We start from the raw sequence: 57,671 nt of genomic DNA on the forward strand, positions 1-57,671 counted from the left end.
GTTATTGATCGTGCTAAAGTTTCAACCCCGAGGCTCTTCAAATTAAGTGGTTCTCCAATAAGCATCTATACTTCAAATACCGACAATAGCTTTTTAAATCTAGTGACTAAAAACGAGTTTACCGGGGTTAGTTTTTATGAAGTAGAGAGTGTTTAACTTCAGGAATAAAAAAACGCCGCATAATGCGACGTTTTTTCTAAACAAATGAGAGGCTTACGCAGCGTCTTCTTGTTCGCTATCTTCTTCAACAGCTTCAAGCTTCTTTGCTTTTTTTGGTGCAGGTTTACGTTTTGCACCAAGAGCGTAAAGCACTTCTTCTTTGTTTTGCGCAAGGAACATTGCAAGATCTTCTTGCTTACCTTCGTCTTCTAGAAGTTCACTTTTACCCAGCAGTGAGAATAACTCGTCTGCCATATCCAGCATTTTGTCGTATGCGTCAGCTTCCGCTTTAGAGGTAAAAGTCATTTTCTCTTCTCCATTGCGTTCTACCACGTACTTGACGATTACAGCCATGGTTGGTCCTCTAAGTTAATTTGTTAAATTTTATACTGGCTTTTTATACAGTTTTTGACCAATTAAGTCTAGCGACAAGCCTCAGAATGAGAGCCGTGTACAACTAAGTGACCAGCATTTGAACTATCTGTCTTGAACTATCTCCCGTGAACGACCCATCTCGAACTAGCCATCTTTAAGATGTGGGTTCTCTGGTCGCTCCCAATCTTGGCAGAATTCAATGAATGTACGCAGTAGCGGGTTTTGATACTTCTCTTTGTGGATCAAAAGCCAGAAGCGACGCTTCATATCCAGTGGCATGTTGAGCATTTTCACACGACCATCGCGAATTGCAGGTTCAGCAGATAGGCGTGATAAACAACCTAGGCCAAGTCCGGCAGATACCGAATTGATCAGCGCTTCGGTGGTGTTGAGTTGAAAAGCCTCATGCCAGTGTTCTAGGCGCGGAGCGATGGCGCGCATAAAGAACTCTCGAGAGCCAGAACCCGCCTCACGCAGAATCCATTCCGTGTCTTCGAGCTCGTTTAGGCTGATAGGTCCTTCATCGAAGTTAGGGTAATCCGGCGGACAAATCACACACATTTCATCTTCGCTGAATTGCGTTGATTCCAACTCTGGGTGTATGGTCTTGCCCTCGGTGAGCGCGATGTCGAGTTCGTACGCGATCAACATGTCACAAATCTGGGCAGAGTTAGAGATGAATAAACTCTGCGACTGGTGATTTGTTTCATCACGAAAATCACTTAACAGATAGGGCGCGACTTGGTTGCCGATGGTGTCACTGGCACCGATGCGAAGCAGCCCTGATAAGGTTTGGTCGCCATCGAACACACTCTCAATATCCCGAGCTCGGTTGAGGAGTTCATCCGCGAGGGGCAAAAGTTTTTGTCCTTCTTGGTTGAGAATTAAGCGGTTGTTCACCCGGTCAAATAGGTGATGACCAATTTGTTTCTCTAACTCAGACAGCGCCATACTCACGGCCGCCTTAGAAAGAAACAGGCTTTCAGAAGCCGCAGTTAGCGTTTTGTGCTGAGTGATCGTAGTAAAAACTTTCAGTTGTTTAAGAGAGATATGACTAGGCATGATATTACGTTAAGTTTATCTGAACGTTAGTTTTAAATAATTAGATATATTGGAACGAAGTGCAAGAGTAATATACACACCATAGAAAGTTAGCCTAGATTTTGAGGTCGTAATGATTCAAAGAACAAAAGCAAAAGTAATGGGAGCACCAACCCCAATGGCGGGTCTGGCTCTTGGTATTGCGAGCTTAGGTTGGAGTTGGGAAAACTTCGCCGAATTACATGGCTATGGACAGTGGATTAGTGCGGGTATCGCAAGCATATTGTTGGCTATATTGGCAACCAAGTTTTTGCTACATAATCATCTGTTGAGACAAGATCTTGCTCATCCGGTTGTGGGCAGCGTGGTTCCGACATTTGCGATGGGCACTATGGTGGTATCGAACTCTCTCGGCCATTTTTACCCATTAGCTGGCGATGCGCTTTGGCTGATTGCGGTGGTTTTGCACATCGTGTTCTTGGTGAGCTTTGTTTACCATCGCGCCAAAGATTTTGAATTGCACCACATGGTTCCTAGTTGGTTTGTACCGCCTGTGGGTATCATCGTTGCGGATGTGTCTTTCTCTGGCAACCCGATGTTAGCACCAGTGGCACAAGGTGCATTGATGTTTGGTATGGTGGCGTACGCGATCATGTTGCCGATGATGATTTACCGTTTCATGTTCACCCATGAAATTCCGGATGCAGCGAAACCAACTATGGCAATCATGGCGGCACCAGCAAGCCTATCATTGGCTGGTTACCTAACCGTAACGGCAACACCTTCACCAGTGATTATTGCTCTATTGTTTGGTATCGCAGTATTGATGACAGCCATCATCTACTTAGCCTTCTTTAAATTGCTAAGACTGCCATTTAGCCCAGGTTACGCAGCGTTTACCTTCCCAATGGTGATTGGTGCGACGGCGCTGTTTAAAATGGCGAATTGGATGGAGTTGCAAGGATTGGCTGCGCACTATGTTCAACAAGTGCGAGGCTTAGCTGGTCTTGAGTTGATTGTGGCAACATTTGTTGTCTCTTATGTGGCCTTACAATACATCAACAACTTGTTGATTCAGCCACGCTTGATGCACGCTCATCACGCTTAAATAGCAGATAGGAAAAAGCCTCTTGGTCTTACAACCAAGAGGCTTTTTTATTTCAATCGGCGTCGATGTTGGACGCTAGCCTTTTTTGTAAAATCGCGACATCTCATCCAGAGAATGACGAATGATATCGACAGGAACTTTCTGTTCTTTCTCGACTTTTAACTGGCGATTCAGTTGCTGAGAGTGCCCGCCAGGGTTGACCACAAGCATCAGTTCTTTGCCGACCAATGCATAGTTGTAGTAGCTGCCTGCAATATACCAATCGCGAGAGGCAGAGCTATCAAACAAGTTATGACCAACGCTGTATGAACTCGTTGTGCCTTGAACGTCAAACAGCGTATTCATCATGGTTGGCACGACGTCAAAATGGGTCGTGCGGTAATCAACTTGCTCTGGCTGACGATTTGGCATGTACACGTAAAGAGGCACATGCACTTGAACGTCACTGTAATTACCCGTGTGGCCCCAATAGTTCATCTTATGGTCGTTAAACTCTTCACCATGATCTGATGAAATCACCACAATGGTGTTGTCTAAGTCGACATTTTTCAGCACATCACCAATCAAGCTGTCGATGTAGTACAACGAGTTCTTGTATCGATTGTGGTAAAGCGAAGCGTCAAAATCGTTGTTGAGCAAAATGTGGTCAACGCGTTCCCAGTATGGTTTGAATTTCGCAAATTCAGGTTCAGGAAACACCGTGCCGTGGGCGGCATCGTAGAACAGAAAACCAAAGTACGGCTTGTCGCTGTCCTGCTTTTGGAACTCGATGAACTTGTCTGTTATCTGCTGATCGCGCTCGACAGCTGTTTCTCCAGTTTGTTTCAGGGTCAAGTCCGACACTTTTTTGAATACCGTGCGAGAAAGTGGCGGGCTGGTGAGCGGTGCTGAGCCAAAAATGCCCATGCGGTAGCCTTCTGCTTGCAGCGTATCCATAAACACAGGAGAGCGTTGACTTGCGTAAAAGCTTTCCCAGTAGGTCGCTGGCAAGCTGTAAAACAGGCTGAAAATACCCGCTTGAGTTGAGTTGCCGCCGCTCATATGTTGTGTGAAATTCACCGTTTTTTCGGCGAACTTGCTGACATTTGGCATGACTTCCGGCGTCGCATCACTGTAGCGCCACGCGTCAACCAAGATAAACAAAACATTGGGCTGTTTCTCTTTGCTTTGCACTTGAATCGGCGCAAGCGGGTAGTTGAGTGAGCTACGTTCAATGTTGGTTAACTCTACGCGGTGCTTCGATGCAATGTTCTCATCCACTAGGTCGTGTTTGTAAATAAATTTACGAGCCGTCAGCGGGTAGTAAAGTGGCCAGTTATTCGAAAACTGACTGACTTCATCGTCGTAAAGTGCGTTTTTGTACGCATGAATCATCTGCGTGCTAAGCAATACAGCAAACCAAACGCTGATCAAAACGAACTTAGCTCGGCTTTGTGCCAGTTTATTACTTACCCAAACGGTACAGGCGAGCCCGATCACCAGAACGGCAACTTCACTGACGAAGATAAGCCAACTCATCCAAGAAATATCGAAGACATCACCGCCACCTTCGAAAAACATACGGATTAATAGGGCGTTGATGTGAAGTTTGTATTGCTGAAAAACGAGGATATCGACTTTAAACATGATCAATAGACAGATCGCGATAGCGATCACGATACCTTTGAATGCTCGAGTCGGTAGAAAAGAGAGCAATAAACTCAACAACATAAATGGAAGAGCGATCAAGCCCAGCCAGCCATATTGAGTCGAAACTAAATAGTAACCTTGCAACAAGGTTAGCGGTTCATTCTGATTGTTAGACAACACAAAAGGATAACAAGCGATCGACAGATACACTGCAAAGCAAGCAAAAAAAGCAATCAGCCAAGCGCTGTTGGAAGACAGTTTGCGAAACATACTTTTTGTTTGTTTATAAATGATGGGTAGAGGGAGTATAAAACAGTGTTTTTTATTATGGAATAGTTGCGATGAATGTCACATTTTGTATGGAAGTGTCATACTTGATTGACATGTGAAAATTCAGAAGATTCATACTCTATTTGAGTGATATATAACCTTTTGTTTTTTCCGAACGCGAGATCACTGCGGGTTTAAATGGGGCTGTGCTAAGCTAGCTAACAGTTTCAATCGGCGCTCGGTATTCCCAATTTGTTTACTGTTTATCACTCCAACCAAGTTGACGTTCTTAAATCACTCCTTGTCGAACTGATTCGAATCAGTCCGCTGGAAAACCCGTTCGAAAAAGAACAAATTCTGGTTCAAAGTCCGGGCATGTCCCAGTGGCTAAAAATGGAATTGGCCAAAGAGTTTGGTGTTGCTGCGAACATTGATTTTCCGCTCCCTGCTACCTTCATTTGGGAAATGTTTACGCAGGTGTTGCCAGACGTGCCAAAACGCAGTGCGTTTAACAAAGAAGCGATGACGTGGAAGTTGATGCATCTGCTTCCGGGGCTTCTCAACCAAGAGGTGTTTTCGCCGTTAGCGCAGTACCTCAAAGATGACAGTGACCACTCTAAGCTGTATCAGCTGGCTGAGAAAATTGCCGATATTTTCGATGGTTACTTGGTGTATCGTCCGGAATGGATCGCAAGTTGGGAAGCTGGGCAGAGTGTGCCAGAGCTGGAAGATGAGCATCCGTGGCAGCCGATCTTATGGCAAGCGTTGTATGATCACACTGTGTCATTAGGGCATTCTCCTTATCACCGTGCCAACCTTTATGAGCATTTTATCGACACGTTAGAGAGTTTTAACTGCAATTTTGACCATTTACCCAAGCGTTTGTTTGTTTTTGGCATTTCTTCGTTGCCGCCTCGCTATATGGATGCGCTAAAAGCAATTGGTGAACACATCGACGTGCATCTGATGTTCACTAACCCTTGTCGTTATTATTGGGGTGAAGTTCGAGATCGCAAATATCTGGCTCGTTTGGCGGCGAAACATCGTCAGCACGTTGTGTGGCAGGACGATCACTCGGAAGTGCAAGGTGAAACTGAGCAACTGAAAGGTTCATTGGAAGATAATGTGATCGATGAGCTGCACACCGATGTGGTCGGAAACAGTCTGTTGGCGTCCATGGGTAAACTCGGGCGCGACAATATGTATCTGTTGTCTCAGCTGGAATCTCATGAAATCGAAGCCTTTGTTGATGTTGAGCGCGACAGTCTGCTCCATCAATTGCAAGCGGATATTCTCAATCTTGAAGAACATCAAGATGACCAACAGATTGAAAACAGTCATCACAAACAAGTGGTTAGCTTGGGTGATAAATCACTGAGCCTACACGCTTGTCACAGCCCGATGCGCGAAGTGGAAGTGCTGCATGATCAACTATTGGCGATGTTCGATGCTGACCCAACGTTAAAACCGCGCGATATTATCGTGATGGTCGCGGACATCAACGCTTACAGCCCTGCGATTCAGGCGGTCTTTGGTAACGCGCCGGGTGAGCGTTTTATTCCATATTCGATTTCTGACCGAACCGCCGATCAAGAGAGTCCAATTCTGGCCGCATTTATGCAGTTGGTGAACTTACCCAATACGCGCTGTTTGGCATCAGAACTACTCGAACTTCTGGAAACTCCGGCGATATTAAAGCGTTTTGAACTCAGCGAAGATGATTTTTTACAAGCCAAACAATGGGTTGAGGAATCGGGGATTCGCTGGGGATTGGATGCCAATACCGGACGCGAATTTGAACTGCCGGAAACCCGTCAAAACACATGGCAATTTGGTATTCAACGCATGTTGCTTGGCTACGCGATGCCAGAATCCGCAGGTTTGTTTGAAACCGAGCAAGGCAGTTTGTCTCCGTACAACGAAGTGCAAGGCATGGGCGCAGAGCTGGCGGGCAAGTTGGCACACTTTATCCAACAAATTAGCACTTATCGAAGCAAACTTTCTCATGTTCAAACTATCGATGGTTGGCGAGAGACTTTGGTTTCACTGCTGGATGACTTCTTCTCAGTTGAGTTAGAAGGCGAAATGGCGCTCAAGTCCATTCGCGATACGCTCAGCCAACTCAAAGAGCAATTAGCTGATGCCGCATTTGATGATGCGTTATCGCCGTCGATCATCAGCCAATACCTTCAAAACAAATTATCTGGCACACGAGTCAGCCAGCGCTTCCTTGCTGGTCAAGTGAACTTTTGTACCCTGATGCCGATGCGCTCTATTCCGTTTAGAACCGTTTGTCTACTGGGGATGAATGACGGCGTGTACCCACGCTCCATGCCGCCAGAAGGCTTTGACTTGATGACAGGAAGAACCAAACCGGGCGACCGTTCGCGCCGAGATGATGACCGTTACCTATTCCTCGAAGCGATGTTGTCTGCACAACAAACGCTCTACATCAGTTATGTTGGCCGTTCAATCCAAGACAATACCGAGCGAGTGCCTTCGGTTCTGGTTTCTGAGCTGATGGAATACTGCCACCAAAACTATTGTTTAAGTGGTGATGAAGCGTTGCCCGTTGATGAGTCTGGCGACAACTTATTAAATGCGTTGGTGAATACCCACGCCATGGTGCCGTTTAGCCCAAGTGCGTTCCAAGGCATGCACGCCAGCTACGCGAAAGAGTGGATTCCAGCGGCATTGACTCAAACTAGTCAATCGCAAGGCTATGTTCGTCGTGATTTTAATCGGGCATTAGACGACTATCTGTTAGGAGCGACGTTCCCACTTGAGCTCGACTTAGTCGAGTTGCAACGTTTCTGGCGCTTACCTGTGCAGTATTTTTTCAATCGTCGTTTAAAAGTAACCTTTGAACCGCCACTACCGGTGATGGAAGACGACGAACCCTTTGTTTTAGGTGGTTTGGAAAGCTATCAAATGCGTGATGAGCTGTTAGAAACCTTGCTTGAAGCGACATTGATGCAGCCAGAGAAAAAAACAGAGGTGCTTAAACACTTTATGAGTCAACAGCGCGCGCAAGGCAAACTGCCGGTGGGGGCGTTTGGTGATATCGAGTTTGAAACCAACCGAGTTCAGGCGGAAGAGCTGGTGGATAAACTGGCGTTTTTATCTGGTGCGCCTCAAGACGATTTGGAAATCGACCTGACGTTTGATTCCTTGTTTGAGCGAAATGAAGGCGAAGAGAAAAACGTTCGCCTAACAGGTTGGCTAACTCAATGCTACCAATCCGGTTTGATTCGCTATCGAAGCGGTAAGATTCGATCGCAGGATTACCTTGCAGCGTGGATCGATCACCTTGCCATGTCGGCGTCGGGTCATGCTAAGAAAACTCACATCATTGGTTACGATCGTAAAGAAGGCGCGCTGCATTTGATCTACCCAGAAATTGCCGATGTGCAGTATGCCAAACAGCTACTGACTGAATTGGTTCGCTTGTTCTTCGAAGGCATGACTAAGCCTTTGCCTTATTTCCCGAAAACGGCGTTGGCTTGTGTTGAAGCGGGCTTTAGCCGCGGTCAGTGGGTAGATGACGAAGAGAAATCTTTGAAGAAAATGGCTGACGCATTCAATGATGGCTTCATGAGCCCGGGCGAAGGCAGTAATGCGTACATCTCTCGAATTTGGCCTGCTTGGAATGATGAGTTGGCCTCAGAAGTTCGTTTGCTGACAGCATTAGTTCTGCAAGGTGCGCGCTTAGCGGTTCAAGACGCTGATGACGTAAAAGCGTAATAAAGACAGTTGGATAAAGAGAAGGAAGAGTAGGGTGGCCGCCAGAAAATCATTATTTTTTGTAGGGCGTTCGCTGTACGGCCACAAGGTCAGAGGGACCATGATACTTTTGTTTAATTCATTTGAGTTGTGCCGCCAAAAGGGTTTGGCTTATCTCGTGGGGCGCATACTAACGGTACGTCTTATGGATAACCGTGAGAAAGATCTCACAAAGCTCTAAATGATCCAACTTGTTAAACATATTAATAGAATTTTTAACTATAGATCACATTTATTAGGTGATACGTCCTAGTAAATAATCCGGAGAGATTCAGCGTTATGGATCAAATGTCAGGTGCAGAGTGCCCTCTACATACGTTAGACCGCACAGAGCAACCTCAACCAACGCCACTAGAACCGATGACGTTTCCTCTGCACGGTGCGAGGTTAATCGAGGCATCAGCAGGTACAGGTAAAACCTTCACTATTGCAGGTTTATATCTGCGTCTTTTGCTTGGTCATGGCAGCGCGGAAACTCGACATCGCGTACCGCTTACGGTCGACCAAATTCTGGTTGTAACCTTTACCGAAGCGGCAACTGCGGAATTACGCGATCGTATCAGGGCAAGAATCCATGATGCGCGAATCGCGTTTGCGCGTGGACAGAGTTCCGACCCGGTGATCCAACCTTTGCTTAATGAGTTTGACGATCACAAGCAAGCCGCAGAAATTTTATTGCAGGCAGAGCGTCAGATGGACGAGGCGGCGGTCTACACCATTCACGGTTTTTGCCAACGTATGCTAACGCAAAATGCGTTTGAATCTGGCAGCCGATTTAATAACGAGTTTGTGACCGATGAAAGTCACCTAAAAGCGCAAGTTGTAGCCGATTACTGGCGCCGCAATTTCTACCCGTTGCCATTTACCTTGGCTGGAGAAATTCGCCAGCTATGGGGCTCTCCATCTGCGTTATTGTCTGACATCAGCAATTACTTAACTGGTGCGCCGTTAAGCCTTTCTGTTCCGGCAATGAAAGGCAGTTTGGCTGATCTTCATACTGAAAATTTGAAAAAAATTGATGAATTAAAAGCACAGTGGCGAGAAAGCCAAGATGACTTCTTAACGCTAATTTCAGGTTCAGATATTAACAAACGCAGCTACACCAAAAAGTCTCTGCCGACGTGGTTGGAGGCGGTAAACGCTTGGGCGGCAACGGAAACTACAGGTTACGATTATCCAGACAAGCTGGAGAAATTCGCGCAAAACGTCTTGTTGGAAAAAACACCGAAAGGCAGTGCGCCGCAGCATGCGGTATTTGAAGCCATTGAAACATTTCTTACCAACCCAATCAGCTTAAAAGCGCCACTGCTTGCTCATGCAATTGAACATTGTCGTGTGATGCTGGCTAACGCGAAAAATCAAAAACAGTGGCTCTCTTTTGATGATTTGCTGACGCAACTTTCTGCTTCTATCGATACGGACGAAAGCGAGCTTTTGGCTGAGCGTATTCGTACTTTGTATCCTGTCGCAATGATTGACGAGTTCCAAGATACCGACCCGCTTCAATACAGTATTTTCAGCCGTATTTATCTGAACAACCCAGAATGTGGTTTGTTTATGATCGGTGACCCCAAGCAGGCGATTTATGGCTTTCGTGGCGCAGACATTTTCACTTACATCAAAGCGCGTAACCAAGTAAGTGCCCACTACACGTTAGGAACCAACTGGCGTTCTAGCGCAGATATGGTGCAGGCGGTAAACCAAGTATTTGCTTTGCCAGACAGTCCATTTATCTATGATTCGGACATCCCGTTCTTACCCGTTAAGTACAGTCCCAATGCCGAAAAACGCATTTGGACTATCGGTGGCCAAAAGCAACCCGCGCTGACTTATTGGTTGCAAGAAGCGGACGATAAACCGCTACCAAAAGGCGAGTATTTGACTCGGATGGCGGAGGCGACCGCAAGCCAAATCCAAACCATTTTGACGCAGGCTCAACAGGGGCAAGCGTGTCTGGTGAATGGCGAAAAACAGAAAGCGGTTCAAGCGGGCGATATCGCGGTGTTGGTTCGAACAGGTAGTGAAGGTCGAATGATCAAACAAGCGCTGGCTGAACAAGGCATTGCCAGCGTGTACCTGTCTAACCGAGACAGTGTGTTTACCAGTTCAGTGGCGCAGGATCTACAGCGTTTGCTGCAAGCGGTGCTGACTCCAGAAAATGACCGTGCGCTGCGTGCAAGTCTTGCTTCTGAGCTGTTTGCCCTCGACGCAGCAAGTTTGGATGCACTTAATAACGATGAAGTGGTGTGGGAAAACGCCGTAAACGAATTCAAAGAATATCGCAAACTTTGGATTCAACGTGGTGTGCTGCCGATGTTGCGCGCGGTGATCAGCAAACGCCATATTGCCGAGCGATTACTAGAAGAAGGTGCGAGTTCACAGGGTGAAAATGGTGAGCGAGTACTTACCGATTTAATGCACATCGGTGAACTGCTTCAACAAGCCAGTAATGAACTGGATAGCGACCACGGTCTGCTGCGTTGGCTCGCTCAGTCTATCAGTGATGCGGAAAACGGTTTGGGTGGCAGTGATGACCAAATCCAACGTTTAGAATCGGAACGTAACTTAGTGCAGATCGTAACTATTCACAAATCAAAAGGCTTGGAGTATGACCTCGTATTTCTGCCGTTTGTGTTCAGCTATCGAGAAGCCAGTGAAGCCAAATATTACGATGCAGCCAATGACCGCACGGTACTGGATATCACTGGCAACGACGCGTCCATGAAGCAAGCGGATAAAGAGCGTTTGGCGGAAGACTTACGCTTGATATACGTGGCACTAACACGTGCTGTGTATGCGTGTTTTATTGGAGCCTCGCCTTTGCGCAATGGTCGTTCGACCAAAGAGCCAACTGGCGTACACCGCAGTGCGATTGGCTATTTGATTCAGAATGGTCAAGAAGGTGGCATTAACGATTTGCACCAAGGTTTAACAAAGCAACAAGACGAGCTTGATTGTGTCGTTGTGGCCGATCCGCCGCAGAAACTCGAAGAGAAGTACGTAGCGCCACAAGAAGAAGTACACGATCTTAGTGCGAAAGAACTGCAAAACCCTATCGACAGAAACTGGCGCATCACCAGTTACTCTGGCTTGGTCAAGCAAGGCTCTCATCACGCCGAGCATGATGCCACGATTGAGATTACAGGTTTCGATATCGACTCATCTGAAGAACAAGACGAAGCGGATTTGGTGGAGCCAGAGCGTTCGATTTTTACCTTCCCTCGTGGTGCGCGTCCGGGTACGTTCCTGCACAGCCTGTTTGAGGAAATTGAATTTACTCAGCCAGCCACGACGGAAGAGAATACACAAATCATCCTTGGCTTGATGGAAAGCGAACAGCTCGATGAAGAGTGGTTGCCCATTTTACAGCAATTGATTGATACCGTACTCGCAACGCCGTTGGATGGTAAATCTTTGCTGCTGAATCAAAAAGCACCGTCGCAACGTTTGGTGGAGATGGAGTTTTTGCTGCCGATTGAAGTTTTGTCTGCACCGGCGTTAAACCGAGTCATTCAACGTCACGATCCGTTGTCGGCGAAAGCGGGGGATTTAGGTTTCCAAACCGTGCAAGGCATGCTCAAAGGTTTTATCGACTTGGTGTTTGAACATCAAGATAAATACTACGTGCTTGACTGGAAATCGAATCATCTTGGCGACGATGTGACGAGCTACCATGGTGAGGCTCTGAAATCGGCGATGGCGGATCACCGCTACGATTTGCAGTACCAGATTTATGCGTTAGCACTGCATCGTTTCCTACGCAGCCGATTGGCGAATTATCAATATGAGCAGCACTTCGGTGGCGTGTATTACTTGTTCTTGCGCGGCATGGATGGGCAGAGTGACCACGGCATTTTTGCTGCGAAACCAACCTTAGACTTCTTACAAGAGATGGATCGTTTGATTGATGGTCAAGCAGTTGAAACGCGCTCAACTCAAGCCGGGCAGATGGAGCTACTTTAATGACGACAAATCGCAATCTTCATTCTGGCCAAGATAGTCTATTGGTAGTGCTGGAACGCTTGGCGCACAAAGGTGCTATTCGTCAGCTCGACTACCAATTCGCCTGCTTTATTGATTCTCAAGCGCATGATGAATCGTCGGACAGCCAAGCATTGGCGTTTATCGCTGGTGTTGTCAGTAGTGAGCTCGGCAAAGGACATATCTGTCTGTCTCTGTTCGATGCACAAGGGCAATCTGCGGATTTAGCCAGTAAGTTAGGGCTGTTTGGTGAGTCGGCATTGGCGCTCAACACACAGTTGCAAGGCATAGACTGGATTCAAGTATTACAAAATTCCAGCGTGGTCGGCGCGCAAGGAGAAGCCTTGCCTTTAATGTTCGATGGTGAGCGTCTGTATCTGCATCGCTATTGGCATTATGAAGTGACACTGGCGGAAAAGCTCAATCAGTTGGGCGCCGCAGTTAACTTGCAACCACAAGAGTTTGCGCGATTATCCGAGTTGCTCAACCATTTGTTTGCACGCCAATACCATTTTCTGTTTAACGCGTTAGGTAAAGCAGTAGAAGCGGGAAACAGTAACCAAGTGTTGCGTCAGCAACTGGTGTGTGACCACCTTGATGTGGTCGCAAGCGAATCGTTGGATTGGCACGCCATTGATTCCGTACTTAGCAATGCGCGCAAGGTTCAGGATTTACAAACACTGGATGAACTCGTGCCACTCTCGGCTTGCGTGAACTGGCAAAAAGTCGCGGCGGCGGTTGCGTTGACCCGTCGGTTTGCTGTGATTTCTGGTGGCCCAGGTACGGGTAAAACGACGACGGTAACCAAATTGCTTGCTGCTTTGATTGAACAGGCAACGCACGAGAAAAATCTGACCATTAAGCTGGTGGCCCCGACGGGGAAAGCGGCGGCGCGATTAACCGAGTCCATTGGTAAAGCAGTGCAAGAACTGCCAGTTTCTCCGGAGCTAAAAGCCAAAATTCCGACTGAATCGAGTACCTTACATAGGTTGCTGGGCGCGATTCCTAATAGCGCAGAATTTCGTCACAACAAGCAAAATCCACTGCATTTGGATATTTTGGTTATCGATGAAGCGTCGATGGTCGATTTGCCAATGATGTATAAAGTGGTCGATGCCTTACCGAAACATGCGCGGCTGATTTTGCTAGGTGATAAAGATCAACTTGCTTCAGTTGAAGTAGGGGCCGTGTTGGGTGATATCTGTTCGTTCCACGCATTGGGTTATGGAAAAGAGCAGGCGTCAGCCATTGCAAAACTGACGGGTTTCGATACTTTAGCCCATACGGGTAACAGTGCATCTAGCATTGCCGATAGTTTATGTATGCTGCAAAAGAGCTACCGATTTGACGCTCGCTCAGGCATTGGTCAGTTGGCAAAAGCGGTTAACTCAGGTTCTGCTGCGAGCGTAGATAACGTCTGGGCGCGTGACTTTTCTGACATCGAACATTTCGCGCTAAGTAGTCAACATTACAACCAAATGATGCAGACGTTGGTGCAGGAATACGGTCGTTACCTCAAACGCATTGGACAACAGGAAACCGATCCTAAAACCGGAGAGCTAGAGTCGCTAACGCACAAAGCCAAAGCAGTGTTAGATACCTTCAACCAATGCCGATTGCTGTGCGCGATCCGTGAAGGTGACTTCGGTGTGGCTGGGCTAAACCAACGCATCGAGAAAGCGCTCGCGGCGCGCAAGTTCATTCAAGTTCAGGATGAAATTTGGTATCACGGCAGACCCGTCATGGTTACGCGTAATGATCACGGTTTAGGTTTGTATAACGGTGATATTGGTATTTGCATGCGAGATGACAGTGAAGAAGAACCGCGTTTGAAAGTCTTTTTCGAGTTACCTGACGGCAGTGTGAAATCGGTCTTGCCAAGCCGAGTACCTGAACATGAAACGGCTTACGCTATGACCATCCATAAATCGCAAGGCAGTGAATTTGATTACACCCTGATGATTTTGCCACCAGACTTTAGCACGATATTAACCCGTGAGTTGATTTACACAGGCATTACCCGCGCGAAAAAGCGTTTAGCTCTTTACGCCGAACTTAATGTTCTGAAGCGAGGCATTAAGGTGAAAACCACTCGTGCGAGTGGGTTAGTACAGCGGCTTACTAACTAAAACAAGAAGACCGAGCTTATGGCTCGGTCTTCTTTTATGCATGTTTTGCAAACGCGTTGGTAAAAGACACGCTGCGTATTTTGTATTGCTGTTGATAAGCAAGAATAAAATCTCGGATAGCGTCATTTACGGGGAAAACACAGTGGACGTCTAGGCCTTCTAAAAACTGATTGTCAGCCATATCCCAGAAGCTTTGAAGCGAATTACAAATGATTGTTCTCATAACAGTGCTCGTCTCGGCTTATTTAAAGTCAGATTAACAACTGTCCTTGGTGTGCAATACGGAGCTAACTAGTTTTTCAATTGCCCAGTATTTTAGGGTGAAGGCTACATTACATCACCTAGATCCATTCGTATTGGTTAAAAACCAATCACTAGCGAGCAGAGTATAGCCAACCAAATGTATATTTAAAAGATAAAATTGGAACAAAAATCAAGCAATGGTTTGCGCATTTCTAAGTTGGGTTTACATGATGACCCGCTAGTCCGGAGTAGGGTTTATGTGTGGCCTTACTCCTAAACAAGCTCGATGTGCAGGGTTGAGCGTTAATGAACTGAATCCTGCCCTTTGAGGTTAGTTGGTATAGTGGAACGTTAAGTTTCGCTCCCTGATTTAAGGTTAAGCTATAAATCTAACGCTAAGATTTTGGACTTACGCTGGAAGTTATATAACCCTTGTTTGGCTCCAGGCAAATAGTCGACACTGACTTCGTAAAAACCTTGCTCTCTAAACCAATGCAAACTGTGTGTCGTGAGGACAAAAATCTGATCAATGGTTTCGGATTTAGAACGATGTTTCATGTAGTTGAGCAGTAACAAACCTCGGTTTCCATCACGATAGTCAGGGTGAATCGCTACGCAAGCCATCTCAGCTTTACGCTCTTCTGGGTATGGATAAAGGGCAGCACAGCCAATAATCAAGCCGTCTTTTTCGATGATGGTAAATTTTCCTATCTCTTGCTCTAGCTGCTCTCGAGAGCGCCTAACGAGTACACCTTGTTCTTCTAAAGGGCGAATGAGGTCTAAGATACCGCCAATATCGTCAATATTAGCTTGCCTCACTTGTTCAGCACTCGCCATAACAACTTGGGTACCGATACCGTCGAAAGAGAACAACTCCTGAATTAAGGCGCCATCTACTTTATAACTGATCAAGTGGCTACGAGGTACTCCGGCACGGCAAGCGGCAATAGAGCCTTTAAGAAAGCGCAGTGTTCCAGTGTTGTAATCTAGGTCAGGAGACGTATTTTCAGAAAGCGTTTTGATGACATGCTCCGCCTCAATTGGTAGTAACTCGGCGACAGCATTGCCGTTGTCATCAATGACACCTTGTTCGGAGCAAAAACCAATCAGCTTATCCGCACCCAGCTTTATCGCTAGTTGGGTGGCGACTTCTTCCGATAATAAATTGAAGCACTCGCCAGTCACAGAGCTAGCAATGGGACCTAGCAGAACAATTGAACCTTGATCAAGAGTGCGATTAATCGCGTCGGTGTCAATGCGGCGAATACGTCCACTATGGCAATAGTCCACACCATCATCAACGCCGAGTGGTTGGGCAATGATGTAGTTTCCGCTAACGACATTGAGCTGGGTACCTGCCATCGGAGTATTGTTGAGGCTCATTGATAGGCGCGCAGTAATCGCAAGCTGAAGTTGTCCGGCAGCTTGCATAACAACAGATAAAGCCGATTCATCCGTAATGCGGATATTTTTGTGGTAAGGCGTAGTGAGGTCTTGTTTTTCTAGCAGCTGATTAATTTGAGGACGTGCACCATACACCACCACGACTTTGATTCCGAGGCTGTGCATGAGTGCGATATCATTAATAATATTGCCAAAATTTTTGTGTGCGACGGCTTCTCCGCCCAGCATGATCACCATGGTTTTTCCGCGGTGAGCATTGACATAAGGTGTTGATTGACGGAATCCTTTTACGAGAGCAGTACTACGAATTTTCACTACAGCCATCCCTTTGTTTAATTATGTTAAAATAATGCCTTTTTATTCATTGAGTGGCAAGGCGAAATTTTGGAATAAAGCACAAACATATTGAGGTAGGTTCTTGGTCCCGTTAAGAGGGAAGGTTACAATGGTGGCGTCTTTCCTCAATACGTGAACCTCATGTCTTCTGCTGTTAATAAGAATGCTGCGATCACTGCTTCAAATCTGTCAAAAACGTCATCTAAATCAATTCTTCGTAAGTGGCTAGAGCGTTCTCTCATGCTTATAGCGATAGTTGGAACCGTTGTCGTGTGCATGCTGTATAGTGATTTGATTACTCGAACCATTAATCCGCCCATTCCCAAATCGACAATTTATGGTCGCTGGGTTGAGCAAGATGTTGCGCCTTATGCTCGTGAAGAATTTGTGTTGAGTGAGCGCGGTGTTACCGTAAATGGTTCTACAGTGGCGACCAGTTTTGAATTCGATGGGGATTCGTTTTCGTATCGAGTGGGTTCAAATGAGCGGCACTTCAATTTTGTGGGTAAGCAGCATGCAGAAATGAAGCTGGATGCCAATGCTCATTATCTACCTGTATTCCGTTTAGAGGGACGTGCAAGGATAGCGGTAAGATAGTCGTTTTTATTATTGTCTTTTAAGCAGAGCTCTCTTGCGTCTGTGAGCCATATGGATGATCACAATTTCATCTCTCAATCAGTAAATTTTACTTCCAAACATAATCCGGACAATTCCGTAATTCTTCCGCTGTTATCATGTTGCATTAACTGAATGAATTTACAACGAGTAAACGGATTGGCTTAGCGTTGAAACATTTTGTCGTTGCTTTTCAATTGCACCGTATGCATTTGTTTGCCATCCTTTTGCTATTCTCTTTTACGGAAAAGACACGTGTTAAAAAAACTCCTTCCTATTATCTCTTTGAGCCTACTCTTTGGCTGTGCTCAACAAAATGATCGTGCTCAGCAATATCTTGATGGTGAGTTTCCTCAGATCCTCAATCAAGTGGATGTGGTTGAGTCTAACAAACCACGCGATTTTACTGAATTTAACAAGCAAGCTGAGCAAGTGGTGATAAAGTCACCATCCATGGCGAAGATATACCAACCGCTATATCAACGATTAAGTGAGTGGGCGCAACAGAGCGGAGATACCAGTGCGTTGAGTGCGTTTGGCATTCAAGCCGCGCAATTGGGTGGTGGTGATAAAAAAGGTAATGTGCTGTTTACCGGATACTTTTCTCCCGTGATGGAACTGCGTCATACACCAAACGACATTTTTAAGTACCCAGTTTATGGCAAGCCAAACTGCTCATCAGATTGTCCGACTCGCGCGGAGATCTACAACGGGGCATTAGATGGCCAAGGTTTAGTGCTAGGTTATGCACCTAACCGTATTGACCCGTTTATGATGGAAGTGCAGGGCAGTGGCTATGTGCATTTTGAAGATGATGATACGTTGGAGTACTTCGCGTACGCAGGGAAAAATAATAAAGCTTACGTTAGTATTGGCCGCATTTTGATTGAACGTGGTGAAGTGCCGCGTGAAAAAATGTCTCTCAAAGCGATTAAAGAATGGGTAATGGACAACGACGACGCAACAGTACGCGAGTTGTTGGAGCAAAACCCTTCTTACGTCTTCTTTGCGCCAAAAGCGGAAGCGCCAGTAACGGGATCGGCTGGTATTCCTTTGTTGCCAATGGCCGCGGTCGCGGGTGACCGTTCTATCTTACCAATGGGGACTCCAATCTTGGCGGAAGTGCCACTGCTGAATGCCGATGGTACGTGGAGTGGTGCGCATCAACTGCGAATGCTGATCGTTTTAGACACTGGTGGTGCTGTAAAACAGAACCATTTGGATCTGTATCATGGCATTGGTGCGAGAGCAGGAACGGAAGCAGGGCACTACAAGCATTTTGGTCGAGTTTGGAAACTTGGGCTGGAAAACTCACCAACTCAAGCGCCTTGGGCTTTGCCGCCAGAAAAGCTACAATAGCCATCCAAGAAAGAGGAACCGCCTCTTATCTAGACATTTCATCAAAGAGTGCGTATAAATCGCACTCTTTGTTTTTCTATCGATCATCTGGACTTCAATATGCGTGAACTCGATACCCCAGCATCTGACAGCTACAATCAACGCTTTGGCGGCACTCGTCGTCTTTATGGCAACAGTGAAGTGGACATTCTTCGCGCTGCACACGTTTGTGTTATTGGTATTGGTGGCGTGGGTTCATGGGCGGTCGAAGCGCTGGCCCGTACTGGGATCGGTGAGTTGACTCTGATTGATATGGATGATGTTTGTGTCACGAATATTAACCGCCAAATTCATGCGATGACGGGCACCGTTGGCCAAAGCAAAATTGAAGTGATGGCCGAGCGTGTCAAATTGATCAACCCAGAGTGTAAAGTCAATCTGATTGATGATTTCATCACGCCAGACAATCAACATGAGTACTTAAGCAAAGAGTTTGATTACGTGCTAGATGCGATTGACAGCGTAAAAGCGAAGGCGTCTTTGTTGGCGTATTGCCGCAGCAACAAGATCAAAGTGATCACCACGGGGGGCGCTGGTGGTCAGGTTGACCCAACGCAGATCATGGTCGCTGACTTAACGAAAACGATCCAAGATCCTCTAGCGAAGAAAATCAAAGACACCTTGCGTCGTCATCATAACTTCCCTAAGAATCCGGCTCGTAAGTTTGGTATTGATTGCGTGTTTTCAACCGAGCAGCTGAAGTACCCTCAAGCAGACGGTTCAGTGTGTGGTGTGAAGTCGACAGCGGAAGGTCCAAAACGTATGGATTGCGCTAGCGGTTTTGGTGCGGCGACTGTCGTAACTGCAACGTTTGGCTTTGTCGCGGTATCGCGAATCGTTGAGAAGTTGATTTCAAAATATAAGCAGTAAACTAGAAGAAGAGCGCATCATGACAGATTTTCCCGTTTCTCCATTTGGTACAGATATCACCAGCGAAGACATTGTAGCGACTATGCAGCAATTTAAAGGCTGGGAAAATCGTTACCGTCAGGTTATTCAGTGGGGTAAAAAGCTGCCAAAAATGCCAGAAGAGCTGAAATCAGAACAAGTTACCGTTTCGGGTTGTGAAAGCTTGGTGTGGTTAGTGAGCCAAGAGCAAGATGGCGTTTGGCATTTTTGTGCGGACTCCGATGCGCGTATCGTCCGTGGATTGATTGCCTTGGTAATGGCAGCTTATGACGGTAAAACGGCCGATCAAATTCAAGCATTTGATATTGATGCTTATTTTGATCAGCTGGGGCTTGTCTCCCATTTAAGCCCGTCACGTGGTAATGGCTTGAAAGCTATTGTAGAGCAGATTAAGCAAGTCGCCGTGTAACGAGTTATTTTTCCAACTCTTAAAAAACGCCGAATAGCCTAGCTGTTTGGCGTTTTTTGTATCTGAGTTGAGATATTTTTTGCATATGGATAAAAAGTATGCAAATGGTCGACTATTTTAGCGTTAATTAACCATTCTATTGATCCTGGTTCATTATATTGCCCACTTGGTTTTTATAAACTCAATTGTATTTAAAATTTGTCTATATTAGATAATAGACATATGCCCCATCCGCTCCTATTCCCCAATGTGGAAACACACTTGGAAGCGATTGGGTTACTTAGATACAAATGCTAGGAACCTCCCTATATGCAATTCACCTTGGAACATGCGCAAGACGTGTTATCCGGAATGCCAGACCCCACTTTTATTCTGAGTGAAGATGGTATCTATATTGATGTTTTTGGAGGAACAGATAAAAAAGCCTATCACGATGGAAGCAATTTGATAGGTAAGACACTTCACGGTGTACTTGAAAAAGATAAAGCCGACTGGTTTATCGAGCAGATCAGTCGATCACTGAAACAAGACAGTATTGTGACGATCGAGTACAAGATGTGCGCCGACAGCATTCAGGGAATAGATGCCAACAGTGGACCAAGAGGCGACCTATACTACGAAGGCAAGATCTGCCCACTCGCTATAAAATTCCGGGGTCGTCGCGTTGTCCTTATTCTTACACGCAACATCTCCAATCGCCACCGAGTTGAAACCCTTCTTCGCCATCAAAGCCAAATTGATGCTCTTACCAACATCTACAATCGACGTGTTTTTTTCGAAAAGCTCACAGAAGAAGTTATTAAATCCCAAGCTCCAGATTATCACTCCGCGTTGTTATTGTTTGATTTGGACTTTTTTAAAGTCATCAATGATAAACGTGGTCATGATGCGGGGGATTATGTCTTAGAGACCTTAGCTGATTTGGTTTCTCACTTACTCGTCAAAGACGAAATTTTTGCAAGAGTCGGAGGGGAGGAGTTTGCGATTATTTTGCCAGAAACTTCTCTGTCGGCGGCGAAAGAGGTAGGAGAGGAAGTACGTTCCCACATTCAAAATTGTCAGTTCGAATTTGAAAAGATTGAAATTCCGGTCACGGTGAGTGTAGGCGTGGTGGAAATAGGCAGAAATGAAACCACCAAACGTTTGTATGCGCATGCAGATAAAGCGCTTTATGCTGCGAAAAGAAATGGCAGAAATTGCGTGGCGACTCTGGATAGGCAGATGGAGTAACCTTGTTGGTTACTCCAAATCAAACCGTTGGCGTTATAGCATGTCGACGGCTTTTTCTACGGCGGCGATGAGTCTTTCCACATCGCTCGTCGTGTTATAAATACCAAAAGAGACGCGTACCGTGCCTTTCACATTTAGCGCATCCATCAATGGGTGAGCGCAGTGGTGTCCTGCTCGTACCGCAATGCCTTGTTGATCGAGCAGCGTCGCAATATCTTGGTGATGAACGCCGTCCATTACGAAGGTCAGTACAGAGGCATTCGGTTGATAGCCTAGAATATGGATGTCATCCAAAGCGCTTAGTGCTTGGTAGGCCTTATCCTGAAGCGCATGGAGATGAGTCTCTACTTCGTGATGGTCAAAACCTTGGTACCACTCAATGGCTTTCGCTAGAGCAATCGCGCCCGCAACGTTTGGTGTGCCCGCTTCAAATTTTCCAGGAAGTGCAGAAAACGTCGTTTTTTCGAAAGAAACGCGTTCAACCATTTTACCGCCGCCGTGCCATGGTGGCATGGCTTCCAAAAGTTCAAGCTTGCCGTATAAAACCCCAATGCCTGCTGGTGCATAAAGTTTGTGACCTGAGAAAACGTAGAAATCGATATCTGATGCCGATAAATCAAGTTGCTCATGTACGATGCCTTGCGCGCCATCAACTACAACAACCGCGCCAACGTTGTGCGCCAGTTCAGTGATTTTTTCGATAGGTTGGCGTGTGCCTGTTACGTTGGTTATTTGTGCGCAAGTAACAATTTTACAGCGGTCAGACAGAAGCGCCTCAAATGCACTGATGTCGAACTGACAATCTGATGTCATCGGAACTTTAATGACTTTAGCACCCGTTTGCTCTGCCACGATTTGCCAGGGCACGATGTTGGCGTGGTGCTCCATCTCGCTAATTAAGATCTCATCACCTGGTTGTAACGTGCTACGGGCGTAGGTTTGAGAAATTAAGTTCAGTGCTTCGGTTGCGCCCCGTGTCCAAATGATTTCCTTAGAGCTGTTTGCGCCAATAAAGCTTGCCACTCGTTCTCGTGCCGCTTCAAATTGGCTGGTGGCATTAGCCGTTAAACTATGGCTGCCACGGTGAACATTGGCATTTTGCGCACTGTAGTAATGACTGATGACATCAATCACACATTGCGGTTTTTGCGTTGTCGCTGCGCTATCTAAATACACTAAGGGCGTATCGTTGACGGATTGGTTTAGAGCAGGAAATTGCTCGCGTACAGCATTTACGTCAAACATTATTCTTCACCAAGCTTGTGGTAGTGCAGAGTAGGCAGAGGGATCATTGGTTCAGCAACTGACCATGCGTGTTTTTTACCTGAGAGTTGAATGATTACTTCCATCGCGAACTCTAAAGCTGTACCCGGACCTTGACTAGTGATCAGGTTGTGGTTGATATCAAAGGTCACGCGTTTGCTGCGCCACTTCTCTTCCGGGATATGTGACTGAAAGCTCGGGTGACAGGTCATCAGTGATTGTGGGAAAAGATCATGGTGTTGCAATACCAACGCCGGTGCTGCGCAGATAGCAGCGACCAATTTTCCCTCATAGATGTGCTGCTTAAGGATTTCTATCATCACCGTACTATCACGAAAAATTTCTGCACCACCAACACCACCAGAAAGCGCTATGGCGTCAAACTCATCATCAGCGATATCGACCAGTTTACAATCGGCTGTTAGTGTGACTCCGCGAGAAGCTTTCATCGTCAATGAGCCATCAAAAGCAGCACTCGCTACCGTAACGTCATAACCCGCGCGAACCATCATGTCAATAACGGTGACGGCTTCCATTTCTTCGGTGCCCGGAGCGATTGGCACTAAGATTTTCTTACTCATTGTTCTGTCCAGCTTTGTTCTATTTGTTTGATGCGTTGGTAAAGTTTTAAATTCTCAGGCGTATTGATGCGATGTTTCTCGGCAGTCTTTAACAAGTATCCGGTTATAAAATCAATTTCCGTTCGACGCTGATGGAATACGTCTTGTCTCATTGAAGAATAGTTCTCAGCTGTGGCGTTCACCACTTGCATTACCGTATCGAAAAGAGAGCGAAACTCGATAGCAATACCTTCTTTACTCATTACTTCAACCAGTTCTTGAGTGATGCTTTCGAGTTGTATCTTAAACTCGGGCTTCGCAAGCTCACCATTCTTACACTGGAGAATCGCAGTCAGTGGGTTAATCGCGCAGTTGATCGCTAACTTAGTCCATAACGCAGATTGGATGTGTTGATTCCAAATGGCCTCTGATAGAGCATGATGCATAACATCTTGCAGAAAAGCGCACTGCATTCCTTTGTCATTATAACCACCCACTTGCGTTGTTCCGTGACCGGTATGCAGTACGTGTTGGTTATCTGGTTTGTATGCGCCGTGCGTCGTTGTGGCGAGCACGATAGGATTGTTTGGCAGAGCCTTCTCCACGCCAGAGGCGGTACCCATACCATTGTGCATCAGCATGATAATCGTGTCTGCGTTGATATGAGGCAGTAAAGGCTGAATGGCGTCTTCCATTTGCCAAGCTTTTACCGTGATCAAAATGAGATCCGCTTTATTTACGGAGGAAATATCTTGATTACTGAATACGGTTGCGGGTGTGTCATCCAACTGAAGTGATTGTTGTCTCTCTGAACTTCTTCCCCACAATGAAACATTGTGTCCGGCAAGCTGAAATTTTGTTGCCCAGAGTGAGCCCACCGCACCTGGACCGAGGATAAGGATATTCACCAAACGCTCTCATTAAAAAGGTTTGCTGCAAGGATAATGAGGGAAAAAAGGAAAGCAAATAAAAATGGCGCCGAAAGGCGCCATTTTTGAGCAAACTTAGTGGTTCAATTAGAACTTGTAAGTTACAGCTAGGTAGTGGCTTACACCAGTCGATTCTAGCTCAACACCTGGAGCGACTTGTAGACCGTCTTTTACGCCATATACTTCTTTGTATGCTTTCAGGCCGTAACCAACCGCGAAGCGATCTGAGTGCCAGTAAATGCCGTTGAACATTGCACCACCGTTTGACGCGGTAGTACCAAATTTGTTACCAGCATCATCATCCATACCGAATTGGTAATCAATGTAACCTTGGTAAGAAATGAATGAACCATTGTCGAAGAAGTAGAATGGTTTGAACCAGTTAGTCGAGATTTGGAAACCGTTCCAACCTTTGTTGTTGCCATCGTAAGTGCTGTACAGGTTTAGGCCGATTTTACCTAACCAAGGAACCATTACATCAGAACCTAAACCGATTTTCTGGTTGTTTACACCACCGTTGTTACCGCCCCATTCCATTAGAGATGCAATGTATAGCTCTTGAACTGGACCGAAAGATAGGTCTTTACCAGTTACGGCATCTAGAGACATACGTGGTGCAAATTTCATGAACATCTTGTCAGGAGCGCCGTTCTCAATTGACTTATCTTGGTTATCTTTAGTCGCTAGGTTAAATACGTCTACGTAACCGTATAGGTCGAAAATACCAGAGCGACCGCCAAATTCCATTTCTAGGTAATCGTGAGCGTTGTCGTCAGCGCCTTTAACTCGTGGCATTTCATCAATTGAGTACATGTAGTTGAACTGCATCCACTTGTAATCGTTTTTGTGGATATCGCCGTCAGAGTAATCTGCCGCCATAACTGGAGCTGAAGTAGCCGCTAGAAGGCTAAGAGCTAAAAGTGATTTACGCATAAGGGGACTCTCTATGTTTGTAATGATTCAGAACACGCAATCTATGCTGCGCTTTCCAATTGGCGGGAATAATAGCGATAAAAATCCCAAATGAAAGTGATAAAGGGTGCAAAATTGAACGTTTTTGGTGAGTTGTGTCACGAAATTATCTTTATTTACGGAACTTTTTGTTCGTTGCATTTGATTGCAATAAATATGTGACTTAGATCGTTTGCGTAAGCGATTTTATGACTTTTTAAGCCAGTCGATTAACCAACATAAATCGTTAGTGATCGGAGTGATAAGGGATTCGTATGTATCCGTGAATCAAAGAGGACGTTTGAATGAAAGAAGTCATGTTATTCCCACTCACTTCAGTTGTACTCCCTGAAGGTAAAATGAATCTGCGCATTTTTGAGCCACGATATAAGCGAATGGTAAAGGAATGCAGCCTACAAAATGTGGGTTTTGGAGTTTGCCTAGTAGGAAGTGAAGGTGACCCTAAAGACGTGGGTAACGTTTCATCTATCGGAACTTTGGTCAGGATCGTTGATTTTGAAACACTCAGTGATGGCCTTCTTGGTATTACAGTTGCTGGTGAGAAACGCTTTGTTGTTAAACGTGTTCGTGCAGATGCGGATGGCTTACGCCATGCAGAGGTTGAATGGTTAGATAATTGGCAACATCCAGACAACTCACCAGATTTCTTCTATTTAAGCCAGCAGTTATCCCATGTTTATGAAGAGTTTCCTCAACTTGGAAGCCTCTACCAGCATCGTTTTTACGATGACTCTGCTTGGGTTACTCAGCGTTGGCTTGAGTTACTACCCCTAGACTGCAATCTGTTCGAACAGCTAGTCGGCGCAGAGGACTGTATTCCTGCGTTGCAATTTCTGACAGAAGCCATAGAAGCCCCGACTAACAAAGAGGCAAGGATATGAAAGGATTTAACAAAGCTGCGCTAACTGTTGTTGCGGCGTTAGGACTGGCGGCGTGTGGCTCCGACAGTGACACTATCGAGTATTCCAATTTACAAGCAGTGCACGCGTCTTCTGATGCGCCGCTTGCAAATGTGTGGATCAACGATAAACCATCATTAACGAATGTTGATTATGGTGTGGGATCTGGCTACGTTAAATTGCGAGAGGGGATGAATTCGATTCAGGTCGATGTTCAGCTCCCAGGTAATGAAACCGCGACCGTAATACCTAAAACAGAACTAGATCTTGATTCCGACCTCAATTATAACGTGTTCGTTGTTGGCGATGCCGATGGTTCGCCAAACCCAGTTGAGCCTTTAGTTGTGACTCGCAGCGCCGATTCAATGGCTGATGCCAATAGTCTAGATGTTCAAGTTGTTCATGCAGCTTCAGGCGTTCCTGCTGTTGATCTTTATGTCACTGAGCCAGGTGTTGCTCTTGCTAGCGCGACTCCAATAACTAACCTTGCTTACAAAGCTTCTACCGACGTATTGAACATCCCAGCTGGTGAGTATCAAGTTCGACTTGCCGTAGGAGACAGCGTTGCTTTTGACTCCGGCACAGTACCTCTTGCGGCTAATTCCAACTTGACGATTGCCGCTATCGGCACAGGAGATTCGAATAGCACGTCACCTGTCAAACTCTTGGTGTTGGACGGTTCGGGCTCTTCTATAATTGAAGATATGGGCAGCCAAGCTGAAGTAAGAGTCGGACACCTTGTCGATGGAGCGCCAGTCGTCGATGTTAACGTTAACGGGGCGGCCTTCGCTCCTCTTGCCGACTTAGCGTTCAAAGAGATTCGTGGTTATTTGGATCTTGCTGCTGGCGCTTACGATATCGACGTTTACGTGGATGGCACAACAACCAATCCGATCATAGATGTTGACGGGTTAATGGTTGCAGGTGGAATGGATTACAGTGTTTATGCAGTCGGTGTTGTTAGCCCAGCGATTGATATCGAAGCTCTGGTTGTTGAAGATATGAGACGCGCTGTGGCGACTAGCGCGACATTGAATGTGACACACGCTGCGGCTAATCCTATAGCGGAAATGGTGGATATTTACCTCACTACGAGTGCAGGAATAGATGGAAGTGATCCAACTATTGCTAATTTTGCGTATAAAAATAGCGTACAAGGATTATATGTCGCTGAAGGTACATATTATGTAACGGTAACAGTGGCTGGTAACCCAAGTATTGTTGCGGTTGACTCAGCACCAGTCAATGTAATGAACGGTGTTGTGTACCAAGTCGTTGCCATTGATGATGGGAACAACGGTGGTTTCAACTTGTTGGTCGATGACGTGACCGATTAGGACGAATGGGAGGAGGAGACTCCTCCCACAAATTAAGGCCGATTATGATGAGTGATAGCCCGAAAAAACTGGGGCGCAGTGATTGGAACGATTACATGGATAAAGTGAAGGCTCGAGACAAAGACGCGTTCGCTTTTGTATTCCGTTTTTACGCACCCAAGCTGAAGCAATTCGCTTACAAACATGTTGGTAATGAGCAAGTTGCTATGGAGATGGTGCAAGAGACCATGGCGACAGTTTGGCAGAAAGCGCACCTCTATGATGGTGAAAAGAGCGCGTTATCGACTTGGATATATACCATAATCCGAAACCTTTGTTTTGATTTGCTGAGAAAACAGAAAGGTAAGGAATTACACATTCATTCTGATGACATTTGGCCGTCAGAGTATTATCCACCTGATCTTGTTGATCACTATTCACCAGAACAAGATATGTTGAAAGAACAGGTGGTTAAGTTTTTAGATATATTACCGAAAAACCAGAGAGATGTTTTACAAGCGGTATATCTTGAAGAGCTACCTCATCAACAGGTCGCGGAATTATTTGATATACCCCTCGGTACTGTAAAATCCAGGCTGAGGCTTGCAGTAGAAAAGCTAAGGCATTCAATGCATACGGAGCAACTATGAACAAACACCCAGATAACAGCTTGTTAGAAGCATACGCTTCGGGAAGCATTGATGCGGTTTCTGGTCTTGTGGTCGCAACCCATTTAGAAACATGCACCAAGTGCCGAGCTTATGTGAACCAAGTCGAAGCAAGTCAAGCGAACATCGTAAGTGACATACCTTCTGAGTATGTTTCTGAATTTGACGACATGTTTAATGACATCATCAATGCGGAGCCAGCGACTGATAATATCGTGATCCGCGACTCTGCTGCTGTTAATGTCGCAGGAAAAAGTTTCGCTCTTCCTAAAACTCTAGCGCGTTTCTCTGACCTCGTAGGGTCATGGAGAAGTTACGGAGGCAAGGTTTTTAGTGCTCAGATTGACCTAGGGGAAGACGCTCGTGTCAGCTTAATGTACATCGGGGAAGATGTGCAAATTCCTCAACATACGCACAAAGGCCTGGAGTCCACATTGATCCTGCATGGCGGATTTAGTGACGAGGATGGCCAATATGAAGAGGGCGATTTGATGATTAGAGACGCATCAGTGAAGCACAGCCCTTACACTAAGGCCGGAGAAGACTGCTTGTGTTTAACCGTATTGACTGAGCCGATGATCTTTACTCAAGGCGTGGCACGTATATTTAATATGTTTGGTAAAGGGTTATACCCATAGACCTCTTATCTTATATCTCGCAAAACAAAAACCACCGAATTCGGTGGTTTTTTATATGTTTCGTTAATTCTTGTGACGTGCTTTTTCCAATAGAGCATCAAAGTAATGTCGTAGCGAGTACAACATAATCAAGCTTGGCACGACCATGACAGCGGTAAGCACGAAGAATGTGCTCCAATCATTAAGATAATCCACTAGCTCGCCACTGAAAGAAGCAAGAGTCGTCCGTCCGAAGTTTCCTAGAGAAGCAAGCAACGCATACTGAGTTGCCGAAAATGCTTGTCCGGTTAGAATCGTCAAAAATGAAACAAAAGCGACAGTTGAGAAAGCAGTCGTAAAGTTATCGACAATAATCGTGGCTAAGTACAAGTGCTCGTTTGGGCCTACCGAAGCAATCCAAGCAAACATCAAGTTACTGGCAGACATAGCAATACCACCGATCATTAATCCACGTACAATACCAAACCTAACGTTGAACATGCTTCCGACAAAAGTAAAGAAGATGGTGGCTCCCCAACCAATCAGTTTGGAGTAATAGCCAATTTGTTCATTGCTAAAACCAATATCTTTGTAGAACGCGATCGACATCCTGCCCAAAAACGCTTCGCCAATTTTAAATAGGAAAACGAACAGCAACAGAGTAATCGCGACACGGACACCATTGCGATTAAAGAAATCAAGGAAAGGTTCCACAACAGTCACGGTAAACCAAGCTACGACTTTCGAACCAACCACTTCTTTGTGGCGTTGTTCAGCGGCAGACTGAAGTTGTTCGCGTTGAGTCTTAGGTTCACCGACTAAAATCGTAAAGACCATTAGAATGCCGACTATCACCGCCATCCCGTAATACACACCATTCCAACCGACACTGTCAGCATTAACAAACGCTAAATAACCCGGTAGTGAATAACCTGTCCACCAGCCAATGACCGCCATTGCAGAAGCTTGAGGCAGTTTAGACTCTTCTGACTTTGGGAAAGTATCAATACGAAAAGCATCAATTGCGATGTCTTGTGTCGCTGAAGCCGTTGCAATACACAAGGCGAGTAGTGACGCAAACACCAAGTTTTCCGCTGGATTAACACCGGCAATAAATAGGGTAGCGACGAGTACGATACTTTGACAAAAGAAAATCCAGCTACGTCTTTGCCCCAGCAGTCTAAAGAGGACTGGCAGCTTCACGCGGTCAACCAGAGGTGCCCACAGAAAGTTGATCGCATAGACCGCAAAAACGCTACCAAAATAGCCAATTGCGGAGAGGGTCAAGCCGGCATCTTTTAGCCAACCTGACATGTTTGAACCGATAAGAACCCACGGAAAGCCGCTAGAGCAGCCCAGCATGAAAACCCACATGAGTCGTTTATCGAGGTAACTTTTTACCGTTTCCAACCAAGTGATGGAAGGTAATGAAGACATAAATCAATCCAATAAAATGAAGCCGTTGAAAGAGAAAGCCCTTCGATTATTCAAAGGGCTTATCGTTTTGGCTATTTAAGTAGTGTAGCTTTGGTGATGACGATTTGCGTCTCTGGTACATCACGCATTCGGCCTACCGTCGTGGTCGGCTGCTGAGCCATTTTCTGGATAACGTCGAACCCCTCAGTAACCTCACCAAATACAGCATAACCTGGTGGTCGAGCGCCATAGTTGAGAAAGTCATTGTCGACTAAGTTGACGAAAAACTGACGAGTTGCAGAGTTTGGTGCATTGGTTCGTGCCATGGCGATGGTAGCACGGTCATTGTTTAGACCATTATTTCCTTCGTTTTTGATTGGCGCGTATGTTTTCACCATCTGCATATCTTGGTTAAAGCCGCCACCTTGTGCCATGAAGCCTGGGATAATACGATGAAAAATAGTACCCTCGTAGCTCCCATCTTCTACATATTTTAGAAAATTAGCGACAGTGATAGGTGCTTTCTCTTCGTTTAACTCAACCGTAAATGAACCAAGTGTCGTTTCAAACGCTACTTTTGGTCCAGCCCAAACGCTGCAGCTGAGTAGTGCTAAGGACAGAATCGCTTTGCGTAACATTAGAAACGCTCCTGCATGTATTGACGAAGCTCAGGGTCATTGGCAATCTCTTTAAGCGTCAATGTCACCACATCATTCAATGTCTCTTCAATATCGGCATCAGAAGCACTCAATGTGCCAGATCGCTTTGCTGTACCTGTATAAGTTTTGACTAGCTTGCCCTCAGGTGTCTCTGCTGTGATTTCCAGCACAACTTTAGCATCCATCTCATTTTCCATCACCGAATGCTTCACGTTGACCAACGCTTCTTGAACGCTCAATTCAATCGCGTTGTTGCTGTTTAGATCCGCATGGAAACCTTGAGATGAGAATTGCTTCTCTAATGCTTCTTCTAACGCAATACGTAAATTCTGTTTAGCATGAAGAGGAAGAATGTTCGAACGGCCGTTATCCACCAACGCCACGTACTGCGCTGCACGTACATCTTTGCTGGTCAAACTGTAAGTCTTGCCTTGAACAATTGGATTGGTGCTCAATGTGCTTTCTGGCATCAGGTTCAGCTGAGGTTGTTGAGGGGCTGAACACGCAGCAAGCAACGCAACCGAAGCCGCAAGTACCAATTTTCTCATTTTATTATTCCTTTTAACTATTTTGCTAAAGCTTATTTTGCGCTTAATTTAGCAGGATTTTTTGTAGCCTGTAAAATCACAAACTTATTGTTGGAAGCGATAAGTTTCACATTTTTATCGCCAAACAGACGTTTGAGTTTTGCGTCGTACCCGAGGTGACGATTTCCGATAACCAGTAAACGGCCATTTTCACTTAATACTTGTTTAGCATCGCAGAACATTTGCCAAGCAATATGATCGGTGATTGCCTGTTGTTGATGAAACGGTGGATTACACATAACCATAGAGCTGCTGCTGTGTTTAAAACCGTCCAAGCAATTGTTCGCTATGCACTGTATGTCTCTATTTTCACCAAGGTTGTCGCGTAGGTTCTGTTTTGCCGACTCAAGCGCCATAAAGCTTTCATCAACACATGTTAGCCGAGCATTTGGATTCAACTGACCAAATTTAACAGACAGAATACCATTGCCGCAGCCGAGGTCGATGACATTGTCTATCGAAGGGTCTTGAGGCAGGTGCTGCAGCATAAAGCGTGCACCTAAATCTAAACTTTCTCCTGAATAGACATTTGGCATGTTCTTGAGTTCGATATCTTCGCCATCAACGCGCCAAGTCGTGAAAGGCATTACTTCAATCGGAGGCTCAACTGTTGCTTGAGAAAACACCAATCTGTGTTTTTTCCAGGCCAAAGATGTTTTTGTTTCGCCTAAGTATTTTTCAAACAGTTTTAGCGTCGAAGTATGAATTTCTTTCGCTTTATTGACTGCAATGACGGGGCAGGAAGCCGGTAGTGCCTTTCTTAATTGGCTTAGTATCCACACTAGATGGCGGTTACTTTTGGGCAGTTGCAGCAAGACGAGATCAATATTGGCAGGAATGAGGTCCATCGTGGTGGCAAACGCTACTTTATTGCACTGGTTTTGCTCGAGATTTTGCTGTGCACCTTTATGTGAGATGAATGAATCACTCATTAGCGTTACATGGTGCTTTTCCGAAAACCAGCAGGAGAGGGCACCAAAGCTGTCATTAATCACGAGGATGTTTTGATTGTCTGGCAAAGCAAGCTCTTCAACATGATTAATAAGATACTCATCACCGGCATCCCACGCTTGTAGCGTTTCGTTACTACGTTTTGGGAAACGATGAAGTGTTAAGCTTCGCTCGTGAAGGTTCAGTTCGGTTTTCATAGCTAAATGTAAGTTGATTTAGAAATTAAGTGTTATTGTCGCAAATGATGACGTGTCGAGATACAAAAAGCTGTCAAATTTTACGAGTTCAGTGATGGCTGCTCTTTAGACATGTTCATGGAGTCAAGCGCTTTGAGACAATATGTCTACAAAGTGCGTCAATAGTGAGAGTGATGTTTGAGTGATGCATGTCTGCTTTACTTAGGTATATACTTATGGAATTCGCATCAATGAGGAACGAATATGATCCAAGAAATCATAGAGAAGAAACTACACAGTGAGCTGCAACCCAGCTATCTCAAAGTCATTAATGAGAGCTACATGCATAATGTGCCACCAGGCTCAGAGAGTCATTTCAAAGTGATTGTTGTGAGTGATTCGTTCGCGGGACAGCGTTTGATTGGGCGCCATCGTCAAGTTCATCAAATTTTGGCAGATGAACTGGACAACCACATTCATGCATTAGCTATTCATACATACACTGATGAAGAGTGGAAGCGTGAACAAGATGGCGCCCCTGATAGCCCGATGTGTATGGGTGGTGGTCACTAAAAACGCAAGATATAAAGGTGCAGAGAAAAGGTGGCTTAAGGCCATCTTTTTTCGTTTTACATTCTTTAGGGACGTTAACGTGGCACAAATTCTGGTTAAAAAATGTGTTAACAGTGTTTCAACAAATGAATGGAAATTGCAGAATATTTCAGGCGATGAATATCACTTTTCCATAAGATATGTATGGAATATGGCATTTGTGCGATGGGTCAAAGTTATGACTATTCTTTGACCTTTTAGACCTGATTCTACCGAAATAACCCCTCTATTCTAATGATTGATCATGGCATCAAGTTCCTAAAAAATGCTAGACTACGGCACCTGATAAATCTCGCGTATTCCTTGTGACGAGATTTTTAATAGGATGTTGCGATTTTGATGTTTAAAACAACATCAAAACCGGACACTGATGTCGTGTCTAAAAGTTACGCAATCAAAAGAATCTTTTTCCCGATAAAAGTAGTGCAAGTGCGTATGATTACAATAAAGAAGGGCTTGGATCTTCCTATCGCAGGAACTCCATCCCAGGTGATTAATGATGGTAAGACCATCAAAAAAGTCGCCTTGCTTGGCGAAGAGTACGTTGGCATGCGACCTACCATGCATGTCCGCGTTGGTGATGAAGTGAAAAAAGCGCAAGTTCTTTTTGAAGATAAAAAGAACCTAGGCGTGAAATTTACTGCACCAGCAGCCGGTAAAGTGATCGAAGTTAACCGTGGCGCTAAACGTGTCCTTCAATCTGTAGTGATTGAAGTGGCAGGTGAAGAGCAGGTGACATTTGATAAGTTCGAAGCCGCTCAACTTTCAGGTCTAGATCGTGAAGTGATCAAGACTCAGTTGGTTGACTCTGGCTTATGGACCGCTTTACGTACTCGTCCGTTTAGCAAGGTTCCTGCAATCGAGTCTTCTACTAAGGCTATTTTCGTAACTGCAATGGATACTAATCCACTAGCAGCTAAGCCTGAGTTGATCATTAATGAGCAACAAGAAGCATTCATTGCTGGTCTAGACATTCTTTCAGCCCTGACAGAAGGCAAGGTTTACGTATGTAAATCTGGCACTAGCTTGCCACGCTCTTCACAGTCTAACGTAGAAGAACACGTCTTCGATGGCCCTCACCCAGCAGGTCTTGCTGGCACCCACATGCATTTCCTATACCCAGTAAATGCAGAGAATGTGGCATGGAGCATCAACTACCAAGACGTTATCGCGTTCGGTAAGCTGTTCCTAACTGGTGAGCTATGCACAGATCGTGTTGTGTCTCTAGCTGGCCCAGTTGTGAATAACCCTCGTCTAGTTCGTACCGTAATGGGTGCAAGCTTAGATGACCTAACAGATAACGAGCTGATGCCTGGCGAAGTTCGTGTGATCTCTGGTTCAGTACTAACAGGTACACATGCAACTGGTCCACACGCATACCTTGGCCGTTACCATCAACAGGTTTCTGTATTACGTGAAGGCCGTGAAAAAGAACTATTTGGCTGGGCAATGCCTGGTAAGAATAAGTTCTCGGTAACTCGCTCTTTCCTTGGTCACGTATTCAAAGGTCAGTTGTTCAATATGACAACGACGACCAATGGTAGTGATCGTTCAATGGTTCCAATTGGCAACTACGAACGCGTAATGCCTCTAGATATGGAGCCTACTTTGCTGCTTCGTGATCTATGTGCCGGCGACACAGACAGTGCTCAAGCACTGGGTGCGCTTGAACTGGATGAAGAAGATCTAGCATTGTGTACCTTTGTATGTCCAGGTAAGTACGAGTACGGTACGTTACTCCGTGAATGCCTAGATACTATCGAGAAGGAAGGGTAATTTTCATGGCTCTTAAAAAGTTTCTTGAAGACATCGAGCATCATTTTGAGCCTGGTGGCAAACACGAAAAATGGTTTGCCCTGTACGAAGCTGTAGCAACAGTTTTTTACACGCCAGGTATCGTAACAAATAAAAGCTCGCACGTTCGTGATAGCGTTGACCTAAAACGTATCATGATCATGGTTTGGTTTGCGGTATTCCCAGCAATGTTCTGGGGTATGTACAACGCAGGTGGCCAAGCTATTGCAGCACTTAACCACATGTACGCTGGTGACCAACTAGCGACAGTTATCGCAGGTAACTGGCACTACTGGCTAACAGAAATGCTTGGCGGCACTATTGGTGCGGAAGCGGGTGTTGGCAGTAAGATGCTACTAGGTGCGACTTACTTCCTGCCAATCTACGCAACAGTATTTATTGTTGGTGGTTTCTGGGAAGTGTTGTTCTGTATGGTGCGTAAGCACGAAGTTAACGAAGGTTTCTTTGTAACTTCTATCTTATTCGCACTTATCGTTCCACCAACGCTACCTCTATGGCAAGCGGCGCTAGGTATCACATTTGGTGTTGTTGTAGCAAAAGAGATCTTCGGTGGTACAGGTCGTAACTTCCTTAACCCTGCACTTGCAGGTCGTGCATTTCTATTCTTCGCTTACCCAGCGCAAATTTCGGGTGACGTAGTATGGACTGCAGCTGACGGCTTCTCTGGTGCAACTGCTCTTAGCCAATGGGCTCAAGGTGGTAACGGTGCTCTAGTTAACACAGTAACTGGCGCTCCTATCACTTGGATGGATGCGTTCATCGGTAACATCCCTGGTTCAATTGGTGAAGTATCGACTCTAGCTCTAATGATCGGTGCAGCGATGATCGTTTACATGCGAATCGCTTCATGGCGCATCATTGCGGGTGTAATGATCGGTATGATCGCAGTATCGACTCTGTTTAACGTGATCGGTTCTGACACTAATCCAATGTTTAATATGCCATGGCACTGGCACCTAGTTCTAGGTGGTTTTGCATTCGGTATGTTCTTCATGGCAACGGACCCAGTATCAGCGTCATTTACTAGCAAAGGTAAATGGTGGTACGGCATCCTGATTGGTGCAATGTGTGTGATGATCCGTGTAGTTAACCCAGCGTACCCAGAAGGTATGATGCTGGCGATTCTATTCGCGAACCTATTCGCACCTCTGTTCGACCATGTAGTGATTGAGAAGAACATCAAGCGGAGACTAGCACGCTATGGCAAGTAATAACGACAGCATTAAAAAGACGCTGGGTGTTGTTATCGGGTTGAGCCTTGTTTGTTCAATCATCGTATCAACAGCAGCAGTAGGTCTGCGTGATAAGCAAAAAGCTAACGCTGTCCTAGATAAGCAATCAAAGATCGTTGAAGTTGCAGGCATTGACGCAAACGGTAAGAAAGTACCAGAGCTATTTGCTGAGTACATCGAACCTCGTCTAGTAGACCTTGAAACAGGTAACTTTACTGAGGGTAATGCATCTACGTACGATCAACGTGAAGCATCAAAAGATGCAGAACGTTCAATCGCATTGACACCAGAAGAAGACGTAGCTGATATCCGTCGTCGCGCGAATACAGCAGTGGTGTACCTTGTAAAAGATCAAGATGAAGTCCAAAAAGTTATCCTGCCTATGCACGGTAAAGGACTATGGTCGATGATGTATGCCTTTGTAGCCGTTGAAACTGATGGTAACACTGTGTCTGCTATTACTTACTACGAGCAAGGTGAAACTCCTGGACTTGGTGGTGAAGTAGAGAACCCTTCATGGCGCGATCAATTCATTGGCAAGAAATTGTACAATGAAGATCACCAGCCAGCGATTAAGGTCGTGAAAGGCGGCGCACCGCAAGGTTCTGAGCACGGTGTTGATGGCTTATCAGGAGCGACGCTCACTAGTAATGGTGTTCAACACACATTTGACTTCTGGTTAGGTGATATGGGCTTTGGTCCTTTCCTAGCAAAAGTTCGTGACGGAGAACTTAACTAATGTCTAGTGCACAAAACGTTAAAAAGAGCATTCTAGCGCCAGTATTGGATAACAACCCAATCGCGCTACAAGTTCTTGGTGTATGTTCTGCTCTTGCAGTAACAACTAAACTAGAAACAGCTTTTGTAATGACACTAGCGGTAACATTTGTAACTGCGTTGTCTAACTTCTCTGTTTCATTGATCCGTAACCACATTCCTAACAGTGTGCGTATCATCGTTCAGATGGCAATCATCGCATCGTTAGTAATCGTGGTAGACCAAGTGCTAAAAGCTTACCTATACGATATCTCTAAACAGCTATCTGTATTCGTTGGTCTGATTATCACTAACTGTATCGTAATGGGTCGTGCTGAAGCATTCGCAATGAAGTCTGCGCCAGTACCATCTCTTATTGACGGTATTGGTAATGGTCTAGGTTACGGCTTCGTTCTTATCACTGTAGGTTTCTTCCGTGAGCTATTTGGCTCAGGCAAACTATTTGGTCTAGAAGTTCTACCTCTAGTGAGCAACGGTGGTTGGTACCAGCCTAACGGCCTAATGCTACTAGCACCATCAGCATTCTTCCTAATCGGCTTCCTTATCTGGGTAATCCGTATTCTGAAACCAGAACAAGTAGAAGCGAAGGAGTAAGGACGTCATGGAACATTACATTAGTCTGTTAGTTAAATCGATTTTCATCGAAAACATGGCTCTGTCTTTCTTCCTAGGTATGTGTACTTTCCTTGCCGTATCTAAGAAGGTTAAGACCTCTTTCGGCCTAGGTGTTGCAGTTGTGGTAGTACTGACTATCGCTGTTCCTGTGAATAACCTGGTATACAACCTAGTTCTGAGAGAGAACGCGTTAGTTGAGGGCGTGGACCTTAGCTTCCTAAACTTCATCACCTTTATCGGTGTAATTGCAGCACTTGTACAGATTCTAGAGATGGTCCTAGACCGTTTCTTCCCACCTTTGTACAACGCGCTAGGCATCTTCCTACCGCTGATCACAGTAAACTGTGCAATCTTCGGTGGTGTATCTTTCATGGTACAACGTGACTACAACTTTGCTGAATCGATCGTTTACGGTTTCGGCTCTGGTGTGGGCTGGATGCTAGCAATCGTTGCTCTTGCAGGTATCCGTGAGAAGATGAAGTACTCTGACGTACCTCCAGGTCTACGTGGTCTTGGTATCACATTTATCACTGTAGGTCTTATGGCGTTAGGCTTTATGTCTTTCTCTGGTGTTCAACTGTAAGTCGGGTAAACCGCAACAATTAAGGAATAGTCAATGGACATTATTCTTGGTGTAGTGATGTTTACTCTGATCGTACTTGCACTAGTACTAGTGATTCTTTTCGCTAAGTCTAAGCTTGTACCAACAGGTGACATTACAATTTCTGTGAACGATGACCCTTCTCTGGCGATCGTTACACAACCAGGTGGTAAGCTACTGAGTGCTCTAGCAGGTGCTGGCGTATTCGTATCTTCTGCTTGTGGTGGCGGTGGCTCATGTGGTCAGTGTCGCGTAAAAGTTAAATCAGGTGGTGGCGACATCCTACCAACCGAGCTTGACCATATTACTAAAGGTGAAGCGCGTGAAGGTGAGCGTCTAGCGTGTCAGGTTGCAATGAAAACTGACATGGATATCGAGCTTCCTGAAGAAATCTTCGGCGTTAAGAAGTGGGAATGTACTGTTATCTCTAACGATAACAAAGCGACATTCATCAAAGAGCTTAAGCTACAAATTCCAGATGGCGAATCAGTACCTTTCCGTGCTGGTGGTTACATCCAGATTGAAGCTCCTGCTCACCACGTGAAATACGCAGACTACGATATTCCTGAGGAATACCGTGAAGACTGGGAGAAGTTCAACCTTTTCCGCTACGAGTCTAAAGTTAATGAAGAGACCATTCGTGCATACTCTATGGCTAACTACCCAGAAGAGCACGGTATCATCATGCTTAACGTTCGTATCGCAACTCCGCCGCCGAACAACCCAGACGTACCACCAGGCATCATGTCTTCGTACATCTGGTCTCTAAAAGAAGGCGACAAGTGTACTATTTCTGGTCCATTTGGTGAGTTCTTTGCGAAAGATACAGATGCAGAAATGGTATTCGTTGGTGGTGGTGCTGGTATGGCTCCAATGCGCTCACACATCTTCGACCAACTTAAGCGTCTGCACTCTAAGCGTAAGATGTCTTTCTGGTACGGCGCACGTTCTAAGCGTGAAATGTTCTACGTAGAAGACTTCGATATGCTACAAGCTGAGAATGACAACTTCGTATGGCACTGTGCACTGTCTGATCCACTTCCAGAAGATAACTGGGATGGTTACACTGGCTTTATTCACAACGTTCTTTACGAGAACTACCTACGTGATCACGAAGCGCCAGAAGACTGTGAATACTACATGTGTGGTCCACCTATGATGAACGCTGCTGTAATCGGCATGCTAAAAGATCTAGGTGTAGAGGATGAAAACATCCTACTAGATGACTTCGGTGGTTAATTCCTCCAAGTGATTGAATCTATGGCTAGCTCTCCAAGAGAGCTAGCCATTATTTTTTATAGACATAAAACTGATACTCAACAGTTGATATAGGTAATCGGATTGAAAGGATTGATCCTATTTCCCATATCAATTCAACAACATTGGGAGTTAACAAGTGAAAAAGTGGCTTGTTGCATTTGCTTCTCTATTGATTTTGGCTGGCTGTGAGCAGCCTGCCGATCAAATTCATTTAAGTGGCCCTACCATGGGGACTTCTTACAACATCAAGTATATCGAGCAAGATGGTATTCCAACGCCAAAAGCGATGCAGACAGAAATTGATCGCTTATTGGAAGAGGTTAATGACCAAATGTCGACCTATCGTGACGACTCAGAGTTAAGTCGTTTTAATCAGCATCAAACGAGCGAGCCATTTACAGTTTCGACACAAACTGCAACGGTAGTGAAAGAAGCAATTCGCCTTAACGGTCTTACTTTAGGTGCATTGGATGTGACGGTCGGCCCTCTAGTTAACCTGTGGGGGTTTGGTCCAGAAGCTCGTCCAGATGTAGTTCCAACCGATGAAGAACTCGCTGCTCGCAAAGCAAATACCGGTATTCACCACCTATCTGTTGATGGTAATACACTGTCCAAAGACCTTCCTAACTTGTACGTCGACCTATCGACGATTGCGAAAGGTTGGGGGGTTGACGTGGTTGCTGACTACCTTCAATCTGAAGGGGTACAGAACTTTATGGTCGAAGTTGGCGGTGAAATGCGTCTCAAAGGTGTCAATCGTGAAGGTGTGCCTTGGCGTATCGCAATTGAAAAACCGACCGTTGATGAACGTTCAATTCAAGAAATTATTGAACCAGGCGACATGGCAATTGCAACAAGTGGTGACTATCGTAATTACTTTGAGAGTAATGGTGTGAGATACTCTCATATTATTAATCCACGAACAGGCAAACCAATTCATCATAAAGTGGTGTCTGTAACGGTATTAGATAAATCGTCGATGACTGCTGATGGTCTTGCAACTGGTCTTATGGTGCTAGGTGAAGACAAAGGCATGGCAATTGCGAACGAAAATAATATTCCTGTTTTCATGATTGTGAAAACGGAAGATGGTTTTAAAGAGTTGGCTTCGGAAGCATACAAGCCATTCATGAAGAAATAACAACAGAAGTGAGCATGTTTTTATGAATACATTTCTAATTACCTTTGCTGTGTTTGTCGCGGTAATCACTGCAATGGCTGTCGGATACATTTTCCAAAAGAAAGTCGTGAAAGGTAGCTGTGGTGGCTTAGGGGCAGTTGGCATCGAAAAAGTGTGTAATTGTCCAGAACCCTGCGATGCGCGTAAAAAACGTGAAGCGCGCGAGGCTGCGCGTGCTGAGAAATTGGCGGCGTGGGAAAAAGATAGAATTGCTTAGTATTGGTTAATCGTACTAAGAAAGTGATAAAGCTCAGCGTTCTGCTGAGCTTTATTTTTAGGCAGCTAACCAAAGCTCAGATGTCCGAGAAAGAGCCCAATACCGTGTTTTGTTGTTTCTTTCTCTCATGTTACAGAGCAAGACCACACTGATAGTCATTAGGACGAAGAAATGATTTGGTTACGTCCGTTCTCTTTGGCCATGTAAAGTCGCTCATCCGCCACTTTTATTTGTTGTTCCAGCTCCCCCTCGATGTTGCTTACACCAATACTCGCGGTCACAAGAATGTTTTTGTCCAAATAAGTTATTGGCGTTTTTTCTATGCGCTGTCTCATTTGTTCTAAGCGTGTTAGAAAGCCGTCATAGTCGCCACTGGCTTGAATACAAAACTCCTCGCCACCAAGCCTAGCGACAATATCATTTGGAAAATAGATTTTTAGAATATTCGCTATCATGACTAACACTGCATCGCCGCCCTCATGTCCGTGTGTATCATTTACTTGCTTAAAGAAATCGATATCAAGCATCGCGATGTTTCTTTGAGCGTTTTCTACATGGGGTTGCTCAAACAGAAAGCGGCGGTTCCATAAGCCCGTTAGCGCATCTTGATTTGCCATTTTAAACAGTTCAGATGTTGCGTCTTTGATATCTAACAGTTGGTGAATACGGCAAAAAAATTCTTCTTGATTAAATGGCTTGTATAAAAAGTCATTGGCCCCTGCTTTTAGAAACCTAGCCGTCATAGTCTTAGAGTTACTACCCGACAAGCCGAGAATGGCTAATTGATTTTTATCCCACTTCCGACGTAATTCACGCACCATAGTAATGCCATCTTTAACGGGCATATCATGGTCGGTTAAAACGAGAGTGATATCTGGATTTTGCTCGACAAGCTCTAGGGCTTTTTGCCCATTGTCAGCTTCCAACGTCTGAATATATTGATGCTCCAAAAGTTGGGCAATGTGTCTTCTTACGGTGTGTGAATCATCAACGACTAAACATTTGTGTTGTTGATTGTTGGTTAGTCGCTTGAGGAGTGGTAATAGATAGGAAACGGACGCCATGCTGTCTTTCAAAATATAGTCGAGGACACCTTTTGCAAGCATCTTTTCGCGAGTGTCTTCTTGAAATCGAGCCGTTAAAACAATGACACGATGACCATGTTCCAAAACGAGGTCAATAATCTCGCCATCTTGAGCATCCGGTAAACAATAGTCTAAAACCGCACAGAAGAGGTCCTGTGCTGAAGATAACAAGTTCTTTGCCTCCGCGTAGCTTTCTGCTGCGATGACCTCATAACCAGCTTGGCTTATTGTTTGGCAAAGAAAGTTTTTAAACGCACGACTATCTTCAACAACCAGAATCTTATTACTCAAGCGCAGTCCCCAAAATTAATTGTTTAAAATCAATGATAACTAAAATTAAACTTATCGCCATCAAAAAACACATGTCAACCAAAAGTAGAACAACTACCCAAATGTTTGACACGCATCCGTTAACATCACATCATTATTCCTGTCTTAGTTATATAATTATGTTTAGCTAACGTAGGGAGAAAGTAGTATGGAAATGCATCAACATGGTATGGCTGAGCTATTTCAACAACTGGGCCTCGGTAGCTCTCCTCAAGAAATGAAAGATTTTATTAATCAACATCGACACAAAAGAGATTCTGCGCCTTTACATGAAGCTAGCTTTTGGACGATGTCACAGGCGAACTTTCTAAAACAAGCCATCGAAGAAGATGCAGATTGGGCCGAATTGGTCGATCAATTGGACGTAATGCTTCGAGATTGACGTTCGCTTAAACACGCCCATTTCTCTTCAGGTAGATTTGATTTATACTGTTTTTTTGAACAGTGCTTTGATGGCTATGTCAGATCGAATTAGAAAAATTATTCATGTCGATATGGATTGTTTTTATGCTGCCGTAGAGATGAGAGATAACCCCAGTTACCGTGGCATTGCACTCGCTGTTGGCGGACATGAAAAGCAGCGTGGAGTGATTAGCACCTGTAATTATGATGCGCGTAAATATGGTGTTCGCAGTGCAATGTCAACGGCGCGCGCGCTGCAACTCTGTCCTCATTTGTTGGTTGTGCCCGGTAGAATGCATGTATACAAGCAAGTCTCTCAGCAGATTCGTGCTATTTTTGAGCGTTATACGCCTATCATTGAACCTCTCTCATTGGATGAAGCATACCTCGATGTCACGGACTCGACAGCTTGCCGTGGCTCCGCAACGTTGATCGCAGAGTCAATTCGCCGTGATATCTGGAGTGAACTTGGGTTGACGGCATCGGCGGGCATTGCTCCGATTAAGTTTCTTGCCAAGGTCGCGTCAGACATGAACAAGCCCAATGGTCAGTTTGTGATTCCGCCAGAGAAAGTCCAAGAGGTTATCGATAGTCTTCCGTTAGAGAATATTCCTGGCGTGGGAAAAGTGAGTCTTGAGAAGCTCCACCAAGCCGGTTTTTATCGATGTGAGGACATTAAAAACAGTGACTATCGAGAGTTGTTGAGGCAGTTTGGTCGTCAGGGTGCCTCCTTATGGCAGCGAAGCCATGGAATTGATAATCGAGAAGTCGTTGTTGAGCGCGAGAGAAAGTCCGTCGGTGTGGAAAGGACATTCAGCCAGAACATCGCAACCTATGGTGAATGTTGGCAAGTGATTGAGGAGAAACTTTATCCTGAACTCGAGAAACGTTTAGAGCGTGCAAGCCCAGATAAGTCGATTATTAAACAAGGTATTAAAGTCAAATTTGCCGATTTTCAACTGACAACAATTGAGCACATCCATCCGCAATTAGAGCTTGAGGACTTCAAGATCTTGCTAAGAGATATTCTTAAACGCCAAAATGGACGGGAAATTCGCCTTTTAGGCTTGAACGTGATGCTCAAGCCCGAAGACCAAGCGCGTCAATTGAGCTTTTTTTAGGCCCTTACCGTTTCTACCTGCGTTAATACCTGCTCAAAACTTACGTTTGCCATTGCACCATAACCTGCTAGCTTTGAGGCTTTTAGCTGGCTAATCAAAGGAGTGCTGATTCCGCACAAGAAGCGAGCAACGGCATCATTACTGATGGCCGATGGGGAAAGCTGAATAAACTCCTGCGCCCATATCGATACTTGAGATTGTTCAATATCTTCAGGTTCTGGTGCTGTGAATGTGGCGACGTGACCACGACACACGGAGCAGTGACCACATTGCTTTGGTGCATCGTGATCCGCAAAGTAGTTCGCCAATTGTGAGCTCAAACAGTGCTCGGACTGGAACAAGTGCAGCATGGTGTGGATTCTTTCGATATCTTTGCTTTCTTTGGATTGGAACAGTTCAGACAGTTGTTGGATTAAAACATCCGAGCTCTGTTTGGTTGGCATAACTGAGTACACGTCCGTCAGTTGTTTGCTCTCTAGTTCTATCCAGCCGTTCTGGTGAAAATAGTCGAGCGCTGCGACAACTCGGCTGCGTTCCGATTGATAGTTCATCCATAGCGCTTCTAGATCAACTTGGCACCACACTTTGGCTTTTTGTGAGCAGGAAAAAATAGCCTCCACAAATTGACGTCGCTCGCCTTGAAATTGATTCACAATAAATTGCTGATCGTGCAAAAACTTAAACCGATATTCCGCAAAGTAACTGTACTTTGCTTCAATGACGTTATGTAGCTCCAAATAAACCAACAAGGTTTTGAGTGGCAATTGGCGGATATTACTTTCACGCGACAAACGCAGTGGCACTACCTCCCATTGTGGAGCATGTTCTTTCGCTTGCTCGACTACATAGTTAATTGACGTAAATTCTGGTGTGTCACCATAGACAAAATTCTCCAACACCGTTAAGCCGGACGTATTGCCTAGCAGAATGCACTCAGAGCGTTGCCCGTCCCTGCCTGCACGTCCAATCTCTTGTGCGTAGTTCTCGATTGATTTGGGTAAGTCGAAGTGAATGACGCGTCGAATATCAGATTTATCGACCCCCATACCAAATGCAATCGTTGCAACAATACAGTCAATTTGGCCATCCATGAACTGCTGTTGGATTTGTTCACGAACGTCGCTTTTCATGCCAGCGTGGTATGCGTGAGCGTTAATGCCAATATGGATTAATGACTTTGCTACTCGTTCTGCTGTTTGCTGCTGCGTCACGTATACGATGGTCGGAAGCTTAGGTGAAGAGGCGATGATCTCACTGAGCTGTTCTTGTTTCTTTGTTTCCTCACACGGGATCACCGAGATATCCAGATTAGAGCGGTAGAAGCCTGTAACGGTAATATGTTCACTGGCAATATCGAACTTTTTTTGCATGTCTTCAATAACTGCAGGCGTTGCCGTTGCGGTGAGAAGTAAAGACTGTGGGATGTTCAGTTCACGTTGATATTGCGGTAGTTTGAGATAATCTGGACGAAAGTTATGCCCCCATTCGGAAATACAGTGCGCTTCATCAATGACCATCAAAGAAATCGGTACTTGGCGAATGAATTCACGAAAACGCTCATTTTTTAGTCGCTCAACAGAAATCATCAAGATTTTGATTTGTCCATTCTTCACGCCAGCCATGACCTGTTGTGCTTCTTCTCTACTTTGACTGCTATCGATAGAAGCGGCCGCGATTCCTTTACTTTGTAAAAAGCTCAGTTGATCCTTCATTAACGCCAACAACGGAGAGATCACCAACGTAAGGTTGGGTAATATGGTTGCAGGTAGTTGATAACAGAGTGACTTCCCCGAGCCTGTAGGAAAGATTGCCGCAGCAGAGTAACCATTCATAACGGCTTCAATAACGGGTTGCTGACCTTGGCGTAATGAGTCAAAACCAAATACAGATTGAAGTGTTTGATGCAGCGAGTCACTTTGCATAATAGGGAAACCTTTCTTTGATGGTAAACTTGGCTACATTAACACACCCCGAATACTAAACGCGCGTCCTAAAAGTATGAACAAAGCTGACTTAGTCCAAATTATCATCCAACATCTGGAAGAAAAACTTCAAGTTGCCCATTCATCGGCTCAGCGAGCTATCGATGCCGCCACAGATGAAGAAACTGTTCCCGAGCACAAGTACGATACATTGGCACTTGAAGCCGCGTATCTTGCTCATGGACAAGCCATGCGAATTCAAGATAGTGAAGAGGAGTTGCGTCAATATCGTTCTTTAGTGACTCGTAACTTTAAGAATGCGCCTGTTGGTGTTGGTGCTTACGTTGTTCTCGCAGATGAGAATTTGATCGAAAAGCACTTCTTTGTAGGCCCTTGCTCTGGTGGTTTGACTGTTCAATATCAGACTCTGGAAGTCTTTGTCTTAACAGCCAAATCTCCTCTGGGTCGAGCGTTGTTCGGGAAAGAAGAGGGTGATGAGGTTGACGTGAAAATAGGAGATAAAACAACTTGTTACGAAGTCGTGACGATTTGCTGACATCTCATGTATCACTCAGTGTTATGTTTAACACGAGTAATGTTAAATAAAAGAGAATGACATGAAAAAGCTTTTTACACTCTCATTGCTGATGGTCAGTGCTACTGGTTATGCAGCGCAGTGTCGTGTGGACATCAATAATGAAGTCCGTATGGATGGGCAAAGCTTGGAAATTCGCCAAACGACAGGTGATAAAGCTGTCGTGGATGAGGATAACAACCTCTTCATCAAAGGTGAGCTAATTGAACTCAATGCCGACCAAAAAGCGGCAATTGAAGACTATCGCGAAAAAATGAACGCGTATATTCCACAAGCAAAGCAATTGGCGAGTGATGGTTTAGCGCTTGCGAATGATATTATTGATGATGTTGCGGAAAGCCTCGATGCACCTGGTGCGTTTGATAATGTAAAAGTCGCAGTAAAGGACTTTTTCGCTGATGTTGAATCACGTTACTACAAAGATGGTGATTTCATCCTGCCTGCGGAGAGTTTTGAGTCTATGACACAAGGGTGGACTGAAGACTTTGCAAAAGCACAAGAGATCTTCAATAAAGAGTTTTTAGCCAGTTCGTTGGATGCTTTATCGAAAAAAATGAAGGAAGAGGGAGGGATAAACCTCACTGCATTATCAGAGAGTATGGCTGAACTCAGCGCGAAAGTAGAAGAGCGTTTAGCCGAGCATTCGAAAGAGGTAGAACAACAAGCAGAAGACTTGTGCGATTCGCTGGATGACATGGCAGGGCAAGAAAACGATCTGTTGAAGAAAATCCCTGAGCTAAAAGATTACCGAGTATTTACGATTTAATTACTCATTAAAAAGCAAAAACTCGATGAGATAAAGAAAGAGAGCACTATTGTGCTCTCTTTGCGTTTTACTCGCTTATTCTTTGATAGCTTATTGCGCATTCATCTCGGTGAGTTTATCGCCGACAGGTTTTGAGAAGTTAAAGCCATCATGCTGATCCCAGTTGATAGACCATGTCATTACTCCTGCATAATTCGGGTAATGGTACGCTGGTTTAACGGTGCCACATGAAGTGCCTTTGGTTAAACAATCTAGTGCGTTGATAATATTCTGTGTTGGAGCCTGCCCTGAATTTGCCGAGCTAGGACCTGAAGGTAAACCGATTGCTACTTGATCATCGCGCAATGGTGCAAATTGAGTGCCGTCGGCCAACTCAAAACCTTCGATAAGCATTTTAGATTGCGCTACCATCATATCCACAGAGCCTTCTGGTGCACTGCCTGGCAGGTATGGGTTTGGCAAACCGCCGTTGTTATATAACTGGACGTGAAGCAAGTCGAGCGTGCTGCGTGTCTCGTTAATCACAGGGATGTACGCCCCCCAAATACCGCTGTAAGCCACATAACCACCTTGAACATAAGGGTGCTCAGGCGCCATGGTTAGGTACATATCTCCACCCATGTTTTGCTCTATTTGAAGCAAAGCACGACCAAGGCGAGCTTGAATTTGCGAGCCATGAACTAAGTTAGAACCACTCTCTAAATCCACATCTAGACCATCAAAGCCCCACTCAGCGATAAGACCTGTTAGGCTAGAGACAAAGTTGGCTTCATCTTGGTTGGTATTCAGCGTAATCGTGCCTTCTGCGCCGCCAAGAGAGAGAACAAACTTCTTACCTTTAGCTTGAAGCGCTGCCATGTCCTGCTTGAATTGTGTTGGATCGAGTGCTGGACAATCGCTGTAAATATCGCCTGAATATAGATTAAAGTGCACAGTGCCATCACTGTTGCGATCATTTTCAGCAAAGGCAATATCAATCACATCCCAAGCATCTGCCATATCTGCTAGACGAATTGGACAGCCCGCACCATTTACAAAATTGTGCCAGTAACCGATGAGTTTATGGCGTTTCTCTACTTGCTCAACCACCGTTATTGCTGCGGCGTCAGACAGTGCATTGCTTCCTGACAAATCCACAGCTTGGGCGCTAACTGTAAAGTTACCAAGTGCAGTTGGTGTCCAGTTGGCTGTGTAAGGTGCTGTGGTATCGGTTGCAACAATAGAGCCGTTGATCATGAAATCAACGTGTTTAATGCCTGAAGTTAAAGACGTTGCATCGGCGCTTAATGCGAGACTTTTGCCTAATCCGACGGTTTGACCGCTGCTTGGTGAAGTCAGAGAGACGACCAAATCTTTATCGCTGACTTCCACACCAACCAGGGACTCTGACGTGTTGTTATCATTATCGGTTGCGACGGCTTTAAGCTGGTTAGCGCCAATAAGTGTGGCGTTCCAAGTAACGGAATATGGCGCTTGAGTGGTGACCCCTAAGCTGGTGTTGTTCGCAAAAAACTCAACTTGCGTGACTGTGCCATCAGCATCGCTTGCGTTTGCCGTGATTTCGTTATTGCTGCCAGCGAGCACGACTTGTCCATCCGTTGGTGCCGTAATGGTAACTTGCGGTGGTGTCGAACAAGCACCTAGGCCACTCCAAGCATCTTGCCAGTATAGCCCTTCACCAGGCTCGTAAGCCCATGTCGCATCCGAGGAGCACCAACCAGCAACATCACAACGATATTTTTGGTTGAAGTGAGAAATCAGGTCGCCAGCTTGATAACTTGTGCCTGCCACATAAGGTACTGCATCTGCACATCCGCCCGTTCCGGTTTCTGAATTACTAATAACCAGCGCTACTTCTTGGCTCATCGTTGCGAGGTTTGTATCATCAGTCGCTTGTGCTTTGAACGAGTATGTACCTGGACTAGCGGTCCATTGATATTCGTAAGGTGCGCTAGTATCAATGGCGACAGATTGATTGTTTACGAAGAACTCAACTTGTGTGACCACACCATCAATATCGTCAGCTTGAGCGGCTACGGTTAGGTTATCGCCTACATTAAGCACTTCTGTGCCTACTGGGCTTGTCAATGAAATGCTTGGTGGCGGTAATTCGACTTGTGGTTGAACTTGGATAGAAATCGTCGTGGTGCTAACAGCTCCCTCATTATCTGTCGCAATTGCGGTCAATTGCGAGATCCCTTCAATAGCGGTCCAAGAAGCTTCGAATGGTGCTTGAGTTACCACAGCAACGGTTTGGTTGCCTGCAACAAACTCAATTTGTGTGATTTGGCCATCTTCGTCAGTTGCGTTGGCTAACAAAGTGATCGCACTGCCTTCGGGAATTTGTGCGTTGTTTATTGGAGAGGAGAACGACACCGTTGGTGATAAATTGTTGCTTCCACCATCACATTGCCCTAACGCTTTCCATGCTTCCCAAGATCCTGAGTTGGTCACGGGATCATTGCCTTGCGTCCAATATGCAGCCTCATAAGCGGCTCCTTGCGTTTTTACTAAAGCGCCCGATGTATAAGTCGCAGTGCTGTCCCAGTCGGGTAAACTTTGACAGTTATAGGCTTGAGCTTGGTAGCTGGCGCTGAGTGCTACAACCATCGCTCCGTGAAGTAGGGTGACCTTCATTTTCCTCTCCTTGAATCATGGGTATAAATGAGAACAGAGTAATAACTAGCTGATAAATAGACATTAGGGGGAAAAAGCGAAGCACAATATTCTGCTTTTCGACACAGTATCACGAGGAACAGTTCGTCCCTTACACCAGAGCTCATTATTTTTCGGCTCACTTCACGGCAGAAGGATTGGTAAAATTCAGCCACGTAAAACGAACAACAGTCGCGAGGCTTTTGAGCGATGAATATGAGATGTACGTTAAAATTTACAAGCTGAATGACTACAAATTGTTTCAACTGTCGAGGATTTAACCGAGGTGCTCTTGTTGAATAGTGAATATTGCTATAGTGTACTAGTTAGCTAGTTCAATGATATTTTTGTGTGAGTAGTATGACACAGCAAACCTCTTCTCAGCCTCGCGAGCATTTTGGCTCTCGTCTCGGGTTCATCTTAGCTGCCGCAGGTGCCGCAGTTGGCCTTGGCAATATCTGGGGCTTCCCAACTCAAGCAGCCAGTAATGGTGGCGGTGCTTTCCTATTAGTTTATTTGGTGATGATTCTTATCGTCGCATTTCCGATGCTGGTGGTTGAAATGGCGATTGGTCGCCATGGTCAAGCCAACCCTGTAGACAGTATGCGTGCAATCACAGATAACCCTACCGGTAAAAAGCTCGGCGGCATTGTGGGTTGGATTGGTTTAAGCGTACCAAGCGCTGTCTTAGCGTTTTATTCAATTGTTGGTGGTTGGTTGATCTGCTTTTTACTGGGTGCAATCACAGATCTAATGGGGTTAGAAGCTGCAACTCAATGGCTAAAGGGCTTTAGTGTTGAACGTAACTTGTTCGGAACCATTACTTTTTATGTACTGACGATTCTCATCGTACAAGGTGGCGTAAAACAAGGTATTGAGAAGTGGTCCACACGTTTGATGCCAGCATTGTTTGTTTTGTTTGCTCTGCTATTTGCTTACATCATGACGCAAAACGGTGCGATGGAAGGTCTGAAACATTACCTAGTGCCGGATTTTGAAAAGGTATGGGACCGCAAGTTGATTCTTGCTGCAATGGGACAGGGCTTCTTCTCGCTTACGATCGGTGGCTGTTCAATGCTGATTTATGGCTCTTACTTGAGTAAGAAAGAGAACCTACCAAAGATGGCGATGAACGTGACCATGGTAGATACTGCCGTTGCTTTCATTGCAGGGTTAGTGGTGATGCCAGCGATGTTTGTAGCAATGCAAAAGGGCGTTCAAATCTATGCAGAAGATGGCTCTCTCTTAAGCTCAGATACGTTAGTGTTTACGGTATTGCCACTAATGTTTGATAGTTTAGGTTTGCTTGGTCAATTATTCTCTATTGTGTTCTTCTTATTGTTGACGATTGCGGCGCTAACGTCTTCCATTTCAATGTTAGAGTGTCCAGTGGCTTTAGTGAGTGAGCGCTTCAATACTAAGCGCAGCGCAACGAGCTGGGTTTTAGGTGGTCTCATTGCTTTGTTCAGTGTGGTGATTGTTTATAATTTTGGTGCTCTATTTGGTATGGTCGCGACGGTTGCTACTCAGTATCTACAACCAACCGCTGCGCTCTTATTCTGCTTATTTGGTGGTTGGGTATGGAATCGCAACTCAAAAATCAAAGAGCTTGAGCAAGGTTGCCCGGAGTTTACGCAAGGTTGGTTTGGTAAGTTATGGCCTGCGTATGTGAAGTTTGTATGTCCAATTCTTGTGGCGACAGTCATCTGGGCTTCATTTGGCTAACCGAGACGTCTATCGAATAAAAGAAAAGGGCTTGATGGTAACTCATCAAGCCCTTTTTCATATTGGTTATTCTCGTTTCGGTTATCCGCCAAGCATGGTGTGGATTAACGGAATTGTCCTGCTTCTGGAAGAAAGTCAAAACCAGCAGAAGCCAGTTTTGTCTCCAGTGCTGTGCGCTCGATATCGAAGAAAGCCACCAGTTTGTCCAGATCACCTCCGAAGTCATCGCGTAGCTTCATATTCACAATGCTCATCAGCATGACAGGGTCCATGGATTCAAAGTTCGCTAGATTCATTACTTATCCTCAAAATCTGAAATCAGTAGGTTTGCCGCAGCAAATGCCGCTTTTTCACGCACTTCTTTAGGCAGGGACTCATCCGCTGCAACATCGTTCAGTGCTTTAACTGCACATGAAATTGCTTGGGGAATATAAGCTTGATCGCCACTACCAATCTGAGCATAAAGCTCACGAACCAGTTCACAACAGCCGTATACTTGCATGTTTTCTTTCCACTAAATGATAACTTATCTCAATATACACACAGCGGATTTGAAACTCAAAGTACAGAGTTGTTTTGGCTCAAGTTGAAGGTTTGCTTGAGCGAGATTTAATCACTGCATTTGTGCTTCTAACTGCTGAGTGACTTCTGGTGAAAGTTGAAGTTGTTTTGCTAGTTCTTGCAGATACGCTTTTTCCATAAAGTTTTGTTCATCAGCGAGGATCAAAGACGCCAGGTAAATTTCTGACGCTTGTTGAGGAGAGGTCGCCTGATTAGCAATTTCAGCAGGATCAAGCGGTTTGTTTAACTCTTGCTGAACGAGGTGACGAACGTGCTCATCTGCACCCATATCCGCGAGAGCTTGTTCAATGCGAGCCATTTCCTCTTCATCAACGTGACCATCAGCTTTTGCAGCTCCAATCATTGCTTTTAAAATTAAGACACTGTGTTTACTGTCATCGGGATCAAAGGTTTCTTGAACACCTTGACCGGATTGCTTGGCTTGCCAGTCGTTATACACTTTGTAGGCCAAGGCTCCAAGCGCAGCTGCGCCACCGACTTTTAATGCGCTTGACCCTACTTTTTTAGTCATTTTTTTACTTTTCTTTGAGCCCATCAGCATACCGATGAGGCCTCCGCCTACAGCACCTGCTCCTAGCGTTTTTAGGCTACTTGAATTTGATGAGGATTTGATGTTGTTGGTTTGTTTGCCCAATGCATCTGCACCTTGCTTAAGTAAGTCTGATTTGAGTGCTTGGTTTAGAAGACTTTTTAAATCCATAACTGACCTCCTTTAGATGATGAAATCAGTTTAATAGCAAGAAGCTGAACCAAAGATTAACAAAGTGAATAGTTCGAAAAAGGTGGAGGGGGGCGTTGAGCTGTAATAAAAAGGGCTGACCGAAGCCAACCCTTTTTAACTATTTGAAACTACTTCAAATGCGAACTCGTCTAGTGCTTACTTTAGTTGAGCTTTTACGTGCTCAACAATGTCAGTCATTGCGACTGCTGTTTTCTCACCAGTAGCACGGTTCTTGTATTCGAAGTTGCCTTCTTTCATTGAGCGGTCACCGATAATAATTGTATGCGGCACACCAATAAGCTCCATGTCAGAGAACATTACGCCTGGGCGTTCTTTACGGTCGTCAAATAGCACTTCGATGCCCATTGCCGTTAGCTCAGCGTACAATTTCTCAGCGGCTTCTTTCACTTCTTCTGACTTGTGCATGTTCATTGGAACGATCGCTACCTGGAATGGTGCGATTGCATCTGGCCAGATGATGCCGTATTTGTCGTGGTTTTGTTCAATAGCAGCCGCTACTACGCGAGTGATACCGATACCGTAACAACCCATTTCTAGGATGACGTTCTTACCATCAGGACCCAGTACACCACAGTTCATCGCTGCGGAGTAAGCGTTACCTAGTTGGAAGATATGGCCAACTTCGATACCACGCTTAAGCTGGATAATGCCCTTGCCACATGGGCTTGGGTCACCTTCCACAACGTTACGTAGGTCTTCAACTTGACCAAGCTCTACATCACGACCCCAGTTAATACCGAAGTAGTGTTTGCCATCGATGTTCGCGCCCGCACCGAAGTCGCTCATTACCGCAACGCTGCGGTCAACAATGAACGGCAGTTTAAGGCCAACAGGGCCAAGTGAACCTGGGCCTGCACCGATAAGCGCACGAATTTCTTCTTCAGATGCCATTTCCAGTGGAGCTGCAACCTGAGGAAGGTTTTCTGCTTTCACTTCGTTCAGTTCATGATCACCACGAATAATAAGCGCGATGATTGGCGCATCAACTTCGTCAGATGCTTTCACAAACAGTGTTTTCACTGTTTTTTCAATTGGTAGTTCGAACTGCTCAACCAATTCAGCGATTGTTTTCGCGTTTGGCGTATCAACCAACGTCATTTCTTGTGTTGGTGCCGCAGCCTCAGAGGCTGGAGCTAGTGCTTCTGCTTTTTCAATGTTTGCCGCGTAATCTGACTCGCTAGAAAATGCGATGATATCCTCGCCACTTTCAGCCAGTACGTGGAACTCTTGAGAGCCGCTACCACCGATAGCACCGCTATCTGCAAGTACAGGACGGTAATCCAGACCCATGCGATCGAATGCTTTACAGTAAGCATCGTGCATTGCGTCGTATGACTTTTGTAGGCCGTCTTTATCAATGTCAAAGCTGTACGCATCCATCATTGAGAATTCACGTGAACGCATTACACCGAAGCGTGGACGTCGTTCGTCACGGAATTTGGTTTGGATTTGGTACAGGTTTAGCGGAAGCTGTTTGTAAGAGCTCACTTCATTGCGAACAAGGCTAGTGATCACTTCTTCAGCGGTTGGGCTAAGTACAAACGGACGAACATGACGGTCAGTAAAGCGAAGTAGCTCAGGGCCCATCTTTTCGCTGCGGCCTGTCTCTTCCCATAGTTCAAACGGCTGAACAACGGGCATCAAAGTTTCGACTGCGCCTGCATTGTCGATTTCTTGACGAACGATGTTTTCGACTTTACGCAGTACACGTAGACCAGTAGGTAGCCAGGTGTATAAACCTGAAGCCAGCTTACGGATCATACCTGCACGTAGCATGAGCTGGTGGCTCACTACTTCTGCGTCGTTTGGAGTCTCCTTCAGAGTAGAAAGAAGATAATTACTGGTACGCATTAAATTTATCCGTTTATTTAAGTTAGATACTCAAGCTTGAATAAGCAGGAGTATGGGAGTTCCCGAAAGGGAAATTTGTTAGCCGTCTATAATATCAGCCAATTGCGTTTGTCAAAAGCTTTCAATAGCGGTAACCGTTATTAAGTTGCTTGTTGCTGTGAACTTTACGTTCAAGTCGAACAAATTTACCGCATATTCTTTGTCGTCCGGCTTGTTTTTCTTATATGCAGGGCGAGGATCTTGTGCCAGAACTTGTTCAATGACTGATCTTACATAGTCAGTATCGGATCGATTTTCTATCGTTGCTAATGCTTGAGCAGAAAAGGTGACTTGTGACTTTTCTGGCTCTTGGTCTGCGTATCCGCCTTGTGCTTCCGAAATAGAATCCGAATAGGGGATATAAGGCTTAATATCCACAATCGGTGTCCCATCCACGAGATCTACACTGCCTAAATCAAGATAGATTTGATCGCCTTGCTTAGTGACTCCTTTCACTTCAACGGCTGACATTCCGATTCCGTTTGGACGGAAAGTCGAGCGCGAGGCAAAGACACCAATTCGTTCATTGCCGCCTAATCGTGGCGGACGTACAGTTGGTTTCCAACCAGCTTCCAGATTCTGATCAAATAGAAACAACAACCAAACGTGAGAGAACTGTTCTAGCCCACGCACTGCTTCAGGGCTATTTGCTGCACCTAACAGTTTTACGCGTGCTTTAGCCTCTGGTACTAAGCGTGGTTGGCGCGGAACTGCAAACTTTTCTTTGTACGGTGTCTCAATGACGCCGATGGGTTCGATGGAATACATGGTGGACATCTTTAAGAATTCATTGAGATGAAAGTATCACAAATTTCTCTTGCTTTTCTTGTTGATAATGATTATTAATTAAAATGTTATAACATAACAGTTCAATTGAAAGGAAAAGTATTATGAAACCAGGAATCCATCCTGAATATCGTCCTGTGGTGTTCCACGACACCAGTGTAGATAAGTACTTTGTCGTTGGTTCTACGTTGAAAACGGAGAGAACCATCGAATGGAAAGATGGCAAAACTTACCCTTATTTTACGTTAGATGTGTCATCAGCTTCTCACCCGTACTACACCGGTAAACAGCGCGTTGTACAAACCGAAGGTCGCATTGCGAACTTCAACCGTCGTTTTGGTCAATTTAAGAGCGAAAAGGAATAAATCATGAAGGTAGTAAAATCATTAAAAAGTGCAAAAAGTCGTCATCCGGATTGCCAGATTGTAAAACGGAGAGGGCGTCTTTATGTCATTTGTAAAACGAACCCGAGATTCAAAGCTGTGCAAAAGTAATCAACCTGCATATATCTAACTTATGGTTTTGTTTAATTGATAATGTTGAGTTAATTATCTTACATGGATGAAATATCTACATTTTTATTCAATGTTGGTTATAAATGCCTCTGTTCGTCACAGTTTGTAACATTTAGGGCTTTTATTTGACCTTCTACTCAAGTACCCTTCGCACGCTTTTTGACATTTTTGTCACATTTGCATAGGAATAAAAACAAGGAGGGAACAGATGAGTTCATCTGATTCAATTAAACAAAACTCGCCTAAGAAGCCGCTGTTTACGCGCTTTTTGGATACTGTCGAATATTTGGGGAACTTATTACCCCACCCGATCACACTATTTGCCATTTTCTGTTTAGCCATTCTGGTGATGTCGGGTATTGCAGGATACTTCGAAGTTTCCGTAGTTGACCCTCGTCCTGAGGGTGCAAAAGGTCGTGCCGCGGATGGCATGATTCATGTCGTTAGCTTGCTTAACGCTGATGGCCTTGAACTAATCGTTACCAATCTAGTGAAAAACTTTGTCGGCTTTGCACCTTTGGGTACGGTATTGGTTGCGATGTTGGGTGTTGCTATTGCTGAATACTCAGGCTTGCTATCTGCAGCAATGCGTGGCTTAGTCATGGGTGCATCACAACGCATGGTAACAGTGACGGTCGTTTTCGCGGGTATCATTTCAAATACGGCATCAGAGCTTGGCTATGTGGTACTTATTCCACTGGCTGCAATGCTGTTCCATTCTTTAGGTCGTCACCCACTTGCCGGTCTTGCTGCGGCGTTCGCTGGTGTATCTGGTGGTTACTCAGCAAACCTACTTATTGGTACGGTTGACCCGCTGTTGTCAGGCATTACTGAAACGGCGGCGCAAATGATTGACCCAACTTACACTGTTGGTCCAGAAGTTAACTGGTACTTCATGTTTGTGTCGACATTCTTCATTGCAATCACAGGTGCGTTTGTTACTGAAAAAATTGTTGAGCCAAAGCTTGGCAAATACAGTGAAGAAGAAGCCTCAGAAGATTTGTCGAACGACAAAATGGGTGGCTTAACAGACATTGAGAAGAAAGGCCTAAAACTAGCAGGTGTTGCTGTACTGGTTGTTTCAGCGCTGCTTGCTTGGACGGTTGTTCCAGAAGACGGCATTCTACGTTCTGATGCAGGTACAATTGCAGGTTCACCATTCCTGAAAAGTATCGTGGCATTCATCTTTGTGTTCTTTGCTATTCCAGGCTTTGTGTTTGGTAAAGTTGTTGGCACGATGAAGACGGATCGCGATGTAATTGATGCAATGGCGAAATCTATGTCTTCTATGGGCATGTACATTGTATTAGTTTTCTTTGCGGCTCAGTTCGTTGCTTTCTTTAAATGGACTAACTTCGGTCAGGTATTCGCGGTTGCTGGCGCTAGCTTCCTGCAAGAAATTGGCTTAACTGGCCCAATGTTGTTCTTTGCCTTCATCCTGATGTGTGGCTTTATCAACCTAATGATTGGTTCGGCATCGGCACAGTGGGCAGTAACGGCTCCGATTTTTGTTCCTATGTTGATGCTTGTTGGTTATGCACCGGAAACGATTCAGGCTGCTTACCGAATTGGTGACTCGACGACAAACATCATTACTCCAATGATGAGCTACTTTGGTTTGATTCTTGCCGTAGCGACTCGTTACATGAAGAACTTAGGTATCGGTACGCTGATCGCGACCATGCTACCTTACTCAATCTGCTTCATTGTAGGTTGGAGTGTGCTGTTCTACCTATGGGTATTCGTATTTGGTTTACCAGTAGGCCCTGGCGCAGCAACATACTACACACCGTAGAAAACGGTTACCTCACACAGCTCCATTATAAAAAGCCTGCGAACGTCGCAGGCTTTTTTATCGATTGAGACTGTGTACGCAGGCTTACCTGATTATAGATGTCGGTTTATAGCTGAAAACGCATCAACAAAGGGCGATAAAAGTGCTGAGTGAGCCAGCACAAGCTTTTCCAAATTATGCGTTTGTACCAAGGTAAGTGCGCAATATAAACATAGCTAAATTCAATTTCTGGCCGGGCTTTTCTGTTGCGTTTAAAAGCCGGAGCGCCTGAGCTCATATTAAAGCGACGCTGGTATATCATTGCATGGCGGATGGTATAGGCCGATATTCGACGATACAATGCGAGGCGTTGTGGCTTATTGGTATCGTAGCCAAAAATTGGGCAAGTCATATCATTATCAATTTCTACAATGCCTAAC

At 45.2% G+C, this 57,671-nt stretch carries 53 protein-coding genes (2 of these 53 only partly in view); 31 read left to right on the forward strand and 22 right to left on the reverse strand.

What is annotated here, in order from left to right:
* A protein-coding gene (locus R7P80_RS07195) for a hypothetical protein (protein WP_225491523.1) crosses the window boundary here: on the forward strand, nucleotides 1-156 show its 3' end. The gene continues 441 nt to the left of window position 1, outside the view; 156 of the gene's 597 nt are visible here — the last part of the coding sequence; its start codon lies beyond the left edge, outside the window; its stop codon occupies nucleotides 154-156.
* A 57-nt stretch (nucleotides 157-213) separates the two neighbouring features.
* On the opposite strand, the gene R7P80_RS07200 is transcribed toward R7P80_RS07195, so the two are convergent.
* Both R7P80_RS07200 and R7P80_RS07205 read right to left on the reverse strand, forming a co-directional pair.
* Nucleotides 214-513, reverse strand: coding sequence for a YebG family protein (locus R7P80_RS07200; RefSeq protein ID WP_005380208.1), 300 nt, complete (start codon nucleotides 511-513; stop codon nucleotides 214-216).
* Nucleotides 514-678: 165 nt separating this feature from the next.
* The gene (locus R7P80_RS07205) at nucleotides 679-1,596 is read right to left on the reverse strand and encodes a LysR family transcriptional regulator (RefSeq protein ID WP_225491522.1); all 918 of its coding nucleotides are present in this window, start codon (nucleotides 1,594-1,596) and stop codon (nucleotides 679-681) included.
* Between the two features lie 112 nt (nucleotides 1,597-1,708).
* Here R7P80_RS07205 and R7P80_RS07210 point away from each other — a divergent pair, with 112 nt between their 5' ends.
* Nucleotides 1,709-2,683 carry a TDT family transporter gene (locus tag R7P80_RS07210; protein WP_225491521.1) on the forward strand — a complete coding sequence of 325 codons (975 nt, stop codon included), beginning with the start codon at nucleotides 1,709-1,711 and terminating at the stop codon, nucleotides 2,681-2,683.
* A 75-nt stretch (nucleotides 2,684-2,758) separates the two neighbouring features.
* Here R7P80_RS07210 and R7P80_RS07215 read toward each other — a convergent pair whose 3' ends face one another.
* Nucleotides 2,759-4,582, reverse strand: coding sequence for a DUF3413 domain-containing protein (locus R7P80_RS07215; protein ID WP_225491520.1), 1,824 nt, complete (start codon nucleotides 4,580-4,582; stop codon nucleotides 2,759-2,761).
* Between the two features lie 252 nt (nucleotides 4,583-4,834).
* On the opposite strand from R7P80_RS07215, the gene recC reads away from it, so the two are divergent.
* From recC to recD, 3 genes are all read left to right on the forward strand, one after another.
* Nucleotides 4,835-8,326: an exodeoxyribonuclease V subunit gamma gene (recC, locus tag R7P80_RS07220; RefSeq protein WP_225491519.1), complete on the forward strand. Its 3,492-nt coding sequence runs from the start codon at nucleotides 4,835-4,837 to the stop codon at nucleotides 8,324-8,326.
* A 327-nt stretch (nucleotides 8,327-8,653) separates the two neighbouring features.
* Nucleotides 8,654-12,328, forward strand: coding sequence for an exodeoxyribonuclease V subunit beta (gene recB / locus R7P80_RS07225; RefSeq protein WP_225491538.1), 3,675 nt, complete (start codon nucleotides 8,654-8,656; stop codon nucleotides 12,326-12,328).
* Entirely contained in the window at nucleotides 12,328-14,475 is a 2,148-nt protein-coding gene (gene recD, locus R7P80_RS07230; protein WP_225491518.1) for an exodeoxyribonuclease V subunit alpha, read from the forward strand. Before recB ends, recD begins: the two co-directional genes overlap by 1 nt.
* A gap of 34 nt (nucleotides 14,476-14,509) precedes the next feature.
* Here the strand turns inward: recD and R7P80_RS07235 are convergent, their stop codons facing one another.
* Both R7P80_RS07235 and argA read right to left on the reverse strand, forming a co-directional pair.
* On the reverse strand, nucleotides 14,510-14,698 hold the full coding sequence (locus R7P80_RS07235; protein WP_005380230.1) for a hypothetical protein: 189 nt from the start codon (nucleotides 14,696-14,698) through the stop codon (nucleotides 14,510-14,512).
* A gap of 401 nt (nucleotides 14,699-15,099) precedes the next feature.
* A complete protein-coding gene (gene argA / locus R7P80_RS07240; RefSeq protein ID WP_012841478.1) occupies nucleotides 15,100-16,437 on the reverse strand; it encodes an amino-acid N-acetyltransferase in 1,338 nt (445 codons plus the stop codon).
* Nucleotides 16,438-16,599: 162 nt separating this feature from the next.
* On the opposite strand from argA, the gene R7P80_RS07245 reads away from it, so the two are divergent.
* The 5 genes from R7P80_RS07245 to R7P80_RS07265 all read left to right on the forward strand — a co-directional run bounded on the left by R7P80_RS07245 (nucleotide 16,600) and on the right by R7P80_RS07265 (nucleotide 21,019).
* Entirely contained in the window at nucleotides 16,600-17,055 is a 456-nt protein-coding gene (locus R7P80_RS07245) for a DUF2850 domain-containing protein (RefSeq protein WP_213896069.1), read from the forward strand.
* Nucleotides 17,056-17,328: 273 nt separating this feature from the next.
* On the forward strand, nucleotides 17,329-18,432 hold the full coding sequence (mltA, locus tag R7P80_RS07250; protein WP_005391723.1) for a murein transglycosylase A: 1,104 nt from the start codon (nucleotides 17,329-17,331) through the stop codon (nucleotides 18,430-18,432).
* 99 nt (nucleotides 18,433-18,531) lie between these two features.
* On the forward strand, nucleotides 18,532-19,341 hold the full coding sequence (gene tcdA, locus R7P80_RS07255; protein WP_005391724.1) for a tRNA cyclic N6-threonylcarbamoyladenosine(37) synthase TcdA: 810 nt from the start codon (nucleotides 18,532-18,534) through the stop codon (nucleotides 19,339-19,341).
* Nucleotides 19,342-19,360: 19 nt separating this feature from the next.
* Entirely contained in the window at nucleotides 19,361-19,789 is a 429-nt protein-coding gene (gene csdE, locus R7P80_RS07260) for a cysteine desulfurase sulfur acceptor subunit CsdE (protein WP_025768227.1), read from the forward strand.
* Nucleotides 19,790-20,098: 309 nt separating this feature from the next.
* Nucleotides 20,099-21,019, forward strand: a complete 921-nt coding sequence (locus tag R7P80_RS07265) for a GGDEF domain-containing protein (RefSeq protein WP_225491517.1) — start codon at nucleotides 20,099-20,101, stop codon at nucleotides 21,017-21,019.
* A gap of 33 nt (nucleotides 21,020-21,052) precedes the next feature.
* Here R7P80_RS07265 and csdA read toward each other — a convergent pair whose 3' ends face one another.
* From csdA to R7P80_RS07285, 4 genes are all read right to left on the reverse strand, one after another.
* The gene (csdA, locus tag R7P80_RS07270) at nucleotides 21,053-22,264 is read right to left on the reverse strand and encodes a cysteine desulfurase CsdA (RefSeq protein WP_225491516.1); all 1,212 of its coding nucleotides are present in this window, start codon (nucleotides 22,262-22,264) and stop codon (nucleotides 21,053-21,055) included.
* Entirely contained in the window at nucleotides 22,264-22,863 is a 600-nt protein-coding gene (locus R7P80_RS07275) for a DJ-1 family glyoxalase III (protein ID WP_006742560.1), read from the reverse strand. Before R7P80_RS07275 ends, csdA begins: the two co-directional genes overlap by 1 nt.
* Entirely contained in the window at nucleotides 22,860-23,750 is an 891-nt protein-coding gene (gene panE, locus R7P80_RS07280; RefSeq protein ID WP_225491515.1) for a 2-dehydropantoate 2-reductase, read from the reverse strand. Before panE ends, R7P80_RS07275 begins: the two co-directional genes overlap by 4 nt.
* A 108-nt stretch (nucleotides 23,751-23,858) precedes the next feature.
* Nucleotides 23,859-24,704 carry an outer membrane protein OmpK gene (locus R7P80_RS07285; RefSeq protein ID WP_005391741.1) on the reverse strand — a complete coding sequence of 282 codons (846 nt, stop codon included), beginning with the start codon at nucleotides 24,702-24,704 and terminating at the stop codon, nucleotides 23,859-23,861.
* 323 nt (nucleotides 24,705-25,027) lie between these two features.
* Between R7P80_RS07285 and R7P80_RS07290 the strand changes: the two genes are divergently transcribed.
* The 4 genes from R7P80_RS07290 to R7P80_RS07305 are packed head-to-tail and all read left to right on the forward strand — an operon-like array spanning nucleotide 25,028 to nucleotide 28,264.
* A complete protein-coding gene (locus R7P80_RS07290) occupies nucleotides 25,028-25,624 on the forward strand; it encodes an LON peptidase substrate-binding domain-containing protein (protein WP_025768231.1) in 597 nt (198 codons plus the stop codon).
* Entirely contained in the window at nucleotides 25,621-26,979 is a 1,359-nt protein-coding gene (locus R7P80_RS07295) for a DUF4397 domain-containing protein (protein WP_225491514.1), read from the forward strand. The genes R7P80_RS07290 and R7P80_RS07295 overlap by 4 nt, the downstream gene beginning before the upstream one ends.
* Nucleotides 26,980-27,023: 44 nt before the next feature.
* Nucleotides 27,024-27,608, forward strand: a complete 585-nt coding sequence (locus R7P80_RS07300) for an RNA polymerase sigma factor (protein ID WP_005380255.1) — start codon at nucleotides 27,024-27,026, stop codon at nucleotides 27,606-27,608.
* Nucleotides 27,605-28,264, forward strand: a complete 660-nt coding sequence (locus R7P80_RS07305; RefSeq protein WP_005380256.1) for a ChrR family anti-sigma-E factor — start codon at nucleotides 27,605-27,607, stop codon at nucleotides 28,262-28,264. The genes R7P80_RS07300 and R7P80_RS07305 overlap by 4 nt, the downstream gene beginning before the upstream one ends.
* A gap of 63 nt (nucleotides 28,265-28,327) precedes the next feature.
* On the opposite strand, the gene R7P80_RS07310 is transcribed toward R7P80_RS07305, so the two are convergent.
* The 4 genes from R7P80_RS07310 to R7P80_RS07325 form a co-directional block, all read right to left on the reverse strand.
* Nucleotides 28,328-29,680, reverse strand: a complete 1,353-nt coding sequence (locus R7P80_RS07310) for an AmpG family muropeptide MFS transporter (RefSeq protein ID WP_225491513.1) — start codon at nucleotides 29,678-29,680, stop codon at nucleotides 28,328-28,330.
* Nucleotides 29,681-29,751: 71 nt separating this feature from the next.
* Nucleotides 29,752-30,297, reverse strand: coding sequence for a peptidylprolyl isomerase (locus tag R7P80_RS07315; RefSeq protein WP_005380258.1), 546 nt, complete (start codon nucleotides 30,295-30,297; stop codon nucleotides 29,752-29,754).
* Complete coding sequence (locus R7P80_RS07320) at nucleotides 30,297-30,866, reverse strand: YajG family lipoprotein (protein WP_005380259.1); 570 nt, start codon at nucleotides 30,864-30,866, stop codon at nucleotides 30,297-30,299. Before R7P80_RS07320 ends, R7P80_RS07315 begins: the two co-directional genes overlap by 1 nt.
* A 32-nt stretch (nucleotides 30,867-30,898) precedes the next feature.
* Entirely contained in the window at nucleotides 30,899-32,053 is a 1,155-nt protein-coding gene (locus tag R7P80_RS07325) for a methyltransferase (RefSeq protein ID WP_213906525.1), read from the reverse strand.
* A gap of 243 nt (nucleotides 32,054-32,296) precedes the next feature.
* Between R7P80_RS07325 and bolA the strand changes: the two genes are divergently transcribed.
* The 9 genes from bolA to nqrM all read left to right on the forward strand — a co-directional run bounded on the left by bolA (nucleotide 32,297) and on the right by nqrM (nucleotide 40,341).
* Nucleotides 32,297-32,605 (forward strand): transcriptional regulator BolA, encoded by a 309-nt coding sequence (bolA, locus tag R7P80_RS07330; RefSeq protein WP_005380262.1) that lies wholly within the window; start codon nucleotides 32,297-32,299, stop codon nucleotides 32,603-32,605.
* A 474-nt stretch (nucleotides 32,606-33,079) separates the two neighbouring features.
* A complete protein-coding gene (locus R7P80_RS07335; protein WP_225491512.1) occupies nucleotides 33,080-34,420 on the forward strand; it encodes a Na(+)-translocating NADH-quinone reductase subunit A in 1,341 nt (446 codons plus the stop codon).
* A gap of 5 nt (nucleotides 34,421-34,425) precedes the next feature.
* Complete coding sequence (locus R7P80_RS07340; RefSeq protein WP_005380265.1) at nucleotides 34,426-35,670, forward strand: NADH:ubiquinone reductase (Na(+)-transporting) subunit B; 1,245 nt, start codon at nucleotides 34,426-34,428, stop codon at nucleotides 35,668-35,670.
* Nucleotides 35,660-36,430: a Na(+)-translocating NADH-quinone reductase subunit C gene (locus R7P80_RS07345; protein ID WP_005380267.1), complete on the forward strand. Its 771-nt coding sequence runs from the start codon at nucleotides 35,660-35,662 to the stop codon at nucleotides 36,428-36,430. The genes R7P80_RS07340 and R7P80_RS07345 overlap by 11 nt, the downstream gene beginning before the upstream one ends.
* Nucleotides 36,430-37,062, forward strand: a complete 633-nt coding sequence (locus R7P80_RS07350; RefSeq protein WP_005380269.1) for an NADH:ubiquinone reductase (Na(+)-transporting) subunit D — start codon at nucleotides 36,430-36,432, stop codon at nucleotides 37,060-37,062. The genes R7P80_RS07345 and R7P80_RS07350 overlap by 1 nt, the downstream gene beginning before the upstream one ends.
* 7 nt (nucleotides 37,063-37,069) lie before the next feature.
* Nucleotides 37,070-37,666, forward strand: coding sequence for an NADH:ubiquinone reductase (Na(+)-transporting) subunit E (nqrE, locus tag R7P80_RS07355; protein ID WP_005380270.1), 597 nt, complete (start codon nucleotides 37,070-37,072; stop codon nucleotides 37,664-37,666).
* Nucleotides 37,667-37,699: 33 nt separating this feature from the next.
* On the forward strand, nucleotides 37,700-38,923 hold the full coding sequence (gene nqrF, locus R7P80_RS07360) for an NADH:ubiquinone reductase (Na(+)-transporting) subunit F (RefSeq protein ID WP_005380271.1): 1,224 nt from the start codon (nucleotides 37,700-37,702) through the stop codon (nucleotides 38,921-38,923).
* 157 nt (nucleotides 38,924-39,080) lie between these two features.
* Nucleotides 39,081-40,085, forward strand: coding sequence for an FAD:protein FMN transferase (locus R7P80_RS07365; RefSeq protein WP_005380272.1), 1,005 nt, complete (start codon nucleotides 39,081-39,083; stop codon nucleotides 40,083-40,085).
* Between the two features lie 22 nt (nucleotides 40,086-40,107).
* Entirely contained in the window at nucleotides 40,108-40,341 is a 234-nt protein-coding gene (nqrM, locus tag R7P80_RS07370) for a (Na+)-NQR maturation NqrM (protein ID WP_005380273.1), read from the forward strand.
* Nucleotides 40,342-40,499: 158 nt separating this feature from the next.
* On the opposite strand, the gene R7P80_RS07375 is transcribed toward nqrM, so the two are convergent.
* On the reverse strand, nucleotides 40,500-41,717 hold the full coding sequence (locus tag R7P80_RS07375; RefSeq protein ID WP_005380276.1) for a response regulator: 1,218 nt from the start codon (nucleotides 41,715-41,717) through the stop codon (nucleotides 40,500-40,502).
* Between the two features lie 187 nt (nucleotides 41,718-41,904).
* Between R7P80_RS07375 and R7P80_RS07380 the strand changes: the two genes are divergently transcribed.
* A complete protein-coding gene (locus R7P80_RS07380; protein WP_005380277.1) occupies nucleotides 41,905-42,138 on the forward strand; it encodes a DUF2789 domain-containing protein in 234 nt (77 codons plus the stop codon).
* A gap of 76 nt (nucleotides 42,139-42,214) precedes the next feature.
* Nucleotides 42,215-43,279 carry a DNA polymerase IV gene (gene dinB / locus R7P80_RS07385; RefSeq protein ID WP_025998728.1) on the forward strand — a complete coding sequence of 355 codons (1,065 nt, stop codon included), beginning with the start codon at nucleotides 42,215-42,217 and terminating at the stop codon, nucleotides 43,277-43,279.
* On the opposite strand, the gene R7P80_RS07390 is transcribed toward dinB, so the two are convergent.
* Entirely contained in the window at nucleotides 43,276-45,201 is a 1,926-nt protein-coding gene (locus tag R7P80_RS07390; RefSeq protein ID WP_182038629.1) for an ATP-dependent DNA helicase RecQ, read from the reverse strand. The two genes, dinB and R7P80_RS07390, sit on opposite strands and share 4 nt — an antisense overlap.
* 76 nt (nucleotides 45,202-45,277) lie before the next feature.
* Between R7P80_RS07390 and R7P80_RS07395 the strand changes: the two genes are divergently transcribed.
* Both R7P80_RS07395 and R7P80_RS07400 read left to right on the forward strand, forming a co-directional pair.
* Complete coding sequence (locus R7P80_RS07395; RefSeq protein WP_005380280.1) at nucleotides 45,278-45,757, forward strand: GreA/GreB family elongation factor; 480 nt, start codon at nucleotides 45,278-45,280, stop codon at nucleotides 45,755-45,757.
* A 61-nt stretch (nucleotides 45,758-45,818) separates the two neighbouring features.
* On the forward strand, nucleotides 45,819-46,562 hold the full coding sequence (locus tag R7P80_RS07400; RefSeq protein WP_005380283.1) for a YggN family protein: 744 nt from the start codon (nucleotides 45,819-45,821) through the stop codon (nucleotides 46,560-46,562).
* A 90-nt stretch (nucleotides 46,563-46,652) separates the two neighbouring features.
* Here the strand turns inward: R7P80_RS07400 and R7P80_RS07405 are convergent, their stop codons facing one another.
* Nucleotides 46,653-49,199, reverse strand: coding sequence for an Ig-like domain-containing protein (locus tag R7P80_RS07405; RefSeq protein WP_225491511.1), 2,547 nt, complete (start codon nucleotides 49,197-49,199; stop codon nucleotides 46,653-46,655).
* Between the two features lie 378 nt (nucleotides 49,200-49,577).
* On the opposite strand from R7P80_RS07405, the gene R7P80_RS07410 reads away from it, so the two are divergent.
* Entirely contained in the window at nucleotides 49,578-50,942 is a 1,365-nt protein-coding gene (locus R7P80_RS07410) for a sodium-dependent transporter (RefSeq protein ID WP_033905531.1), read from the forward strand.
* 104 nt (nucleotides 50,943-51,046) lie between these two features.
* Here the strand turns inward: R7P80_RS07410 and R7P80_RS07415 are convergent, their stop codons facing one another.
* The 5 genes from R7P80_RS07415 to tsaA form a co-directional block, all read right to left on the reverse strand.
* On the reverse strand, nucleotides 51,047-51,238 hold the full coding sequence (locus tag R7P80_RS07415) for a DUF4250 domain-containing protein (protein ID WP_005380289.1): 192 nt from the start codon (nucleotides 51,236-51,238) through the stop codon (nucleotides 51,047-51,049).
* Complete coding sequence (locus R7P80_RS07420) at nucleotides 51,238-51,444, reverse strand: YaeP family protein (RefSeq protein ID WP_005391765.1); 207 nt, start codon at nucleotides 51,442-51,444, stop codon at nucleotides 51,238-51,240. The genes R7P80_RS07415 and R7P80_RS07420 overlap by 1 nt, the downstream gene beginning before the upstream one ends.
* Before the next feature lie 111 nt (nucleotides 51,445-51,555).
* Nucleotides 51,556-52,224: a tellurite resistance TerB family protein gene (locus R7P80_RS07425; protein ID WP_225491510.1), complete on the reverse strand. Its 669-nt coding sequence runs from the start codon at nucleotides 52,222-52,224 to the stop codon at nucleotides 51,556-51,558.
* Between the two features lie 177 nt (nucleotides 52,225-52,401).
* Nucleotides 52,402-54,117, reverse strand: coding sequence for a proline--tRNA ligase (locus R7P80_RS07430; RefSeq protein ID WP_005380292.1), 1,716 nt, complete (start codon nucleotides 54,115-54,117; stop codon nucleotides 52,402-52,404).
* Between the two features lie 111 nt (nucleotides 54,118-54,228).
* Nucleotides 54,229-54,924: a tRNA (N6-threonylcarbamoyladenosine(37)-N6)-methyltransferase TrmO gene (gene tsaA / locus R7P80_RS07435; RefSeq protein ID WP_005380294.1), complete on the reverse strand. Its 696-nt coding sequence runs from the start codon at nucleotides 54,922-54,924 to the stop codon at nucleotides 54,229-54,231.
* Nucleotides 54,925-55,046: 122 nt separating this feature from the next.
* Between tsaA and R7P80_RS07440 the strand changes: the two genes are divergently transcribed.
* The 3 genes from R7P80_RS07440 (at nucleotide 55,047) to R7P80_RS07450 (ending at nucleotide 57,252) form a co-directional block, all read left to right on the forward strand.
* Entirely contained in the window at nucleotides 55,047-55,307 is a 261-nt protein-coding gene (locus R7P80_RS07440; protein WP_005380295.1) for a type B 50S ribosomal protein L31, read from the forward strand.
* Nucleotides 55,308-55,310: 3 nt separating this feature from the next.
* On the forward strand, nucleotides 55,311-55,436 hold the full coding sequence (ykgO, locus tag R7P80_RS07445; RefSeq protein WP_005380299.1) for a type B 50S ribosomal protein L36: 126 nt from the start codon (nucleotides 55,311-55,313) through the stop codon (nucleotides 55,434-55,436).
* A gap of 229 nt (nucleotides 55,437-55,665) precedes the next feature.
* Nucleotides 55,666-57,252 (forward strand): AbgT family transporter, encoded by a 1,587-nt coding sequence (locus tag R7P80_RS07450; protein ID WP_005380301.1) that lies wholly within the window; start codon nucleotides 55,666-55,668, stop codon nucleotides 57,250-57,252.
* Nucleotides 57,253-57,358: 106 nt separating this feature from the next.
* Here the strand turns inward: R7P80_RS07450 and R7P80_RS07455 are convergent, their stop codons facing one another.
* A protein-coding gene (locus tag R7P80_RS07455) for a hypothetical protein (protein WP_053349824.1) crosses the window boundary here: on the reverse strand, nucleotides 57,359-57,671 show its end. Its footprint extends 761 nt past the window's final position; the window shows 313 of its 1,074 coding nt (coding positions 762-1,074); the start codon falls outside the window, past its right edge — the gene reads right to left on this strand; the stop codon is at nucleotides 57,359-57,361.

The sequence above is a fragment of the Vibrio sp. 2092 genome (assembly GCF_033339635.1).
GTDB classification, from domain to species: domain Bacteria; phylum Pseudomonadota; class Gammaproteobacteria; order Enterobacterales; family Vibrionaceae; genus Vibrio; species Vibrio alginolyticus.

Excerpts from the sequence above, each read along its gene's own strand:
- R7P80_RS07200 (WP_005380208.1), bottom strand. The coding sequence starts at position 513 with ATGGCTGTAATCGTCAAGTACGTGGTAGAACGCAATGGAGAAGAGAAA.
- R7P80_RS07205 (WP_225491522.1), bottom strand. The coding sequence starts at position 1,596 with ATGCCTAGTCATATCTCTCTTAAACAACTGAAAGTTTTTACTACGATC.
- R7P80_RS07210 (WP_225491521.1), top strand. The coding sequence starts at position 1,709 with ATGATTCAAAGAACAAAAGCAAAAGTAATGGGAGCACCAACCCCAATG.
- R7P80_RS07215 (WP_225491520.1), bottom strand. The coding sequence starts at position 4,582 with ATGTTTCGCAAACTGTCTTCCAACAGCGCTTGGCTGATTGCTTTTTTT.
- recB (WP_225491538.1), top strand. The coding sequence starts at position 8,654 with ATGTCAGGTGCAGAGTGCCCTCTACATACGTTAGACCGCACAGAGCAA.
- recD (WP_225491518.1), top strand. The coding sequence starts at position 12,328 with ATGACGACAAATCGCAATCTTCATTCTGGCCAAGATAGTCTATTGGTA.
- R7P80_RS07235 (WP_005380230.1), bottom strand. The coding sequence starts at position 14,698 with ATGAGAACAATCATTTGTAATTCGCTTCAAAGCTTCTGGGATATGGCT.
- R7P80_RS07245 (WP_213896069.1), top strand. The coding sequence starts at position 16,600 with ATGTCTTCTGCTGTTAATAAGAATGCTGCGATCACTGCTTCAAATCTG.
- tcdA (WP_005391724.1), top strand. The coding sequence starts at position 18,532 with ATGCGTGAACTCGATACCCCAGCATCTGACAGCTACAATCAACGCTTT.
- csdE (WP_025768227.1), top strand. The coding sequence starts at position 19,361 with ATGACAGATTTTCCCGTTTCTCCATTTGGTACAGATATCACCAGCGAA.
- R7P80_RS07265 (WP_225491517.1), top strand. The coding sequence starts at position 20,099 with ATGCAATTCACCTTGGAACATGCGCAAGACGTGTTATCCGGAATGCCA.
- csdA (WP_225491516.1), bottom strand. The coding sequence starts at position 22,264 with ATGTTTGACGTAAATGCTGTACGCGAGCAATTTCCTGCTCTAAACCAA.
- R7P80_RS07275 (WP_006742560.1), bottom strand. The coding sequence starts at position 22,863 with ATGAGTAAGAAAATCTTAGTGCCAATCGCTCCGGGCACCGAAGAAATG.
- R7P80_RS07285 (WP_005391741.1), bottom strand. The coding sequence starts at position 24,704 with ATGCGTAAATCACTTTTAGCTCTTAGCCTTCTAGCGGCTACTTCAGCT.
- R7P80_RS07290 (WP_025768231.1), top strand. The coding sequence starts at position 25,028 with ATGAAAGAAGTCATGTTATTCCCACTCACTTCAGTTGTACTCCCTGAA.
- R7P80_RS07295 (WP_225491514.1), top strand. The coding sequence starts at position 25,621 with ATGAAAGGATTTAACAAAGCTGCGCTAACTGTTGTTGCGGCGTTAGGA.
- R7P80_RS07300 (WP_005380255.1), top strand. The coding sequence starts at position 27,024 with ATGATGAGTGATAGCCCGAAAAAACTGGGGCGCAGTGATTGGAACGAT.
- R7P80_RS07305 (WP_005380256.1), top strand. The coding sequence starts at position 27,605 with ATGAACAAACACCCAGATAACAGCTTGTTAGAAGCATACGCTTCGGGA.
- R7P80_RS07310 (WP_225491513.1), bottom strand. The coding sequence starts at position 29,680 with ATGTCTTCATTACCTTCCATCACTTGGTTGGAAACGGTAAAAAGTTAC.
- R7P80_RS07315 (WP_005380258.1), bottom strand. The coding sequence starts at position 30,297 with ATGTTACGCAAAGCGATTCTGTCCTTAGCACTACTCAGCTGCAGCGTT.
- R7P80_RS07320 (WP_005380259.1), bottom strand. The coding sequence starts at position 30,866 with ATGAGAAAATTGGTACTTGCGGCTTCGGTTGCGTTGCTTGCTGCGTGT.
- R7P80_RS07325 (WP_213906525.1), bottom strand. The coding sequence starts at position 32,053 with ATGAAAACCGAACTGAACCTTCACGAGCGAAGCTTAACACTTCATCGT.
- bolA (WP_005380262.1), top strand. The coding sequence starts at position 32,297 with ATGATCCAAGAAATCATAGAGAAGAAACTACACAGTGAGCTGCAACCC.
- R7P80_RS07335 (WP_225491512.1), top strand. The coding sequence starts at position 33,080 with ATGATTACAATAAAGAAGGGCTTGGATCTTCCTATCGCAGGAACTCCA.
- R7P80_RS07340 (WP_005380265.1), top strand. The coding sequence starts at position 34,426 with ATGGCTCTTAAAAAGTTTCTTGAAGACATCGAGCATCATTTTGAGCCT.
- R7P80_RS07345 (WP_005380267.1), top strand. The coding sequence starts at position 35,660 with ATGGCAAGTAATAACGACAGCATTAAAAAGACGCTGGGTGTTGTTATC.
- R7P80_RS07350 (WP_005380269.1), top strand. The coding sequence starts at position 36,430 with ATGTCTAGTGCACAAAACGTTAAAAAGAGCATTCTAGCGCCAGTATTG.
- nqrE (WP_005380270.1), top strand. The coding sequence starts at position 37,070 with ATGGAACATTACATTAGTCTGTTAGTTAAATCGATTTTCATCGAAAAC.
- nqrF (WP_005380271.1), top strand. The coding sequence starts at position 37,700 with ATGGACATTATTCTTGGTGTAGTGATGTTTACTCTGATCGTACTTGCA.
- nqrM (WP_005380273.1), top strand. The coding sequence starts at position 40,108 with ATGAATACATTTCTAATTACCTTTGCTGTGTTTGTCGCGGTAATCACT.
- R7P80_RS07380 (WP_005380277.1), top strand. The coding sequence starts at position 41,905 with ATGGAAATGCATCAACATGGTATGGCTGAGCTATTTCAACAACTGGGC.
- dinB (WP_025998728.1), top strand. The coding sequence starts at position 42,215 with ATGTCAGATCGAATTAGAAAAATTATTCATGTCGATATGGATTGTTTT.
- R7P80_RS07390 (WP_182038629.1), bottom strand. The coding sequence starts at position 45,201 with ATGCAAAGTGACTCGCTGCATCAAACACTTCAATCTGTATTTGGTTTT.
- R7P80_RS07395 (WP_005380280.1), top strand. The coding sequence starts at position 45,278 with ATGAACAAAGCTGACTTAGTCCAAATTATCATCCAACATCTGGAAGAA.
- R7P80_RS07400 (WP_005380283.1), top strand. The coding sequence starts at position 45,819 with ATGAAAAAGCTTTTTACACTCTCATTGCTGATGGTCAGTGCTACTGGT.
- R7P80_RS07405 (WP_225491511.1), bottom strand. The coding sequence starts at position 49,199 with ATGAAGGTCACCCTACTTCACGGAGCGATGGTTGTAGCACTCAGCGCC.
- R7P80_RS07410 (WP_033905531.1), top strand. The coding sequence starts at position 49,578 with ATGACACAGCAAACCTCTTCTCAGCCTCGCGAGCATTTTGGCTCTCGT.
- R7P80_RS07415 (WP_005380289.1), bottom strand. The coding sequence starts at position 51,238 with ATGAATCTAGCGAACTTTGAATCCATGGACCCTGTCATGCTGATGAGC.
- R7P80_RS07420 (WP_005391765.1), bottom strand. The coding sequence starts at position 51,444 with ATGCAAGTATACGGCTGTTGTGAACTGGTTCGTGAGCTTTATGCTCAG.
- R7P80_RS07425 (WP_225491510.1), bottom strand. The coding sequence starts at position 52,224 with ATGGATTTAAAAAGTCTTCTAAACCAAGCACTCAAATCAGACTTACTT.
- R7P80_RS07430 (WP_005380292.1), bottom strand. The coding sequence starts at position 54,117 with ATGCGTACCAGTAATTATCTTCTTTCTACTCTGAAGGAGACTCCAAAC.
- tsaA (WP_005380294.1), bottom strand. The coding sequence starts at position 54,924 with ATGTATTCCATCGAACCCATCGGCGTCATTGAGACACCGTACAAAGAA.
- R7P80_RS07440 (WP_005380295.1), top strand. The coding sequence starts at position 55,047 with ATGAAACCAGGAATCCATCCTGAATATCGTCCTGTGGTGTTCCACGAC.
- ykgO (WP_005380299.1), top strand. The coding sequence starts at position 55,311 with ATGAAGGTAGTAAAATCATTAAAAAGTGCAAAAAGTCGTCATCCGGAT.
- R7P80_RS07450 (WP_005380301.1), top strand. The coding sequence starts at position 55,666 with ATGAGTTCATCTGATTCAATTAAACAAAACTCGCCTAAGAAGCCGCTG.